We start from the raw sequence: 57,155 nt of genomic DNA, 5'->3' as shown, positions 1-57,155 counted from the left end.
GCGCGGTACCCGTCCTCGGTGAGGTGCAGCCCGTCGGCGGTGAAGCGCTCGTCGAGGTGGTCCCCGTCGGCCAGGGCCGGCCAGACGTCGAGGTACTGCGCGTGGCACGTGGCCACGAACTGCCGCAGGTGCCGGTTCGCCTGCTCGGTCTTCTGCGCGTACTCGGCCTGCCGCGGCAGGATCGACACGAGCAGCAGCCGGACGCCGGGCAGGGCCCGACGCAGCTGTACCAGGGCCGATTCGACGTTCCGGACGACGTGCTCCGCGCTGGCCCGGTGGTGACCGAAGTCGTTCGTGCCGATCAGCAGCACGATGACCTCGGGTGCGGCCTGTACGACCTCGTCGAGGCGCGCGAGGACGCCGTCCGTGGTGTCGCCGTCGACACCGAGGTTGATCGTCCGCTCGTCGGGGAGCCACTGGCCCCAGTCGCCGCCCGCGGTGATGCTGTCACCGAGGAACAGGACACCGCCGCCACTCGTCGTGCCGTCGTCGCTCATGCCGCCTCCTCGTGCGCTGGCTGCGCGTCGTCATTCTGGTACGTGGAGTTGCGCTGCGTCGAGTCGGTGTGGTGCGCCTCCCGTTCGGCTCGGGCGGTGATCCGCTCGACCATCCCCGGGAAGATCACGCCGTGGAACGGCAGGATGCCGTACCAGTAGAGGCGTCCGGCGAGCCCCTGCGGGAAGTAGATCGCCCGCTGGTGGTAGTCGCTGCCGCCGTCGTCGGCCGGGGTGACGGTCATCTCGAGCCAGGCACGACCGGGCGACTTGAACTCGGCGCGCAGGCGCAGGTACCGACCGCGGACCAGACGCTCGACGCGCCACCAGTCGAGTGCGTCGCCCTGCTCCAGCCGCTTCGGGTCGCGACGACCGCGGCTCAGGCCGACCCCGCCGGCGATCTTGTCGAGCCAGCCGCGCGCGACCCAGGCGAGCGGGAACGAGTACCAGCCGTTCTCGCCGCCGATCGACTCGACGACGCTCCAGACCGCCTCCGGCGGAGCCGACGAGTGCCGCTTGCGGTCGTCGACGTAGACGGTGTGGCCAGCCCACTCCGGGTCGCTCGGCAGCGGGTCGGCCGAGCCGCTGGAGAGCGTCGCGTTGCGCCAGCTGGTCAGGACCTCGCCGGTGCGCATCTTCGCCAGCGCCAGACGGACGGCCCGCCGGTAGGAGGTGAGTCCGCCCTCGGGCTGCGGGATCACGTCGTCGATGTCGTGCTCGCGCTGCACGCACTCGAACTGCAGCGACTCGATGATCGGCGTCGCGAGCTTGCGCGGGATCGGCGTCACGACGTTGAACCAGTGCGCGGCGAGCCGAGGGGTCAGGACCGGGAGGACCGTGATCGGTCGCTGGGGCAGCTTCGCCTCGACCGCGTACCCGTTGAGCATCTGCCCGTACCGGAGGACGTCGGGGCCCCCGATGTCGTACGTGCGGTTGACGTCGGCCGGGATCGTGAGCGCCTCGACGAGGTAGTACAGGACGTCGCGGACCGCGATCGGCTGGATGCGGTTCCGGACCCAGCGGGGCGCCGGCATCCAGGGCAGCACGTCGGTCAGGTGGCGGATCATCTCGAACGAGGTGCTGCCCGACCCGATGACGACACCGGCCTGGAGCGCGATCGTCGGGACGCCGGAGCCGAGGAGGATCTCCCCCACCTCTTTCCGGCTGCGCAGGTGCTTGCTGAGGTCGCCGTCCGGGTGCAGGCCGCCGAGGTAGACGAAGCGCTGGACGCCGGCGTCGTGGGCGATGCGGGCCATGGTCTGCGCGGCGTCGCGTTCGGCCTGCTCGAAGTCGCCGTCCGCCCCCATGGCGTGGGCGAGGTAGTACACCGCCTCGATGCCGTCGACGGCTGCGGACACCGCGTCGGCGTCCTGCAGGTCACCCTCGGCGACCGTGACACGGTCGTTCCAGGGGACGTCCTGCAGCTTGCGCGGGTTGCGGACGAGGACCCGGACGTCGTGCCCGGCATCGAGGAGTCTGGGGACCAGTCGACCACCGATGTACCCGGTGGCCCCGGTGACGAGGACGCGCATGCTCCGAACCGTACGCCTCGCGCCTGCTTGTAGGCTTGCCGGGTGGACAACGCATCGAACCCCGTCACCGCAGCCGCTCTCGATGCCGACTCGGTGCGTCGACTCATCGACCACGCGATCCTCAAGCCCGAGCTGAGCCGTTCCCAGGTGGACGCGCAGCTCGACGAGGCCGCCGCGCACCGCGTGTTCAGCGTCTGCGTCCGACCGGGAGACGTCCAGCACGCCGTCGAGCGCCTCCAGGGCACCGGCGTCGGCGTCGGCACCGTGATCGGCTTCCCGCACGGCACCACCTCCACCGCGGCCAAGGTCGCCGAGTCACTGCAGGCCCTCGCCGACGGTGCCTTCGAGCTCGACATGGTGCAGGACATCGGCGCCGCGAAGTCCGGCGACTGGCAGCGCGTCGAGCGTGACGTCCGTGCCGTCGTCGACGCCGCTGGCGAAACGATCGTCAAGGTCATCCTCGAGACCGCGTACCTGACCGACGACGAGATCGTCGCCGCCAGTCGCGCAGCGGTCGCCGGGGGTGCCGCGTTCGTGAAGACCTCGACCGGGTTCGCCGGTGGTGGCGCGACCGCCGAGCACATCCGGCTCATGCGCGAGACCGTCGGCCCGGACACGGGCGTGAAGGCCTCCGGTGGCGTCCGCGGGCTCGACACGCTGCTCGAGATGGTGCAGGCCGGCGCGACGCGCATCGGCACCAGCGCCTCGGCCCGGATCCTCGACGAGGTCGCGCACCGTGTCACGACCGGCGCGTCCTCGGACCGCGGCGACGACACCTCGTCCTACTGAAGCCCCTCCCCAGACCGACCAGAACCTGACCGACCTGAACCAGGCCGGCCGCGTCCGGACGTGACCTCACGTCGGGGACTGCTGCCGGGCCTCCCGACCGCCACACCGGAGTGCGCATGTCCAGCACCACGACCCCGTCCGCGAACCTCGCCCTCGCCGTCGACCTCGGCGGCACCAAGGTCGAAGCCGCACTCGTCACCGACCAGGGCGTCGTCCTGCCGGCCACCCGGCACCGCAGCCCGACCGGTGCCGGACGCACGTCCGAGGAGCTGCAGGCCGCGGTCGACGAGGTCGTCGTCGCGACCCTCGCCACGCTGCCGTCCGACGCGACCCTGGTCGGCGTCGGCATCGGCTCGGCCGGGCCGGTCGACGAAGAGCACGGCCTGGTCTCCCCGCTGAACATGCCGGTCTGGCGCGGCTACCCGCTCCGCGACCGCGTCGCCGCGCACGTGCCCGACGGCGTCCCCGTCACCCTGCGGATGGACGGCCTGGCGATCACGCTCGCCGAGCACTGGGTCGGCGCCGCGCAGGGCTCCGACCACGTGATGGGCATGATCGTCTCCACCGGCGTCGGCGGCGGGCTGATCCTGCACGGCCGGACCGTCAGCGGGCCGACCGGCAACGCCGGCCACATCGGCCACGTCGAGTGCGGTGGGTACGACGACCCCTGCGCCTGCGGTGGCACCGGCTGCCTGGAGGCCGTGGCCAGCGGTCCGAAGACCGTTGCCTGGGCACGTCGCCAGGGGTTCGCCGGCAGCACCGGCGAGGAGCTCGCGGCCGCGTATGCGGCGGGTGACGACATCGCGGTGGCCGCCGTCAAGCGGAGCGGGCGGGCGCTCGGGCAGGCCATCGCCGCGGCGACCAGCCTGGTCGACCTCGAGGTCGTGGCGATCGGCGGCGGCTTCTCCCACGTCTCCCCCGACCTGTTCGAGTACGCCCGACAGGCCGTCGCGGAGCGGGTCGAGTTCCCGTTCGTCACGAAGGTGCGGATCGTGCCGACGGGGCTGTCGCAGGACGGGCCGCTCATCGGGGCGGCCGCGCTCGTGCACCGCGCCGACGTCCTGCGCTGACGGCGCAGCACTGATGTCGCTGGGCTGACGGCTCGGCACTGACGTCGCTGGTGGGCTGACGGCTCGGCTTCTCCACAGCGGCGACGCCGGAGGCAGCGGGTGCGGGATCATGTGCACGTGCCCTCCTCCCGCCTCGTCACGACGGACGACTGGCCGGCGGCAGAGCTGCACGCCGCCGTGCTCGCCGGTGACCTCGTCGCGGTGGGGACCTGCTGGGCGTCGATCGCCGAACCGCAGGACGCCGCCCTCCGAGCCGCCTCGTTCGCCTGGAGTGTCGGCGACGCCCGGGTCGTCGCGGGCGGCCTCAGCGCAGCATGGATCTGGGGCGCGTGCTCCCGTCCGCCGGTCCCCCACGACGGTTGCGTCCCCGCGGATGAACGCTTCCGGCGGAAGGGGGCGTGGACCGCGGTGCGGGAGATCGCCCTGGAGGCCGCCGACGTCACCACCTGCGCCGACGTGCGGGTCCTGACGCCCGCGGCGACCGCCCTCGACCTGCTGCGGTTGCGCCGACCGTTCGGCGCGCGCGACGCCGAGGCCCTGCGCGGCCTGGTCCTGGCCGCCGGGGTCGATCCCGCCGCCCTCGCCCGCGGCCTGGCAGAGAACGAGCGGGCGCCGATGGGCCGGCAGGCGCAGCGACGGTTCCGCGATGCCGGAGTCGAACTGGGCTGACTGGCTGCCACTTGCCTTGCCTGGCCGGGCCGGACCGGCCCGACGGGTTCAGCCCGCGCTGACCCGGTACACGTCGTAGACGGCGTCGATGCGACGGACGGCGTTCAGCACGCGATCAAGGTGGGTGGTGTCACCCATCTCGAACACGAAGCGGGACAGCGCCAGTCGGTCCGACGACGTCGACACGGTGGCGGACAGGATGTTCACGTGGTGGTCGGTGAGGACCCGCGTGACGTCGCTGAGCAGCCCGGAACGGTCGAGGGCCTCGATCTGGATCTGGACGAGGAACACCGACTTCGACGACGGCGCCCACTCGACCTCGATCATCCGGTCGGGCTCGTTCATCAGCGACTTCACGTTGGTGCACGACGCCTGGTGGACCGACACACCCTGGCCGCGGGTGATGAAGCCCACGATCTGGTCGCCCGGCACCGGGGTGCAGCACTTCGCGAGCTTGACGAGGATGTCCGGCGCACCGCGGACCAGCACACCGCTGTCGCTGTTGCGGAGCTGGCGGCTCGTGACGTGGCGCGGGAACGACAGCTCGGGCTCGTCGGTCTCGGTCTCCGTCTGGATGCTGCCGAGGGCCTTCTCGATGACGGACTGGCTGGACACGTGGCCCTCGCCGACCGCCGCGTACAGGGCGGCGACGTCGTCGTACCGCATCGCCGACGCCACCTCGGAGATGGTGTCCTGGCTCATGATGCGCTGGAGCGGCAGGTTCTGCTTGCGCATCGCCCGGGCGATGGCGTCACGGCCCTGCTCGATCGCCTCTTCGCGACGTTCCTTCGTGAACCACTGCTTGATCTTGTTCCGGGCCCGCGGGCTGCGGACGAACGTCAGCCAGTCCTGGCTCGGCCCCGAGTCGGGGTTCTTCGACGTGAAGATCTCGACGACGTCACCGCTCGACAGGGCGCTCTCGAGGGGCACCAGTCGGCCGTTCACCTTGGCGCCCATCGTGCGGTGCCCGATCTCGGTGTGCACGGCGTACGCGAAGTCGACCGGGGTCGCGCCGGCGGGCAGGCCGATGACCTTGCCCTGCGGCGTGAAGACGTAGGTCTCCTTCGCGCCGATCTCGTACCGCAGCGAGTCGAGGAACTCGGCCGGGTCGCTGGTCTCCGCCTGCCAGTCGGTGATGTGTGCCAGCCACGCCATGTCCTGGTCGGACTGCGTGGTGCTCTCGGCTTCGCGACCGGTGATGCGCTGCTTGTACTTCCAGTGCGCGGCGACACCGAACTCGGCCCGCTGGTGCATCTCGTGCGTGCGGATCTGGATCTCCACCGCTCGGCCCTGCGGTCCGAGCACCGAGGTGTGCAGCGACTGGTACAGGTTGAACTTCGGCGTCGCGATGTAGTCCTTGAAGCGCCCGGGCAGCGGCGTCCACCGGGCGTGCACGGCTCCGAGCATCGCGTAGCAGTCCCGCACCGTGGGGACGAGGACGCGGATGCCGACCAGGTCGTAGATCTCGTCGAACTCACGCCCGCGCACGATCATCTTCTGGTAGATCGAGTAGTACTGCTTCGGGCGACCCATCACGTCGCCGCGGATCTTGGCGGCCTTCAGGTCCTTCTTCAGGGTCCCGGTGACGTTCTGCACGAACTGCTCGCGCTTGGGCTGCCGCTCCTTGACCAGGCTGTCGATCTCGACGTACAGCTTCGGGTGGAGCACCGCGAAGGACAGGTCCTCGAGCTCGAGCTTGATCATCTGGATGCCGAGGCGGTGCGCGAGCGGCGCGTAGATCTCGAGCGTTTCCTTCGCCTTGCGCGAGGCGGAGGCGGACTCGACGAAGCCCCAGGTCCGGGCGTTGTGCAGGCGGTCGGCGAGCTTGATGACGAGCACGCGGATGTCCTTCGACATCGCGATCACCATCTTGCGGACGGTCTCGGCCTGGGCGCTGTCGCCGTACTTGACCTTGTCGAGCTTGGTGACGCCGTCGACGAGCATCGCGATCTCGTCGCCGAAGTCCTCGCGCAGCTGGTCGAGCTGGTAGTCGGTGTCCTCCACCGTGTCGTGCAGCAGTGCCGCGGCGATCGTGATGGTCCCGATGCCCAGGTCGGCCAGGATCTGCGCCACCGCGACGGGGTGCGTGATGTACGGCTCCCCCGACTTCCGCTTCTGCCCGTCGTGCGCCCGCTCTGCGACGGAGTACGCCCGCTCGATGAGCGTGGTGTCCGCCTTGGGGTGGTGCGACCGCACCGTGCGGATCAGGGTGTCGACGGCCCCAGCGGGCTGTGCACGCGAGAACAGCCGCGGCAGCAGCGACCGGAGCGACCCGAGGTTGCCGGTGGTGTTCGCGCCCAGCGGCGGACTGGAGGGCCGGGGCGACGAGCCGGGACGGCTTCCGTCCCCGGGGCGGGACGCGCCACCGGGCTGGGGAGCGGCGCCGGCATCCGGCTGCGAGGACTCACGCGTGTCGGTCATTGAGCGCCTCCAGGGACTCGGTCCGAGCTCGATCCGACAAGACTACGCGCGTCCGGTCAGTGCCCGTGACGCAGCGGTCTGGAGAACCGGCGCGCGAGGCGGCCCGAGGATCGGGGACGCAGGGCGCTTCGAGTACTCTCACTGTGCTCCCATCGCGCGCTCATTGACGGTCAGAGAGCACTTCCCGTAATTTCGGCGCCAGTCCGAGTAAGGGGCTCGGCAAAATTGGCGTCAATGCGGACGCCAAAGGGGAGTTCAAATGAAGAATGTCAAACGAGCAGTGCTTGTAGCTGTTCCTGCAGTGATTGCTTCGCTGATTCTGGGGCAGTTTCCAAATGCTGCGGATGCGTCACCACAGAGTAAAACTGTGCCTGGCACTGATGGCTACGTGGTGACTAGCGCTGCGAATGCGGAGGTCACACCGCAAGGGATCTTCTATCCGACGGGAGTCATCAGCCCAAATACAGTGGTGGTCATCAAGAATTCCGATGGAACCCTTCCGAACGGTCTGACGCCGAGCAAGTTGCGCTCGATGTACGGGGAGGAAGTGCGCGGCGACACAGTGCGGGCTCCGGAACTGGAACAGTCCGCTCAGATCGCGGCTTCGAAGTACACGTATCTCGCTACCGGCGCTTCGAACTGGTCCCAAGCGTACGCGGGGCCGAACATCATCGGAGCCGATGCAGGTGTAAAGGTCAAGTACACCTTCTCTGTCGCTTCCGGCACCGCTCAGACGAACGCTGGGCAAGGCCTCGGATACTACCGAGGATACAATGGCAGCGACTTCGGAACCTGGTCAAAATGGTACAACCTCGGCATTGCAGACTCGGACGGTGGCAAGACGACAGCTGTGCCGTGGGGCAACGTAGCCGCACAAACCAAGTTCCGGGCGAAGTGCGCCACATCGAGCGCCTGCAACGGAACATGGTCGGCTAGCGGAGTGTGACGAAGAAACAGCAGAGGCGGCGCTCATGAGCGCCGCCTCTGCTGTTTTCAGCCCCCAGTGCGGGGCGGCTCTTCCGTCTCAGGACGTTGAGTCCGAATGACAGGGGCGCCGGACCGTTCCCAGGCCAGCATGCCGCCGGCGAGGTTGATCGCGGGCACACCGGACCGTTCGAGCGCAGCCACGACCCGGGCCGAACGGCCGCCGGAGTGACACACGATGATCGCCGGCTGGTCACCGCCGTCGATCTCCTTCCAGCGCGCGACCAGCTCGGACATCGGCACGAGCGTCGCCTCGGGAGCGTGGACGTCGTCCCACTCCCCCGGCTCGCGCACGTCGAACAGGCGCGCACCGGCGTCGATGCGGCGGCGTGCCTCGGCGACGTCGATGTCGACGACCTCGGCCGACATCAGACCTCCACCGTCGCGTCGACCTCACGCTGCCGCTTCGCCGCGGCCGCTTGCTTCTTGGCGTCGGCCTGCTTGACCCTCGGCTCGTTCTCACGCAGGTGGGCGTACATCGGCGACGCGATGAAGATCGTCGAGTACGTGCCCACGATGATGCCGATGAACAGCGCCAACGAGATGTCGCGGAGCGTACCGGCGCCGAGGATGTAGGACCCGATGAAGAGGATCGCCGCGACGGGCAGGAGCGCCACCACCGAGGTGTTTATCGAGCGCACCAGGGTCTGGTTCACCGCGAGGTTCACCGACTGCACGAACGTCCGGTGGGATTCCTGGCTCGTATTCTCGCGCACCTTGTCGAACACCACGACGGTGTCGTAGAGCGAGTACCCGAGGATCGTCAGGAAGCCGATCACCGCCGCTGGCGTGACCTCGAGGCCGACGATGCCGTACACCCCGGCCGTGATGAGGAGGTCGTGCAGGAGCGCGACCATCGCCGACAGCGACATCTTCCACGTGCGGAAGTACACCGCCATGAACACCGCCGCGAGGGCGAGGAAGATCACGAGGCCGCGGATCGCCTGCGCGAGGACGTCCGCACCCCACGTGGCGCCGATGAACGTCGCCGCGACCTTGTCATCCGGTACGTCGTAGGCCTTCGCCAGGGCGTCCTGCACTTCGGAGGTCTCGCGGTCGGTGAGCTGACCGGTCTGCACGCGGATGCCGTGCTGGCCGAGCTGCGAGACACGCGGCACACCCTCGGGGACGATCGACTCGACCGTCTGCGTCGCCAGGTTCTGGTCGAGCGTCTTCACGTCGGAGAGCGTGAACTCCGAGCCGCCCGTGAACTCAATGCCGAGCTGGTAACCGCCGCGGAGCCACGGTACCGCGAGCGAGAGCAAGACCGCGACGATCGCGATGAGGTACCAGGTCTTGCGTCGTCCGACGATGTCGTACGAGCGCTTGCCCGTGTAGAGGTCACTGCCGAACTGGCTGAAGCTCGCCATCAGCTGTCCTTCCCGTTGCCCGTGCCGTTGTCGGAGCCGGCGGCCTTGCGCTCGGCGATTGTCTGGCGACGGGCAGCTTCACGCGCACTGCGCTGCCGCTTGCCGTCCACGATCGGCGCCCGGAACTGGGCACGTCCGCGGTACACCGCGCCGAGGGCCGCCGGATCGAGCCCGCTGAACTTGTGCCCCTCACCGAAGAACCGGCTGCGGGCGATGAGCTGCATCATCGGGTGCGTGAACATCACGACCACGACGACGTCGATGAGCGTCGTCAGGAGCAGCGTGAACGCGAAGCCCTTCACGTCGCTCACCGCGAGGATGTAGAGCACGATCGCCGCGAGGAAGTTGATCGAGTCGGACGCCAGGATCGTGCGGAGGGCACGCTTCCACCCGGACTCCACCGCGCCCTCGAGCCCACGGCCGTCGCGGAGCTCGTCACGGATGCGCTCGAAGTAGACGATGAACGAGTCGGCCGTGATGCCGATCGCGACGATCAACCCCGCGACGCCGGCGAGTGACAGGCGGTAGTCGACGCGCCACGACATGATCGCGATGACCAGGTACGTCAGCGCCGCTGCGACCCCGAGCGACAGCACGGTGACGAACGCGAGCGCGCGGTACTGGATCACCGAGTAGATGATGACCAGGATCAAGCCGATCAGACCGGCGACGAGACCACCGACCAGCTGCGCGGTGCCGAGTGTCGCCGAGATGTTCTCGTTCGACTGCACCTGGAAGTTGATCGGCAGCGCACCGTACTTCAGCTGGTCGGCAAGGGTCTTCGCAGATTCGGCGGTGAAGTTGCCGCTGATCTGTGCCTTGCCGTTCGTGATCGCAGTGTTCGTGGTGGGAGCTTCGATCACAGTCCCGTCGAGGACGATCGCGAACTGGTTCTGCGGCTGCTGCAGAGACACGAGACGATTCGTGACCGTCCGGAAGTCCTTAGTGCCCTCGCCGTTGAAGGTGAGGTTGACCGCCCACTGGCCCGTCGAGGTACCCTGCGAGTCGGTCGCGAGGCCTGAGGTCGCGTTGCTGATGTCTGCGCCGAGAACCTCGACCGGTCCGAGGATGAACTTCGCAGCGCCAGTCTGGTCGCACGTGACGAGGGCCTCGTTGTCAGGGGCTGTCGTGACGTCGTCCGGAGCCTTGCAATTGTAGTTCGTGTAAAGGTCCTGCAGCTTCGGGGTGACCCAGTTCAGGTCGCTCGCGTTCGTCGGCTTCGCGCTCGGCGTGGCGGCGAGGGACGCGGGCGGCGAGTAGGGGGTCGGCGATGCGGTCGAGCTGCCGTCACCGCCAACCGAGGAACTCGATGCCGCCTCGGTGTACAGCACCGGTCGGAAAGTCAGCTTCGCGGCCGCTTCGATACGGTCGATCGTCGCCTTGTCCGGCTTGCCCGGGATGGAGACGACGATGTTGTTCGTCCCCTGGGTGTTGATCTGCGATTCCGAGACACCCGTGGCGTTGATTCGCTGCCGGATGATGTTCACGGCCTGGTCGAGCTGCTGGCTCGTCACCGAACCGCCCTCGGTGTTCTGGGCCGCGAGCGTCAGCTGCGTGCCGCCCTGCAGGTCGAGGGCGAGTTCAGGGACCCAGCTGGCGCCCTCGAACCACTTGCCGCTGTCGTCCTTCGTGGACCCGGCGAGGATCGATGCGGCGGTGTTCAAACCCGCGAGGACCGCCATCAGGATCACCAACCAGGTGAGCGAGCGGATCGCCTTCTTGACGGGTGTCGATCGTGCCACCGGTCGTCTCGTCTTTCTGTCGTGAGCCCCGCGCGTCGCAACGCACGGGGCTCGTGGTGTCGCACCACCGGTCAGCCGGCGGCGTCGGAGTTCAGTCTTCGGTCTTGCGCTTCGTGCTGTCGACGTCCTCGACACGCTCGCCGTAGATCGGCTCGCCGTTGAGTTCGGTGACGTGCGCGTCCGCTTCGGTCTCGGTCGTGACGGTCGTGTCGACGGCCTCCGGGGTCTCCTCCGGGACGACGCGGGACAGCGTCTGGCGGTGCACCGTGATGACGGTGCCCGGCGCGATCTCGACGTCCGCGGTGACCTTCTCGTCATCGACCGACACGAGCGTGCCGTACAGGCCGAACGAGAGCATGACGCGCGCACCCGGGACCATCTGGCTGGCGGTCTCGGTCTGTTGCTTCTTGCGCTTGCGGCTGCTGTAGAACATGAAGGCCGCGAACGCCACGACGATGATGATGAGGAAGTACTGGTCCATGGGAGCCTTCGGTCGGTCGAGCGGTTTCGGGCGCGAGCAGTCTAGAGCACGCACATGTGCAGTACTTCACGCATCGTCTGCGGCGAACAGTCCGGGCTGTGCCGCGGCCTGACCGGGCGTCAGACCGAAGTGGCGCCACGCCTGCGGGGTCGCGATCCGCCCGCGGGGCGTCCGCGTCACGAGACCGATCCGCACGAGGAACGGTTCGACGACGGACTCGATCGTCTCGGACTCTTCACCGACGGACACCGCGAGGGTGTTCAGGCCGACCGGGCCGCCGTCGAAGCGGGTCAGCATGGTCTCGAGCACGGCACGGTCCAGCCGGTCGAGGCCGTACTCGTCGACGTCGTACAGCTCGAGCGCGCCCTGGACCGCGGCCATGCCGTCGCTCGTGCCGTGCACGAGCGCGAAGTCCCGGACCCGTCGGAGCAGTCGGTTCGCGATGCGCGGGGTGCCACGGGAGCGCCCGGCGATCTCCCGGAGGGCGTACCGGTCGAAGTCGAGCTCGAGCAGGTGTGCGGCGCGGATCAGGACCTGTTCGAGTTCGTCGCGCTCGTAGAACTCGAGGTGCGCGGTGAAGCCGAAGCGGTCGCGGAGCGGGTTCGGCAGGAGTCCGGCGCGGGTGGTCGCCCCGACGAGGGTGAACGGCGCGAGGTCGAGCGGGATGCTCGTCGCCCCGGCTCCCTTGCCCACCATGACGTCGATGCGGAAGTCCTCCATCGCCAGGTAGAGCATCTCCTCCGCCGAACGGGCCATGCGGTGGATCTCGTCGATGAACAGCACGTCCCCGGGCATCAGCGACGACAGCACGGCGGCCAGGTCGCCCGCGTGCTGGATCGCCGGACCGCTGGACATCCGCAGGGGGCGCGACGACTCGTGCGCGACGATCATCGCAAGCGTGGTCTTGCCGAGTCCGGGAGGCCCGGCCATCAGGATGTGGTCCGGCGTCCGGTCCTGCATGGCGGCGGCCTTGAGCAGCAGGTCGAGCTGCCCGCGGACCTTCCGCTGGCCGACGAACTCGTCGAGGGACTTCGGCCGGAGCGCGCCCTCGAACGCCAGCTCCTCCGGTGACTGCGCGTCGGCGGCGGTGATCCCGCCGCTCATCGGCCGGCACCCGTGGGTCGGAGGGTCCCGAGCGCGGCCCGGAGCAGTGCCTGCGTCCCCATCTGCTCGACGCCGGGCTCGTTCGCGACGGCGTCGTCGACCGCGCTGCGCGCTGCGTCCTCGCGCCAGCCGAGGCCGACCAGGGCGATGACGACGTCCTCGGTCGCGGGGTGGGCGACCGCGGCGGCGGCGCCGGTGGTCGTGGGTGCCTCGAACGCGGCGAGCTTGCCGGAGAGGGCGACGATGATGAGCTTGGCGGTCTTCGGCCCGATGCCCGAGACCTTGCGGAACGCCCCGTCGTCGTCGTGGGCGACGGCGTTCGCGACCTGGGCCGCGGTCATCTGCCCGAGAACGCCGAGCGCCGACTTCGGGCCGACGCCGGAGACGCTCCGGAGCAGGTCGAAGACGCGCAGGGCGTCGGTCGACTCGAAGCCGAAGAGCTCGAACGCGTCGTCGCGGACGATCAGGGCCGTGCGGACGAAGACCTCTGATCCGTGGCGCATCGTCAGGGCGTGGGCGGGCGTCACCGTGACGGCGTACCCGACTCCGCTGACCTCCACCACGGCGGTCGATCCGGCGACGTCGATGCAGGTGCCCCGGAGACTCGCGATCATGCCCCGAGCCTAGGGCGGGCCGGGGACGTCCTCGCGCCGCCGCTCCGCACGAGGGGTGACGCGGCACTGCGGCCGGCCGCCCCGGCCTGCGCGTCACGCCAGGCGCGCTGTGCCGGGGTGAGGGTCCCCGGTCCGGAGCTGACGGCGTCGGGTGAGCCGAGCCTCCAGGCGTGACAGACCGCCAGGGCGAGCGCGTCCGCGGCGTCGGCGGGCTTGGGCGCCTCGGCGAGGCCGAGGACCCGGGCGACCATCGCCTGGACCTGCCGCTTGTCGGCGTTGCCGTAGCCGGTGATCGCGGCTTTGACCTCGGACGGGGTGTGCAGCCCGACCGGCAGCCCGCGCGCGGCGGCGGCGTGCAGGGCGAGGCCGGACGCCTGCGCCGTGCCCATCACCGTCCGGACGTTCGCCTGCGCGAAAACCCGCTCCACGGCCACCGCGTCGGGCCGGTGCGCGTCGATCTGCTCGGCGATGCCCTCGGCGATCGCGAGCAGCCGGAGCTCCAGCGCCATGTCGGCCGGGGTGCGGACGACCGTGACGTGCACCAGGCGGGCGCGGCGGTCCGGCGTGACCTCGACCACGCCGACGCCGCAGCGGGTGAGCCCGGGGTCGACCCCGAGCACCCGCAGCGCGCCGGCCCTGGCCGTGATCAGTCCTCGTCTTCGTCGAGCTCGGCCTGCACGTCCGCCGGCACGTCGAAGTTGGCGTAGACGTTCTGCACGTCGTCGCTGTCCTCGAGCGCGTCGATGAGCTTGAACACCTTGCGGGCGGTGTCCGCGTCGACCTCGACCTTGAGGTTCGGCACGAACTCGGCGTCCGCGGCGTCGTAGTCGATGCCGGCTGCTTGCAGGGCGGTACGGGCCTCGACCAGGTCGCTCGCCTCGGTGATGACCTCGAAGCCACCGCCTTGGTCGATGACGTCCTCGACACCCGCGTCGAGCACGGCCGTCATGACGTCGTCCTCTGTCAGGGCGTCGGTCTTGGTGACCGAGATGACGCCCTTGCGGTTGAAGTTGTACGCGACACTGCCCGGGTCGGCCATGGTGCCGCCGTTGCGGTTCATCGCCGTCCGGACCTCGGCCGCAGCACGGTTCTTGTTGTCGGTGAGGCACTCGACCAGGAGCGCGACGCCGTTCGGGCCGTACCCCTCGTACATGATGGTCGTGTACTCGATCGACTCGCCGGTCAGACCGGCACCGCGCTTGATGGCACGGTCGATGTTGTCGTTCGGCACCGAGGTCTTCTTGGCCTTCTGGACCGCGTCGACGAGGGTCGGGTTGCCCGACATGTCGGCCCCGCCCATCTTCGCGGCGACTTCGATGTTCTTGATGAGCTTGGCGAACGACTTCGCACGGCGACCGTCGATGACGGCCTTCTTGTGCTTCGTCGTCGCCCACTTGGAATGCCCGGACACGGTTCTCCTTGCGTCGTGCGGAAAGTCTCCGACAGTTTACCGGCCCGGGAGGCGCGGTGTGCGTCCGCCGCGCAGGCCCGGCTGGCCAGGCGGCCGGGTGGGCATCAGGCGCGACGGACGATGTCGAGGAAGCGGCGGTGGAACCGGTCCTCGCCCGCGACCTCGGGGTGGAACGCACTCGCGAGCACGTTGCCCTGCTGCACGGCCACGACCTGACCGTCGGGCAGCGCCCCGATCACGTCGACGCCGGCGCCGTGCTGCTCGACGACCGGCGCCCGGATGAACACCGCGTGCACCGGGGCCTCGCCGAGTTCGGGCATCGGGATGTCGATCTCGAACGAGTCGTTCTGGTTGCCGAACGCGTTCCGCCGCACCGTGGTGTCGAGCACGTCGAGCGTGTGCTGCCCCGCGATGCCGTCGGTGATCCGCGAGCTGAGCATGATCAGGCCCGCGCAGGTGCCGTAGGTCGGCAGTCCCCCGCGGATGGCGTCGCCCAGCGGTCCGGCGACGCCGAACGCGCGGGACAGCTTGTCCATCACGCTGGACTCGCCGCCGGGGATCACGACACCGTCGAGGGTGTCGATCTCCTCCGGACGGCGGAGCGGCACGACGTCAGCGCCGAGCTCGGTGAGCGACGCGATGTGCTCGCGGAAGTCGCCCTGCAGAGCGAGGACGCCGATCCGGGGCGACGGCTTACCAGCCACGCTCGGCGAGGCGGTGCGGTGCGGGGACGTCGGCGACGTTGATGCCGACCATCGCCTCACCCAGACCGCGGGAGACCTCGGCGATGACCTTCGGGTCGTCGTGGAAGGTGACGGCCTTCACGATCGCGGCCGCACGCTTGGCCGGGTCGCCCGACTTGAAGATGCCGGAGCCGACGAACACGCCGTCCGCGCCGAGCTGCATCATCATCGCGGCGTCGGCCGGGGTGGCGACACCACCGGCGGTGAAGAGCACGACGGGCAGCTTGCCGGTCTGGGCGACTTCCTTCACCACGTCGTACGGCGCCTGCAGTTCCTTGGCGGCGACGTAGAGCTCGTCTTCCTTGAGGTTCCGCAGCGCAGCGATCTCCTTCGAGATGGTGCGGATGTGACGGGTGGCCTCGGACACGTCACCGGTGCCGGCTTCGCCCTTGGAGCGGATCATCGCCGCGCCCTCGGTGATGCGACGGAGCGCTTCGCCGAGGTTGGTGGCACCGCAGACGAAGGGGGTCGTGAACTTCCACTTGTCGATGTGGTTCACGTAGTCGGCCGGCGAGAGGACCTCGGACTCGTCGATGTAGTCGACGCCGAGCTCCTGCAGCACCTGGGCCTCGACGAAGTGGCCGATGCGGGCCTTCGCCATGACGGGGATCGACACGGCGGCGATGATCTCCTCGATCATCGACGGGTCGGACATGCGGGCGACACCACCCTGGGCGCGGATGTCGGCGGGGACGCGCTCGAGGGCCATGACGGCGGTGGCGCCGGCTTCCTCGGCGATGCGTGCCTGGTCGGCGTCGATCACGTCCATGATGACGCCGCCCTTGAGCATCTCCGCGAGACCGCGCTTGACGCGCGAGGACCCGGTGGTCGAAGTGGCGTTGACGGTGCTGGGGGTGCTGTCGCTCATGATCCCCTCAGTCTAGTCCGACGGCCACCCCTCGGCGACGAGTCGACGAGTGTCGCCGAGCATCTGCGAGAGCGACTTCGTCCGGGCGATGATCGGGAAGAAGTTCGCGTCCGACTGCCACCGCGGCACGATGTGCTGGTGCAGGTGGGCGGCGACGCCCGCTCCGGCGACCTCGCCCTGGTTCATGCCGATGTTGAAGCCGTCGCAGTGCGAGACCTCGCGCAGGACCCGCATCGCCGTCTGGGTGAGTTCGCCGATCTCCTGCAGCTCCTGGGGCGTCGCCTCGTCGTAGAGCGGGACGTGCCGGTAGGGGCAGACCAGCAGGTGGCCGTTGTTGTACGGGTACAGGTTGAGCAGCACGTAGGCGTGCTCGCCCCGCGCGACGATGAGGGCGTCCTCGTCGGACTTCCGCGGTGCCTCGCAGAACGGGCAGTCGTCACGGTGGCCGCGGCCCTCCCCCGCACGGCCGGCGTCGATGTACGCCATCCGGTGCGGGTTCCACAGGCGCTGGAAGGAGTCCGGGACCGCCGCCTGGGTGGCGGCGTCCCGGATCTCCAGCGGGTTGCCCTCGTCGTCGAGCGGGCCGGTCATCAGACCTGCACGCGGTCGCGGATCGCGGTCGTGATGCGCTCGACCGCTTCGTCCACGGGCACACCGTTGTCCTGGCGGCCGTCGCGGAAGCGGAAGCTCACGGCCCCGGCGTCACGGTCGTCCCCGCCCGCGATGAGCTGGAACGGCACCTTGGCCTTGGTGTGCGTGCGGATCTTCTTCTGCATGCGGTCGTCCGAGTGGTCGACCTCGGCGCGGACGCCCTGGGCGCGGAGCTTCGCGACGACCTCGTCGAGGTAGTCGCCGTACTCCTCGGCCACCGGGATGGCGACGACCTGCACCGGCGACAGCCACGCGGGGAACGCACCGGCGTAGTGCTCGGTGAGGACGCCGAAGAACCGCTCGATCGAGCCGAACAGGGCGCGGTGGATCATCACCGGACGCTGGCGGGTGCCGTCGGCGGCGGCGTACTCGATGCCGAAGCGCTCCGGCAGGTTGAAGTCGAGCTGCACGGTCGACATCTGCCAGGTGCGGCCGATGGCGTCGCGGGCCTGCACCGAGATCTTCGGGCCGTAGAACGCCGCTCCGGCGGGGTCCGGCACGAGTTCGAGTCCGGTCTCCTCGGCGACCTCGCGCAGGGTGTTCGTGGCCTCTTCCCAGACGTCGTCGTCACCGACGTACTTCTCCGGGTCCTTCGTCGAGAGCTCGAGGTAGAAGTCGTCGAGGCCGTAGTCACGGAGCAGCGACAGCACGAACTGCAGGGTCGTGGTGAGCTCCTCCTTCATCTTCTCCTTCGTGGTGAAGATGTGGGCGTCGTCCTGGGTCAGGCCGCGCACCCGGGTGAGGCCGTGGATGACGCCGGACTTCTCGTTGCGGTAGACCGTGCCGAACTCGAACATCCGCAGGGGCAGGTCGCGGTAGGAGCGAGCCTGCGACCGGTACGCCAGGATGTGCATCGGGCAGTTCATCGGCTTGAGGTAGTAGTCCGCACCCTGCCGGGTGACGTTGCCGTCCTCGTCGCGGGCCTCGTCCATGTGCATGGGCGGGAACATGCCGTCCTTGTACCAGCCCAGGTGTCCGGACTGCTCGAACAGGTCGCCCTTGGTGATGTGCGGCGTGTAGACGAACGAGTAGCCCTCCTGCTCGTGCCGACGGCGCGAGTAGTCCTCCATCTCACGGCGGATGATGCCGCCCTTGGGGTGGAAGATCGCCAGGCCCGAGCCGATCTCGTCCGGGAACGAGAACAGGTCGAGTTCGGCACCGAGCTTGCGGTGGTCGCGCTTCGCGGCTTCCTCGAGACGGACGAGGTACGCCTTGAGCTGGTCCTTGTCGGGCCACGCGGTGCCGTAGACACGCTGTAGCTGAGGGTTCTTCTCGGAGCCGCGCCAGTAGGCAGCAGCCACGCGCATGAGCTTCGCGGCGTTGCCGATCCAGCGGGTGTGCGGCACGTGCGGGCCACGGCAGAGGTCCTGCCAGACGACGTCACCGGACTTCGGGTCGACGTTCTCGTAGACGGTGAGTTCGCCGGCACCGACCTCGACGCTCTCGCCCGAGTCACCCTCGGACGCGGCGCCCTTCAGGCCGATGAGCTCCTGCTTGTAGGGCTCCCCCGCCATCAGCTGACGGGCTTCGTCGTCGCTGACGACCCGGCGGCGGAAGCGCTGGGCCTGCTTGACGATCCGGTCCATGCCCTTCTCGATCGCCTTGAGGTCCTCCGGCGTGAAGGGCTCGGCGACGTCGAAGTCGTAGTAGAAGCCGTCGGTGACGGGCGGCCCGATGCCGAGCTTGGCGTCGGGGTTGATCTGCTGCACGGCCTGCGCCAGCACGTGGGCGGCGCTGTGCCGGAGGATGTCGAGGCCGTCCTGCTCGTCGAGCGTCACCGGCTCGGCGGTCTCGCCCGCCTGCACGTCCGCGGCGAGGTCCTTGAGGACGCCGTCGACCCGGATGGCGACGACGCCGCGGACGCCGTCGAAGAGCTCGGTGCCCGTCGTGGTGGTCGTCGCGGTGCGGGGCTCGGGTGCCTGGGGCACGTCGTCGGGCTCGGCGGACGGTGCGGCGACTGACTCGGTCACGATGGTGGGGCTCCCTCGGTCTGGTGGTACGTCGATGGTAGTGGCGGGCCGGGTCAGGCGGGCACGCGGCCGAGCGTGGTGACGGGCAGGCGCGGCTCGATGCGTTCGCGACCGGACAGGCCGTCGAGTTCGAGGAGTGCGGCGAAGCCGATCGCCTGGTACCCGGCACGTTCGAGCAGGGTCACGGTCGCGGCGGCGGTGCCCCCGGTGGCCAGGACGTCGTCGACGACGAGCACCCGGGTGCCCGGTTCGAGCTGGCCCGGACGGAGTTCGAGTTCGGCTTCGCCGTACTCGAGCGCGTACTGCTCGCTGAGGACCTCGCCGGGCAGCTTGCCGGCCTTGCGGACCGTGAGCACGCCGACCTGGTGCTGCGCGGCGATCCCACCGGCCAGCGCGAACCCGCGCGCCTCGATGCCGGCGACGGCGGCGAAGCCCCCACCGACGGCGAAGGGCGCGGCGAGGGCCTCACACACGCGGCCGAAGGCGATCGGGTCGGCGAACACCGGCGTCACGTCGCGGAAGAGCACGCCCGGCTTCGGGAAGTCGGGGACGATCGTGGTGAGGCGCTCGACGAGGGCAGCGGCGGAGTCGGTCATGTCCTCAACCGTACGGGGCTGGCAGGGCCCCGCCGTTCCGCGGTCGGGTACGCGGCTGGCGTCGGACGGGAGGCGCGGCGCGGGCTGGTGCCGTGCCTCCCGTCCGACGCTGGTCGCGCTGGGCGTCCGAGTCGGTCACCGCCACATGTGCATGGCGGCGCCGAGGACCACCCACTCGGCTTCACGAGCGAGGCGGGCCTGTTCTTCGCGGTGCCGCCGGAGTTCGGCGGCGGGGTCGATCTCGTGCGGCTGACGCCGGGTGCGGCGACTCCACACGATGAGGGCGAGTCCGATCCGGAGGGCGATCCGGTCCGGCAGCGACACCCGGTGGGGTCGTCCGGTCGGTGGTCGCACCGGGCGGAGGAGGGTCTTCGATGACATGGTGTTCCCTGTTCGGAGAATGGCGGAGGAAAGCGGAATCGGGGTCGACGAATCGACCGGGGTCGCACCTCGGTCGACGTCGAGGTGCGATGAGCCGACGCGCGACGGATCACCCGAGGAAATGCGTTCGCGTGAATGCACGGGGAAATGCGTGTGCATTCAGCGACGATGACCTGCGGTGCGGTCCACTCGCGTGATGAACGGTCGAGTCAGCGTGGACGAGCAGCCGTCGTGGACGAGCAGCCGTCGTGGACGAGCAGCCGTCGTGGACGAGCCCTGTCGTGGATGACGAGCCGCAGCCCAGCAGCCGGACGGCATGCGGCCGGCGACGACACGAGCCAGGGACCGCGGCCTGAAGGGCCACGGAACCGGCGACTGGACGAGTCCAGCAACGGAACGAGTCCGGCGGATGGACGTGCCCGGCGAGGGGCCGACCCAGGTCAGCCCGGGTCAGCCCTGGCCGTGGTTCAGGACGGCGTGTTCATCAGCACGACCAGGCGAAGGAGCCGGTGGTTCCACGGACTGCTCGGAACGGCGTCTGCGTGGTGATCATTGTCGGCCCCCTTTCGGCACGGTGTCTGCTGGTTCTCGACGGCGGATCGGTGATCCGTTCGCGTCGAGAGAACACTATCCACCTCGAGAACGCACGCGCAACCCTTTTCTCGCATTCCTCCGAGATTGCACTCGGGAAGACCCGAGAAGCCCCCGGTACCGCAGTACCGGGGGCTTCTCGATGAACAGCTGACTAGACCGCGACCGGTGCGTCGACCACCGCGACGAGCACGTCGTCGGCAACGTCGATCCGGACGGTGTCACCCTCGTGCGCCGACCCGTCGACCACGAGCTCCGCGATCCGGTCGTCGACCTCGCGCTGGATCAGTCGACGGAGCGGCCGGGCGCCGTACTCCGGCTCGTACCCGTGCTCGGCGAGCCAGTCCGTCGCGGCCTCGGACACCGACAGGACCATGCCCTGCGCGGCCAGCCGGAAGGCCGTGTCCTGCAGCAGCAGCGACACGATGGACCGCAGCTGCCCGCGCTCGAGCTTGCGGAAGAGCACGATCTCGTCGATGCGGTTGATGAACTCCGGCCGCATCGACTCGCGGAGCTTGCCCATCACCCGGTTGCGCAGGTCGTCCTCCGCGTAGCCACCGTCGGCGGCGACCGAGAACCCGAGCGCCCCCGAGCGGGACGCCAGGAACTCCGACCCGATGTTCGAGGTCATGATGACCACCGTGTTCCGGAAGTCCACCGTGCGGCCCTGCCCGTCGGTGAGACGCCCGTCGTCGAGCACCTGCAGCAGCAGGTTGAACACGTCAGGGTGCGCCTTCTCGACCTCGTCGAGCAGGATCACCGAGTACGGGTTCCGACGGACGCGCTCGGTGAGCTGCCCGGCCTCGTCGTAGCCGACGTACCCGGGAGGGGCACCGACCAGCCGCGAGACCGTGTGCCGCTCGCCGAACTCGCTCATGTCGAACCGCAGCATCGCCGACTCGTCACCGAACAGCGACGCGGCCAGGGCCTTGGCGAGTTCGGTCTTGCCCACACCGGTCGGACCGAGGAACAGGAAGCTGCCGACCGGACGACGCGGGTCGCCCATGCCGGTGCGGCTGCGCCGGACCGCCTTCGCGATCGCCCGCACGGCGTCGTCCTGGCCGACCACACGGTCGTGCAACTCGGACTCCAGGGCGGCGAGGCGGGTCTTGTCGGCCGAACCGAGGCGGGTCACCGGGATCCCGGTCGCGCGCGACACCACGGCGGCGATGTCCGCTTCGGTGATGACGTCGTCCCCCGCCGCCGGACGGGAGGCGCGTTCCACGTCACCGGTGGTGGCGGCGGTGATCCGCGCCTCCAGTCCGGCGACCTCGTCGCGCAGGTGCGATGCCGCTTCGTACTGCTCCTCGGCGACCGCGTGGTCCTTCCGGGCCGTCAGGTCCGCCACCTGCGCGCGGAGGGCCTCGACGTCGACGTCACCCGAGCGGGCGAGACGACGACGGGCGCCGGCCTGGTCGATGAGGTCGATGGCCTTGTCCGGCAGGTGCCGGTCGGTGACGTAGCGGTGCGACAGCTCGACAGCGGCGCGGATCGCGTCGTCGGCGTAGGTCACCCCGTGGTGCTCGGCGTAGCGGGGGCTGAGGCCGGTGAGGATCGCGATCGCGTCCTCGACGTTCGGCTCCCCCACCGTGACGGGCTGGAAGCGACGCTCGAGGGCCGCGTCCTTCTCGATGCGGCGGTACTCGGTGAGCGTCGTCGCACCGACCAGGTGCAGGTCACCCCGGGCCAGGCGCGGCTTGAGGATGTTGCCCGCGTCCATCGAGCCGCCCTCGCCGCCACCACCGGCGCCGACGACGGTGTGGAGTTCGTCGACGAAGACGATGAGTTCGTCCGCGTGCGCGGCGATCTCGTCCATCGCGTTCGTCAGGCGCTCCTCGAAGTCACCGCGGTAGCGGGTGCCGGCGAGCATGCCGGGCAGGTCGAGGGCGACGACGCGCTTGCCCTGCAGCAGGGCGGGGACGTCACCGTCGACGATGCGCTGGGCGAGTCCCTCGACGATGGCGGTCTTGCCGACGCCGGGCTCACCGATGAGGACGGGGTTGTTCTTGGTGCGACGGAGCAGGATCTCGACGGCCTGTTCGATCTCGTCCGCGCGACCGATCACCGGGTCGATGCCACCCTCGCGGGCGCGGGCGGTGAGGTCGGTGCCGTACTGGTCCAGCGTCGGGGTCTCCGACTGCTGGTCCTGCTGGGCGGTGGTGCCGGGCATGGGACGCCCCTCTCGTGCGGCCTCGGCCGCCTCCTGTGCGTAGGACTGCATCACCTGCGGGGTGACGCCGGCGCTCGCGAGCAGCTGGCCCGCGACCGTGTCCTGGTCCGTGACGAGCGCGAAGAAGACGTGCTCGGGGTCGGTGTAGGTGCTGCCGAACCCTCGGGCGGCCTGGGTCGCCTCGAGCAGGATCCGCTGCGCGGACGGGGTCAGCGCGGGGCGGCCCTCGACGGTGTCGCCGGACGGCATCGGCAGGCGCTGCTCGACCTCGGCGGCGAAGCGCTCCGGGTCCGCGCCCGCAGAACGGAGGACGGCGACGAAGGGCTCGGTACCGACGAGCACGTGCAGGACGTGCAGGGCGTCGATCTCGTGCTGGCCCTGCTCGACGGCGTACGCGGCCGTCTGCTGGAGCAGCTCGTGGGTCCGCCGGCTGAGCAGGCGGGTGATGTCGACCGGTCGTCCGAACGGCATGGACCGCTGGGACTGGCCGGGGTTCTGGGAAGCCGCGAGCAGTCGTGCGAGGAACTCGTCGAACGAGTCGTTGCCGCCGGTCGGGCCGAACGTCTGTAGCAAAGGGACCTCCTGAGGAACTTGAGTGCCTTCGACTCAATGCAACGCAGGGGTGCCGTGCTCATTCCCGCTCGGTGGAAAAACTTGCGGCGGCTCGACTCAACTCCGGGCGATGGGGGCCGTACTGGCCTCGGTGACCCGCGCCAGGTCCACCGGGGACAGCTCGATGTCGAACCCACGACGCCCGCCGGACACGAAGATCGTCGGGTGGTCGGACGCCGACGCGTCGAGCACCGTGCGGATCCGGGTCTTCTGCCCGACAGGACTGATCCCCCCGACGACGTACCCGGTCCGTCGCTCTGCCAGGGTCGGGTCGGCCAACGAGGCCTTCTTCCCGCCGACGGCCGCCGCGATCGCCTTGAGGTCGAGACGGTCGGCCACCGGCACGATCGCCACCGCCAGGTCACCGTCCACCGAGACGACCAGCGTCTTGAACACCTGCTCCTCACGCAGCCCGAGCGCCGCCGCCGCCTCTTCGCCGAAGTTCGTCGCGCTCTCGTGGTGCTCGTACACGTGCGGGGTGAACGGCACGCCGGCCCGCTCCAGCGCGAGGGTCGCCGGGGTGCTCGGGGAAGCTGCGCTCATGCCCTGATCCTGCCCCGGAGGACCGTCACGGCCTCGGAGGCTCGCGGTCGCTACGCTGAGCCACACCATGACCGTCATCGAGGTGCTGCTCCGCGGGGTCTCCGCCCTGCACGGCCTCGACCCGTCCGCGCTCGGCTCGCTCCCGGCCCTCGCCGCCGCCGCCCTCGGGCTCGGCGCGCTCGGCATCACCGTCACCGCGGTGGCCGCCCTCGCCGCCGCGCTGCTCGTGGTGCGACTGGTCGCCCTGCTGGCCCGGGCCGACGGGGCGGGCGCACCACGGGCCTCCCGGACGACACCGGACCTCGTGACCCGGATCGCCTGGAGCGACCCGGACGCCGACGGACACCCGCGACCGCGGGCACCGGGAGCCGTCCCGGCGGTCTGACACCGATCGGTGTCGGGCCGCAGACGCTCCCGACCCCACGATCGAAGGACCACCGTCATGGACATCACCACCCTGCCCGGACTCAGCACCCTGCTGCACGCCGGCACCATGCTCGTCACCACCCTCACCGACCTGCTCACACCCGTCGCTGGCACGGCCGCTGCGGCGCTCGCCGTGGTCCTGCTGACCCTGGCGGTCCGACTCGTGCTCGTCCCGCTCGCCGTCCTGCAGGTCCGCGCCGAGCGGGACCGGCGCCGACTCGCTCCGCGGATCGCCGAACTCCGCCGCCGGGCCGGGAAGGACACCGCACGGTTCCAGCGGTCACTGCAGGAGCTGTACACGAGCGAGCGGGTCTCGCCCCTCGCGGGATGCCTGCCCGTGCTCGCGCAGGCACCGGTCGTGTCGCTGCTGTACACGCTGTTCACGCACGCGAGCATCGACGGAACGGTCAACACGCTGCTGCGGGCGACCCTGGCCGGCATCCCGCTCGCGCAGTCCGCGGTGGCCGTCGTCACGTCGCCGCTGTGGGTGCACGGCTGGGTGCTGCTCCTGCTGCTCGCCATGCTGGCCGTCGTCGTCGAGCTGACCCGACGCGCACAGCTGCATTGGAACCCGCTGCCCGTCCCGGAGCCGTCCGATCCGGCCGTTCCCGGCGCGGCGGCGATGACCGGGATCGCCCGGTGGATGCCGTTCGTCTCGGTCGGCTTCGCGGCGATCGCGCCCCTGGCGGCAGCGCTGTACGTCCTGACGAGTGCGCTCTGGACCCTCGGGGAACGGGCGGTGCTGCGGCGGGTGCTCCGGTGACGGGGGGGCCGGTCCGGTGACGGTCGGGTGTGGCTAGCCGCCCTGGCCCTCCTGCTGCGGCCCCTGGTCCACCGGGTCGTACTCGGTGTCGCGGCCCTGCTCCTCCTCCGGCAGCGGGACGTGCCGTTCGGTGCCGCTGCCGCCCGGGCTGGTCGCGACGTAGTCGGCCTCGCCGGACTGGGTGTCGTGGCTGAGTGGCTCGAGGGTCTCGTCGTCGACGTCCTGCGGCGTCGAACCGGTGGCGTCCGCGGGGACGGCGGGGTCGTTCGGGTCGGCGGCCTGGTCGTTCTGCGCATCGGTCATCCCTCGGGCGTACTCCCCCCGGTCTGGGTGCGCGCCGTCGCCGCAGCGGTGGCAGCATGAGGACGGGCGTGACGACGAGGAGCGCGGATGAGCCGGACCGACGACGACGCGGCAGCACGAGCGCGTCTCGAACGCATCGCGTGGGGCGCCGGGTCGTCCCCGGCGGACGCGGCCCGCGCCCGCATCGCGCTGGCAGACCTCGACCGGGAGGCCCGCAAGCGCCCCGCCACGGCCGCCGGCCCCGCCACGGGGTCGCGTCGCGGGCGCCGGGCCGGCGCAGGGTCGCCGGAGGCTGGGCGGTCCGTTCCGGAGGCTGGGCCGTCCGTCCCGGACGCTGCGTCGGCTGTTCCTGCGGCTGCACCGGCTGTTCCTGCGGCTGCGCCGGCCGTTCCTGCGGCGGCGCTGGCCGTTCCTGCGGCGGCGCCGGCCGTTCCGAGTGTGACGCCGTCCGTTCCGGACTCGGCGTCCGCCGTTCCGAGGGCGGAGTTCCCTGCTGCTGCGGCGACAGATGCTGCCGACGATGCTCGTGACGGTGCACCGGCTCCGGTGCCGGACCACGACGTGGACCGTGCAGCTGGCCACGGAGACGGCGACCAGACGCCCGAGGCGCCTGGCGACGGCGGACGCGGGGCGGGCCTCCAGGCCGGCGGGCGGCGGGTCCTCGACCGGGCCCGGGTGCTGCTGCGCCGGGTCCGACGCACCGACCGGACCGTCCTGTGGGCGCTCGGCGGTGCCGCGGTCGTGATCGGTCTCGTCGCCGGCACCGGCGTCGGACTGTCGATCGGGACCCGGACCGCGGCCGAGCCTGCGTCCGCGGTGACGACCCCGGCGGCTGGCACCGTGACTCTCGAACAGATGCTCGACCTGCCGCAGACCTACGCCGACCAGCTGCCCGGCGGGATCGACGCGCCGGTGTCCCTGCACACGACCCGGCTCGTCTTCACGAACCGGTCCCTGGCGGGCGACGACGCCGCGACGCCCTGGAACGTCTGGGCCGGGGTCGGGCGGGACAGTTCGACGCTCTGCCTGGTCGCGACGGCCGACCGACTGCAGGGCACGAGCGCCTGCTACCCCCGCGACGACGCTCTGCACGGGGTCGTGTCGTTGTCCGCGACCTCGCTGAGCGGCACGCTCTGGGTGCGGGTCGTCGGTGGTGCGGTCCGGGGCACCGTGACCAGCTCGCCGCCGCCGCTGTACTGACCCGGAGCGGCTGGCACCCGCTGCTCCAGGTGGGTAGTGCGTTGGAGCGCTCCTGAGAACGACCGGGGAGCCCTCGCGCGATCGCCGTGCACCGTGCAACACTGGATGGAGCGCACTCGCCGTGGAGTGGCCAGAACCACATCTCCACATCCCCAGTCCACCACCGAGCGCGCTCCGACCGGTCGAACAGTCCCTCGTTCCCGCGCGCTCCTCGCACGTCCTCGAGGAGGTCAGCCGCCGTGTCCACCACCAGCAACCGAACCGTCCACCCGCACACGACGCCGATCACCGTCACGACGTCGTCGGTGATCGGGATCGCCGTCCTCGGCCTCGCGACGTTCTTCGCCATCACGACCGAGCTCATGCCGGTCGGCCTGCTCGGCACGATGAGCCAGGACCTCGGCGTCACCGAGTCGACCATGGGCATCGTCATCACCGTGTACGCCGCCGCCGTCGCGCTGCTCGCACTGCCGCTGACCTCGCTCACCGCGAAGCTGCCGCGGAAGACCGTCCTCGTCGCCACCCTCGTCGGCTACACGGTGTCCAACGCACTCGTCGCACTGGCCCCGTCGTTCGCGGTGGTCTGCGCCGGTCGGGTGGTCGGCGGCATCGCGCACGCCCTGTTCTTCTCGGTCACCTCGGCCTACGCCACCCGGATCGTGCCGCCCCGGCTCGCCGGCCGCGCCATCGCGTTCGTCTACTCCGGCAGCTCGCTCGGGTTCGTGATCGGCGTCCCCCTCGCCACCGGTGTCGGGCAGTCCGTCGGCTGGCGCCCGGCGGTCGGCGGCGTCGCGGCCTGCGCCGCACTGCTCGCCGTCGTCGCCGCGCTCTGCCTGCCCGCCGTGCGCGGAGCCGCCTCGCCGCACATCGGCTCGCCGAAGGCCTGGGCCCGGACCGGGCTGCTGTCGGTCGTCGTCGCCGACCTGCTGCTCTTCGCCGGGCACTACATCGTGTACACGTACATCGGCCCCTACGTCATCGACGCCGGGCTCGACGCCGGCATGGTGTCCGGTGCGCTGCTCGTCCTGGGCGGGACCGGCGTGATCGGCCTCTGGCTGGCCGGGATGTTCGTCGACCGGGCACCCCGTCAGACGCTCCTGGCCGCCATCGCCGCCATGGCCGTGGCGTTCGCCCTGATGCCGTTCGCGCACGGGTCCCTCGTCGGCACGATGGTCGTCGCGGGCATCTGGATGGCGGCGAACGGCACCACCGGCACGCTGTTCATGGCCGCGGCGATCCGCACCGGTGGCGTCAGCCCGGAGATCGCGGGCGCCCTGGTGAACGGGGCGTCGAACATCGGCATCGCGGGCGGTGCGGCGATCGGCGGGCAGGTGCTCGGGTTGTCGGGGCTGCAGACGCTGCCGTTCGCCGGCGCACTCGTCCTGGTCGCGGGGCTCTCCGTCGTCGCCTTCGCGAAGCGTGGGTTCCCGGTGCACGCCACCGCGCAGCCGCACCTCAGCACGTCGTCGATCGAGGTGTTCACCTCCTCGCTCGCCGTCGTCACGAGCTCGATCCCGACCGTCAGCCGGGCGATCCAGACCATCACCGGGTCCGTCGCCACGGTGCACCGGGCAGCCACCGGGTCGATCCGGACCGCGACGGGCTCCGTGCGGACCGTCCGCGAACGGTAGCCGCCGCCGACGGCAGCTCCGGGCAGCGGAACCGCTCAGACCCGGGCCGCCAACGCGTCCAGCGCGGCGACCTGACCCGCGACGACGAGCTCCCGGGCCTCGACGAGCCCCACCCAGCGGGCATCGTCCACCTCGGGCACGTCGACGAAGCGTCCGGATCCACGCGGGAGTTCCAGCGACACGGTGTTGCTCCGCACGGCTTCGATGGTGAAGTCCGGTGCGGCGAGGGTCCAGACGGTCACGACCTTGCCGGACGCCTGCCGGAAGTCCCCGAGTAGTTCGGGCGTGCCCGCGGGTGCGGGGGTGCCGATCTCCTCGCCGAACTCGCGGAGCGCCGTCGCCAGGGTGTCCTCGCCCGCCTCGAGCTCGCCCTTCGGGATCGACCACGCACGCGGTCGCCGACGCCAGAACGGACCACCCATGTGGGCGATGAAGACCTCGAGCGACGGTCCGGTGCCACGGTGCAGCAGGAGTCCGGCGGAGCGTGGGGGCACGGCCGGAGACTACCCTCCGGCGCATGCAGACCATCGAGCTCCGTGACGGCCGCACCGTCCTGGTCGACGACACCGCCGCCGCCGACGCCGACCGGCCGACCCTCGTCTGGCACCACGAGTCGCCGCACACCGGCGTCCTCTTCGAGCCACTCCGCAGTCTGGCCGCCGACCGCGGCCTGCGCCTGCTCGCACTCACCCGCCCCGGCTACGGCGCCGCCGACCCGCTGCCCGGGCGCTCGGTCGCCGACGGTGCACGGGACCTCGCCCAGGTACTCGATGCCCTCGGCATCGCCCGCGTCGCCGTGTTCGGCGGCTCCGGCGGCGGCCCGCACGCCCTCGCCGCCGCGGCGCTGCTGCCCGACCGGGTCGCCGCGGTCGCGACCGTCGCCTCCCCCGCCCCCTTCGTCGACACGCCGGCCTGGTGGGACGGGATGGCCGACGACGGCGGGCTCCGCGCCGCGATCGCCGGACGGGAGGCACGCCTCACCTGGGCAGCGACCGCCGACTTCGACCCGTCCCAGTTCGTCGACACCGACTGGGCCGCCCTCGACGGCGACTGGGCCGCCCTGGGACGGGACGCGACGGCGGCGGGTGGGTCGGGCCTCCAGGGCGGTGCGGACGACGACGTGGCGTTCGTGACGGACTGGGGCTTCCCGCTGTCAGCCGTGACGGTCCCGACCGTCGTGGTGCACGGCACGCGCGACCGGGTCGTGCCGGTGGCGCACGGTCGGGCCTTGGCCGAGGCGGTGCCGCACGCGACGTACGAGGAGCGACCGCACGACGGGCACATCGCGGTCCTGTCGACCGTGCCGTCGCTGATGGACCGGTTGGCCGCGATCCTGCGCGGGTGAGCGGCTGCTCGCCTGCGGACGGTCAGCCGAGCAGGTCGCGGAGCTCCGCGTCGAGCTGCCGCGTCAGGTACCGGACACCGGCCGGGTTCGGGTGCAGCGCGCCGGGCTCGAGGTCGATGCTGCTGAACCCGCCGAACGAGTCGAGGGACACCCCGGAGACGTAGGCGCCGGACCGGGCACACGCCGAGTGCGCCTGCGTCGCCGCGAAGACGTCGACGAAGCGGACGCCGGCGGCCCGGGCGGCGTCCTGCCCGACCTCGTCGAGCTGCTCCTGGATGCCGTGCAGCCACCGGACGTCGGTGTCGGTGAACGGGTACGTGTCCGTCGGGAACCGCCCGGCGAGGGTGCCGAGGTCGACGGCCGGCCGGAAACAGCCCCGCTCGGGCGTGTGCTCCGCGTCCGGGAAGATCGCCGGGTAGCCGAGCAGCAGCACGGTCGCGTTCGGGGCGGCACGCCGGATGTCGGCCAGCGTCGCCGCGATGCCCAGGGCGACGCGGCTCTCGATCTTCGCGCCCAGCGTGTCGACCCCGTCGACGTCGAGCGTGCTCCGGCACGACGGCGCGTTCTTGCCCGAGAACACCGGGCCGGACGCCGACAGCGCCATGCACGACGCCGCGGTGCCGAACAGGTCGGCGTCGTTGCCCCCGATCGTCAGGGTGACGAGCCGGGTGGACTCGGAGAGCGCCTCGACCTGCGGCGGAGCCCCGCGCCACTGCGTGCGGTCGCGGACGTCCTCGCTGGTCGCGCCGGCGCACGTGACGTCCGTCAGCGCCAACCCGAAGCGCGCGGCGATCCGGTGCGGGTAGTCCCGCCCCGACTGTGCACACGCGGCGACCGGCAGACCCGTCGGGTTCGCCAGGCCGTACCCGGCGGAGTACGAGTCGCCCATCGCGACGTACTCGCTGCCGGGCGGCAGGTCCGTCAGCGTCTCGGGCGGGTCGTCCGTCACCGGGAACGGCTGGGGCACCGGCCACTGCGGGGCGGCGACCGCCGACGGCGGGGCGAGCGGCCCGCCGGACGGCCCACCGACCAGGGCGGTGCCGACGAGCACGGCGGACGCGACGAACGCGCCCAGCAGGCGGGTGGCTCGCTGGCGGGCGGAGGGCGGACGGCGCAGGGTGGGCTCCGGGAGGCTCGGGTCGGGTCGGGCGGACCAGGCTAGCCGGTCCCGCTCGACCCGTCCTGCGACGACGCCGGCGTGGTCGTCAGGTGTCAGCGACGACCGAGACGGCGCTCGCCGCCCGAACCGGCCTGGTAGTCGAGGCCGTAGTGCTGGAACAGCTCCGGCTCGGTGGCGGCGTCGAGCTCGCCGTCGGTCGCGATGGACGGCGCGTCCTTCACGGTCTTCTTGTCGAACGCCACGAGCAGGTGCTTCGGGGCGACGGTCGCGCCGACGAGCGGCACGAACACGAGCTTCTTGCCGACGACACCGGTGGTCACGGAGCCGAACGCCGGCTGCTGCGTCGCGGTGTCGTAGTAGATGCTCTCGAGGTTGCCGATCTTGTCCTCGTTGCCGTCGACGACCGGCAGGCCGATCCAGTCCCGGATGTTGGCTGCTTCGAACACGGCGACTCCCTCCGACGACCGGACTGTCCGTGCCGTCGGATCGACGCTACCGACTCGCGCTGTGCGCCGCGCTACCGGTCGCCGTCGTGCGCGGGGACGGCCGGCGTGGCGCCGAGTCCGTCCACCGCGGCGAGGACGTCGTCGGCGCTCACCGCGAGGATCGCCGGGTCCGGGTCCTCGGCGAACACGTCGCCGCGGCGGACCGAGGCGTCGGTCAGCACCACGTGCGGGCCGGACGCGGGCGGACCCCAGGCCTCGGGCGGTGCCGGGCCGAAGAGGACGACCGAGGGGATGCCGTAGGCGGAGGCCAGGTGCGCGGCTCCCGTGTCGACGGTCACAAGGAGGCTCGCAGCCGCCACGACGGCGGCGAACGGCTGCAGGTCCAGGCGTCCGGCGAGGACCGCCGAGTCGTCCAGGCCGGCCAGCTCGGCGACGGCCAGCGCGCGCTCGACGTCGTCCGCGCCTCCCGTCAGGACCACGCGGTGACCGCGTGCGACGAGACCGCGCACCACGTCGGCGAAACGGTCGACCGGCCAGTGCCGGGCACCGTGGAAGGCACCGACGTGCACGACCGCCGCGCCCTCGACGACGGCGGGCAGGGCGGGGACCGCGATCGACACGTCGTCCGGATCGGCGGGCATGCCGTGCGCGGTCATCAGGCCGGCCCAGCGGACCCGCTCGTGCACGTCGTGCTGCCACTCCGGGCCGTCGGGTGCGCCGTGACCGATCACCCGGCGGGCCTGCAGCGCGTCGATGAGGTCGCCCGACTCGGGGCCGGCGCCGTGCAGGTTGACGGCGACGTCGACGACGCCGGTCGGCACCTGGATCGGGTGGTCCAGGCCGTGCTGGGCCAGGTGCACGTCGACGTCGGTGACGAGCTCGACGACCGGGGCGAGCCAGGCGGTCGTCGCGAGCGTGATGCGGTGCCCGGGGAACGCCCGGCGGAGGGCGTGCAGCGCGGGGACGGCGACGAGCAGGTCGCCGAGCTTGATCGCCCGGAGCACGACGAGCTCGGGTCGGCCGTCGGACGGGGGCAGGGTGGGTACGGCGGTCACGTGGCCCGACGCTACCGGCCCGGCCCCGAGACGTCCGCCGGGCGGCACCGGCTTGTCCACGGCGCGCCACGGGGCGGGTGCGGACTGGTCGGGGACGCTGCCCGGCCGGTAGAGAGAGGTGTGGCCCTCTCCGACCGTCCGCTCCGCGGCGTCCTCTTCGACCGTGACGACACCCTGGTCGTCGACGTCCCCTACAACGCCGACCCCGACCGGGTGGTGCCGGTACCCGGTGCCGCCGACGCGGTCGCCGCGGCCCGCGCGGCGGGTCTCGCCGTCGGCGTCGTCACGAACCAGTCCGCGATCGCCAAGGGCCTGGCGACCCGCGGCCAGGTCGACGCGACGAACGCCCGCGTCGACGGGCTCGTCGGCCCGTTCGACGTGTGGGAGGTCTGCCCGCACGACCGCGGCGACGACTGCGCCTGCCGGAAGCCCCGACCCGGCATGGTGCTGCGTGCCGCCGACCGGCTCGGGCTGGACGCCGCGGACCTGGTCGTCATCGGCGACATCGGCGCCGACGTCGGTGCCGCGGTCGCCGCGGGAGCGCAGGGGATCCTCGTGCCGACCGCGCGGACGATGCCGGCCGAGATCGAGGCCGCCGCCACCGTCGCCGGTTCGATCAGGGAAGCCGTGGCGCTCGTCGTCGCCCGCGCTGCCGGGGCGTCGGCATGAGCGACCAGGGGGCCGCGGGCGGACCTGCCGGGCGCCGGGTGCTGGTCGCCCGACTCGACTCGTTCGGGGACGTCCTGGTCGCCGGTCCCGCCGTCCGCGCCGTGGCCGCCGGCGCCGACCACGTCACGCTGCTCTGCGGCCCACAGGGTGCGCCGGCCGGGGCGCTCCTGCCCGGCGTCGACTCGCTCCGCGTCTGGGCGGCGCCCTGGGTGACGGAGACCGTCCGCCCGCTCGACGACGCCGTGCTCGCCGAGTTCCGCGCACTGGTCGCCGAGGAGCGTCCCGACGAAGCCGTCGTGCTGACGTCCTTCCACCAGTCGCCACTGCCCCTCGCGATGCTGCTGCGGCTCGCCGGGGTCCCCCGGGTCTCCGGCGCCTCGGTCGACCACCCCGGGTCCCTGCTCGACGTGCGGCTGCGGCCCGGCGAGGACCTGCCCGAGGATGTCCCGGAACCCGAACGGGCCCTCCGCATCGCCGACGCCGCGGGCTTCGCGCTGCCGGACGGCGACGACGGCCGGCTCCGTGTCCGGTCGGACGACTCCGCGGTGCTCCCCGCCGAGGTCGCCGCGCTCGACCGGTACGTGGTCGTGCACCCGGGCGCCAGCGTGGAGGCCCGCTCCTGGCCGCCCGCCGCCCACCGTGCCCTCGTGGCCGCGTACGACCGGCTCGGCATCCCCGTGGTCGTCACCGGGTCGCCCGGCGAGCGGGGCCTCACCGCCGAGGTCGCCGGCACCACCGGCATCGACCTGGGTGGTCGGACCAGCCCCGCCGTGCTGGCGGAGGTCCTGGCCGGCGCGGAGGTCGTCGTCGTCGGCAACACCGGTCCCGCCCACCTGGCCGCGGCCGTCGGTGCCCGGATCGTCTCGCTGTTCTCCCCTGTGGTGCCCGCCGTGAAGTGGGCGCCGTACGCCGAGCACGTCGAACTGCTCGGCGACCAGGACGCCCCCTGCCGGCTCTCCCGCGCCCGCGAGTGCCCCGTCCCGGGCCACCCGTGCCTGTCCGGCGTGAGCGTCGACGAGGTCCTCGCGGCACACGAACGGCTCGTCGGATGCGCTCTGCGGACGAACGACGACTCCCTGCGAGGAGCGCCAGAAGCCCGTGCGTAGCGTGCGGCACTGCTTCTCCTTCTCCTTCTCCTCCTCCTGATCGACAGCGACCGAAAGGCAGTGCATGCGGATCCTCGTGTGGCACGTGCACGGCGGCTGGATGGACGCATTCGTCCGCGGCCCGCACGAGTACCTCATCCCCACGACCCCCGCCCGTGACGGCTGGGGCCTCGGTCGTGGTGGCCGGAACTGGGGTACGAACGCCGTCGAGATCGCACCCGAGGACGTCGCCGACGCCGAGGTGGACCTGGTCGTCCTGCAGCGGCCCGAGGAACTCGAGGTCGCCCGCGAACTGCTCGGCGGTCGTGACGTGCCCGTCGTCTTCGTCGAGCACAACGCCCCGCGCATCGACGTGCCGGACAGCCTGCACCCCTTCCGGGACCGCGACGACGTGACCATCGCGCACGTCACGCACTGGAACGCCCTGATGTGGGACTGCGGCTCCACCCGGACGACCGTCGTCGAGCACGGCGTCGTCGACCCCGGCCCGCTCTACACCGGCGAGCTCGAGCGGTTCGGCGCCGTCATCAACGAACCCGTCCGACGGAACCGCGTCGTCGGGACCGACCTGCTCCCCCGTTTCGGTGCCGTCGCCCCGGTCGACGTCTTCGGGATGGGCACGGAGAAGCTCGACGGACTCGGCCACGGCGACCTGCTCGTCGGCCTGGGTGACGTCAAGCCCGACCCGATGCACGCGGCCCTCGCGCAGCGCAGGGCCTACGTGCACGCCAACCGGTGGACCTCGCTCGGCCTCTCGCTCATCGAGTCGATGCACATGGCGATGCCGGTGCTGGTCCTCGCGACCACCGACGCCGCCCGGACCGTGCCCGCGGAGGCCGGCGCGATCGGGACCGACGTCGAGGAGCTGGTGCGGGCCTCCCGGACGCTGCTGGACGACCCGGACGAAGCACGCCGACGCGGCCTCGTCGCCCGGGAGGCCGTGCTCGCGCGGCACGCGCTGCCCCGGTTCCTCGCCGACTGGGACGAGCTGCTGGACGACGTGCGGTCGCGCCACCGGTCGCGGACCGGCACGGCGACCGCCGGTGCGGGTGCTGCGGCACCGCAGGGAAGGAGCAACTGATGGAGATCGCCATGGTCTCGGAACACGCGAGTCCGCTCGCGACCCTCGGCGGCGTCGACGCCGGTGGCCAGAACGTCCACGTGGCCGCGCTGTCCGCCGCCCTGGCCGACCGCGGCCACGCCGTCACCGTCTACACGCGTCGTGACGACGCCTCGCTGCCGGTCCGCGTGCCGCTGCGGCCGGGTGTCGACGTCGTCCACGTCGACGCCGGTCCCGCGCGGCACGTCCCGAAGGACGACCTGCTCCCCTACATGGGCACGTTCGCGCAGGTGCTGGCGTCGGAGTGGTTCGTCGACCGACCCGACGTCGTGCACGGGCACTTCTGGATGTCCGGCCACGCGACCGTCGACGCCGTGAACCAGGTCCAGGCGCGGACCGGTGGCACCCGCATCCCCGTCGTGCAGACCTTCCACGCGCTCGGTGTCGTGAAGCGTCGCCACCAGGGCACGGCCGACACCAGCCCCGCCGAGCGCGAGTGGCTGGAGCCCGCCGTCGGCCGGAGTGCCGACCAGGTCGTCGCCACCTGCTCCGACGAGGCGTTCGAGCTGAAGAGCCTCGGCGTCCCCCTCCGCTCCATCTCCGTCGTCCCCTGCGGCGTCGACGTCGAGCTGTTCCGACCGGACGGCCCCGTCGAGGAACGCGGGCGGACCTTCCGGGTGCTCACCGCCTCGCGCCTGGTGCAGCGGAAGGGCGTCGGCACGACCATCGCCGCCGTCGCCCAGCTCGTCGCGGCCGGTCGCGACGTCGAACTCGTCATCGTCGGCGGTGCCGGCACCGCGGGCGCCGACCTGCCGGACGACCCGGAGTACCAGCGCCTGGACGCGCTGGCCCGCGACCTCGGCATCCGCGACCACGTCTCGTTCCGCGGGCAACTCGCCCAGGAGGCCATGGGCGCGGTGTACCGGAGTGCCGACGTCGTCGTGTGCGCGCCCTGGTACGAGCCGTTCGGCATCGTCCCGCTCGAGGCGATGGCCTGCGGTGTCCCCGTGGTCGCCTCCCGCGTCGGCGGACTCATCGACACGGTCGTCGAGGACGCCACCGGGCTGCACGTCGAACCGCGCGACGAGGACGGCCTGGCCACCGCGCTCGGCGGGCTGCTCGACGACCCCGAGCGCCGTGCCGCCTACGGTCGCGCCGGTCGCCGCCGTGCCGAGTCCCGCTACACCTGGCAGAAGGTCGCCACCGACACCGAACGCGTCTACGACCGGCTGGTCGCCGGCGGCCGGGGCCGTCCGGTCCGCCCGGCCAGCGGCACCGACGTCGCCACCACCCGCATCCCGGACTCCGTCCGCCCCGCCGAGGAGCAGCTGGCCGACGCCGCGCTCCCCATCACCGAGAGGAACGCCCGATGACCATCGAGCAGACCGGGATCGGCACGACCGAGACCCCGACCAGCACCCGCACGGTGCTCGACCACATCGCCGCGTCCGTGCCGGTGATCGCGTCCCTCGTCGACCACGGCGACCACATCGCCGCCTGGGCCGACGACATCGCGGGGCGCCTGGTCGCCGGACGTCGCCTGCTGGCCGCAGGCAACGGCGGTTCCGCGGCCGAGGCGCAGCACCTGACCTCGGAGCTGACCGGCCGCTTCGACGGGGACCGGCCGGCGTACTCGGCGATCTCGCTGCACGCCGAGTCCTCCGCCGTCACCGCGATCGGCAACGACTACGGCTTCGAGGAGGTCTTCGCCCGCCAGGTCCGTGCCCACGCCCGCGCCGGTGACGTCGTCGTCCTGCTCAGCACCAGCGGCAGGAGCGCGAACCTGCTCGCCGCCGCAGCCGCCGCCCGTGACGCCGGAGCCCGGTCGATCGCGATGACCGGTGCGCTGCCGAACCCGCTCGCGAGCGTCGTGGACGACGTCATCGCCATCGACGGGCCGTCCGCCAACGTGCAGGAGGCCCAACTCGTCCTCGTGCACGCCCTCTGCCGGGCCATGGAGCCCGCCCTCCGCCGTGGAGGCACCCGATGACCGACCGCCAGCTCCGCATCGTCGTCGTCGGCGACACCCTGCTCGACGTCGACGTCAGCGGCACCAGCGACCGGCTCAGCCCGGACGCCCCGGTGCCCGTCGTCGACGTCCGCTCGGACCAGCGGCGTGCCGGTGGTGCCGGCCTCGTCGCGACGATGCTCGCGAAGGACGGCCACGACGTCACGCTCGTCACCGTCCTCGGCGACGACGCGCCGGCCGGCCAGCTCCGGTCGCTGCTGCCCGGCGTCCGGATCGTCGACGGGCCCTCCGGCGCACCGACCCCGGTGAAGACCCGGGTCCGCGTCGGTGAGCACGCCCTGGTCCGGATCGACGAGGGCTGCGACACCCCGCCGGTCCCCGCCGTGACGTCCGCGATGCGCGACGCCGTGGACGGCGCCGACGCGGTGATCGTCGCCGACTACGGCCGCGGGCTCACCGAAGCCGCCGAGATGCGCGCCGCGCTGCACGCCGTCGTCGCGCACACCCCGGTCGTCTGGGACCCGCACCCGAAGGGCGCCACGCCGGTCGCCGGCACCACCGTCGCCACGCCGAACGCCAGCGAGGCGCACCGCTTCACCGGCATCGCCGGCAGCGGGGTCGCCTTCGCCACCGACGCCGCCGCGGACCTCGTCGCCCGCTGGGACGTCCAGGCCGTCGCCGTGACGATGGGCGATCGCGGCGCCCTGGTCGGCAGCCACACCCCTCGTGGAGCCGACTCCCGCTTCGTCCCTGCCCCGTCCGTCACCGCCGGTGACCCCTGCGGCGCCGGCGACCGGCTCGCCGCGGGCGTCGCCGTCGCGCTGGCATCCGGTGCGGAGATCGCCGACGCCGTCACCGCCGGGGTCGAGGCCGCGTCCGCGTACCTCGCCGCCGGCGGCGTCGCCTCGCTCGTCGAGGGAGCCCCGCCCGCACCGATCGCCGTGCCCGGCGCCGACCGCGATGCGCTGCGCGTCGTGCACGAGGTCCGCGCCGCCGGCGGCGTGGTCGTCGCCACCGGCGGCTGCTTCGACCTGCTGCACGCCGGCCACGCCCGCACACTGTCGGCAGCGCGGGCCCTCGGCGACTGCCTGGTCGTCTGCCTGAACTCGGACGAGTCCGTCCGCGGGCTCAAGGGTCCCGACCGGCCGATCATGGGCCAGGACGACCGTGTCGAGCTCCTGCTCGCCCTGGACTGCGTCGACGCGGTGGTGGTGTTCGACGAGTCCACCCCCGACGAGGCGCTCCGCCGCTTCCGTCCGGACGTCTGGGCGAAGGGCGGCGACTACACCGCCGACGAGCTGCCCGAGTCCGTGACCCTCGCCGAGTGGGGTGGTCGCGTCATCACCGTGCCGTTCCACCCGGGCCGCTCCACCACCCGGCTCGCCGCCGCCATCGAACGCGTCGGCTGAGCCGCACCCCGTCTTCCCTCCTCACCACAGCACCAGATCGCAAAGGACATCCATGCCCGTCCCCACCACCCCCATCGGCCGCGTCCTCGTCACCGGCGGCGCCTCCGGACTCGGCGCAGCCGTCGTGGCCGCCGTCACCGAGGCCGGCGGCACCCCGATCGTCCTCGACCTGCGCATCGACGCCGTCCCCGAAGGCGTCGACGCGGTCGCCGTCGACGTCTCGGACACCGACGCCGTCGAACGTGCCGTCGCCGCGGCCGTCGAGCGCCACGGTGGCCTGGACGCCGTCGTCACCGCCGCGGGCATCGACACCCCCGCCCCGATCGACGCCATCTCGTCCGGCAACTGGGAGAAGATCGTCGGCGTCAACCTCATCGGCACCGCGTCGACCGTCCGCGCCGCGCTCCCCGCGCTCGAGGCCACGCACGGCCGCGTCGTCACGATCTCGTCGTCCCTCGCCCTGCGCGGCGTCGGCCACGGCACCGCGTACTCGGCGTCGAAGTTCGGCGTCCGCGGGTTCTCGCAGGCCCTCGCCGCCGAGACCGCCGGCCGTGTCGGTGTCACCAACGTGATCCCCGCGGGCATGCGGACGAACTTCTTCGCCGACCGTACCGAGCAGTACAAGCCGGGTCCGGACGCGCAGCTCATCGAGCCGGAGTACGTCGCGAACTCGATCATCTTCGCCCTCTCGCAGCCGGCCGGGTGCGAGATCCGCGAGCTGTCGATCATGCCGGCGACGGAGCCCAGCTGGCCCTGACCGCGCCCGCGCCCGACGCGCGCACCTGACGGACGGGAGGCCCGGTACCAGCTGGTACCGGGCCTCCCGTCCGTCTGCGGCCCGCCGGACCGGCGCCGGCCCACCGACCCGCCGCGAGGTCGCACGAAGTGCCGCCTGGTGGGCTGCCCGGCAGCCGGTCCTGCGACCTCGGCGATGCGCGCACGGCACGTCGTGCCACCCCGGGAGGCCCGCGCCCGCGCCGACGGACCGGCGCACCGCCGTCAGTTGGTCGCGAGCAGGTCCTCGACGTCCGCCAGGACCCGGTCCGGGGTGATCTCGTCGACGAAGGACGGGTCGTGCTCGCAGCGTTCCGCGGTCCAGCCCACCTGGGTGACGTCGACCCCGCACACCGGGCAGCGCGTGACGAAGCTCATGAGGACGCGGTGCCGTCCGCGGTCGAGGGGGCCGGCGTTGATGACGTTGCCGAACCAGAACACGCCGACGGTGGGGGTGCCGACGGCGACGGCGAGGTGCCGCGGGCCGGAGTCGTCGCCGACCATCACGTCGGCGGCACCGAGCACGGCGGGCAACTCCACCAGCGGCAGGGTGCCGGTGAGGTCGTGCAGCCGCCGGGCGGCGTCGGGGCCGACGGCCTCGGTGACGGACGCCCGGATCGCGGTCGCAGCCGGCCGGTCCGAGTCGTCGCCGACCAGCACGACGTCGTCGCCCGCCTCGAGCCGGGCGACCGCGACCGCGGCGAACCGATCCGGGCTCCAGCGGCGGCGGGAGTCGGTGGCGCCGGGGTGCATCGCGACGAGACGCCCGGTGACGCCGAGCCGCTGTCGGACCGCAGCCTGCTCGTCGTCGGTGACCGTGAGGCGGGGGTCGAGCGTGACCGGTTCCGCGCCGGCGAGCCCGACGACCTCGAGCGCCCGGAGCACCTCGTGCTGGTAGTAGACGTAGCGGACCCAGCGCTCGGTGGGGACGGCGTCCTCGGTGGCGGTACCGATCGAGTGCGCCGCGCCGAGCCGGAGCAGGAACGGGTTCGAGTTCCGACCGCCGCCGTGCAGTTGCACCGCCAGGTCGAACCGGCCGTGCAGGCGGGCGAAGAAGTCGTCCAGGTCGGGGGCGCCCTCGCCACCGTCGCGGACCCCGGGCGACACGGGGAGCTCCTCGACGGCGTGCACGGCGTCGGTGCGGCCGGCCAGCAGCACGCGGGCCATCGGCGTCCCGAGCAGGGTGATCCGGGCCTCCGGGTACGCGGCCGCCAGGGCCTCGATCGCCGGCATCGCGAACATCAGGTCTCCGAGTCCCCCACCCCGGAGGACCGCGATCTCACGGACCCCCTCGAACCGTTCGCCGCCACGTCCGATCTGCACCACGCCTGTCGTCCTCCTCGGTGTCCGACGCGCCCCGGGAGTTCGTCGCACGTCCCTTCGTTCCTACCGACGGGCAGCCGTGCGGGTGCCGATCGACCGGTACTGCTGCGCCCCGTGGACACCACGACGGACCCCGTGGGCGTGCACAGCAGCAGCAGTGCAGCGTGGGGAGCCCCGGTGCACGCGACCGGACCACGACGAGAAGGACGCACATGACGCTCGATGCCCCCACCACCACCGCTCCGTCGTCGGACGACTCGTCCGCGGACACGATCACGGTGCTCGACCCCGTGACCGGCGAGGTGGCCTCGGAGACCCGTCGCAGCACGGCGGACGAGGTGCGTGACGCCGTCGCGCGGGCCCGGGCAGCGGCGACCGGCTGGGCGCGGACGGCTCCCGGCGAGCGTGGGGCGCTCCTCCGCGCCGCGGCCGAACGGCTGCGCGACCACGCGGACGAGCTCGCGGCGATGAACACCCGCGAGACGGGCAAGGTGCCGGGTGACGCCCTCGGTGGGGTCGACGCGGGCATCAACACGCTCATCCAGTACGCCGAGTTCGGCCCGCTGCACCGCGGTGAGGCGCTGCGCGGCAACCACGGCGCCGCCGACTTCGCGGTCCCGCACCCCCGGGGCGTCGTCCTCGCCCTGACCCCGTGGAACGACCCGGTGGCCGTGGCGTGCGGGATCCTCGGCGCGGCGATCGCGGCCGGCAACACCGTCGTCCACAAGGGCAGCGAGCGGAGCCCGGGCACGATCGCCCTGCTGAACCGTCTGCTCGCGGCCGAACTGCCCGAGGGCGTGCTCGTCGGGGTCGACGGCGACGCCACGACGGGCGAACAGCTCCTGGCCGAGGACGGCATCGCGGTCTACGCGCACGTCGGCTCGACCGCGACGGGTGACCGTCTCACCGAGGCAGCACTGCGCACCCGTGCGCACGTCATCCGCGAGAACGGCGGCAACGACGCAGCCGTCGTGGACGCCGACGTCGACCCGGTGTGGGCCGCCGACCAGGTCGCCCTCGGGGCGTTCGCGAACACCGGCCAGATCTGCACGAGCGTCGAGCGCGTCTACGTGCACAGCGCCATCGCCGAGGAGTTCACCGCCGCCCTGGTGCGGGCCGCCGAGCGCAAGACGGCCTCTGCCGCGGCCGACTTCGGTCCCCTGGTGGACGAGCGGCTCCGTGCCACGGTGCAGCAGCACGTCGACCAGGCCGTGGCCGCGGGCGCCCAGGTGCTGACCGGCGGCGCCGTGCCCGCAGGCGCCGGCACCTTCTACCCCGCCACCGTCCTCACCGGCTGCACGGACGACATGCTCGTCCTCACCGAGGAGACCTTCGGTCCGGTCGCCCCGATCCGCATCGTCGAGGACATGGCCGAGGGCCTGCGTCTCGCCGCGGAGGACCGGTACGGCCTGGCCGCGACCGTCCTGACCGGCGACACCGCGACCGCACTGCAGGCCGCCGCCGAGCTGCCGGTCGGCACCGTGAAGATCAACGCCGTGTTCGGCGGCGCGCCCGGCGGCAGCGCGGAGCCGCGCGGCGCGTCGGGCTCCGGCTTCGGCTACGGCCCGCACCTGCTCGACGAGATGACGACGACCACCGTCGTGCACCTCGAGGCCGCCCCGCGCCGCGCCACGGCCACCGCCGCGGGCAGCAGCGCCGTCGACCCGGCCACCGCCGGCAGCCACGACACCGACACCGCGACCGCCGAGGACGTCCGATGACCGCCGACGTCCGGATGGTCCGCCGGGTCGTCGACGCCGTCGCCGCCGTCGAGCCGGTCGTCGTCGTGGTCGGCGACGTCATCCTCGACCGCTGGACGGTCGGCGCGGCCGAACGGGTCTCCCGTGAAGCCCCCGCGCCCGTCGTCCGGGTCACCGAGACGATCGCCGTCCCGGGAGGCGCGGCCAACACCGCCGTGAACGCCCGGGCCCTGGGTGCCCACGTCCGGATGGTCGCGCTGATCGGCGACGACGAGACCGGCCGGGTGCTCCGCGACCGCCTGGAGGCCGCCGGGGTCGACACCCGCTGGCTCGTGGCCGTGCCGGGAGCGACGACGACGAGCAAGGACCGGATCGTGGGCGGGGACCGCGTGGTGGTCCGGGTCGACGACCTGGCCGGCCCGCCGAGTGCCGCGGACACCGCGCTGCTCGCCGAGGCGACCGCCGCTGCCGTACAGGGCCACGCGCCCTCGCAGGGCCACGCGCCGAGCACGGCCGGGTCCTCGGCCCCGACGGGCGTGCGGGCCGACGCCGTCGTGGTCTGCGATTACGACCTCGGGGTCGACGCGACCGCGATCGTGCCGGTGCTCGAACAGGACCGCCCCACCACCGTCGTCGTCGATGCGCACGACCTCACCCGCTGGAGCGCCCTGCACCCCGACCTCGTCACCCCGAACGCGGGCGAGGCCGCCGCGTTGCTCGGCCGCGACCTCGGGCAGGGCGCCGAGCGTGCCGGCACCGTGGTGGCCGCCCGCGACGAGGTCCTCGCGGTCACCGGCGCCCGGAACGCCGTCGTCACGCTCGACCGGAACGGCACCGTCCTGCTCGAGGACGGCGCGGTCCCGACCACCGACGTGCACCGCACCCGTGCCACCCCGGCGTCCGAGCAGCAGGCCTCCGGCGCCGGCGACACCTTCTGCGCCGCCGCCTCGGTCGCCCTCGCCGTGGCGACCCCGGTGCGCGACGCCGTCTCGTTCGCGCAGGCCGCCGCCGACGTCGTCGTGCGTGAGGCCGGCACCTCCGTGTGCACCGCCGACGCCCTCGTGGCGTCGGTGTCCGCCCCCGCCGAGACCGTCGTCGACCACGACCAGCTCGCCGACGCGGTCGACGAGGCCCGTCGTGCCGGTCGTCGCATCGTCTTCACGAACGGCTGCTTCGACGTCGTCCACCGCGGACACACGACCTACCTGCGGCAGGCCAGCGAGCTCGGCGACCTGCTCGTCGTCGCGCTGAACGACGACGACTCGGTCCGCCGTCTCAAGGGACCCGAGCGGCCGATCAACACCGCCGAGGACCGCGCCGGCGTGCTCGCCGCCCTGGCCTGCGTCGACCTGGTGACGGTGTTCGCGACCGACACCCCCATCCCGCTCATCGAACGCATCCGCCCCGACGTCTACGTCAAGGGCGGGGACTACTCCCCCGAGATGCTCAGCGAGACCGAGGTGGTCCGCGCGCACGGCGGCGAGGTCGTGATGGTCGACTACGTGGCCGAGCACTCCACGAGCGCGGTGGTCCGACGGATCCGCGAGACGGCGGCCGGCAACGGGACCGCTCCGGTCGCCCCGGCTGCCGACCCCGCTCCGGCCGGGCCAGGGGACGCGTGACACGGGGCGCGCGGTGGTCCGGCGAGTGGGGTCGTCCGGCCGAGGTGACACCGACCGAGAGCGCCCCCGTCGACGTCGACGTCCTCGTCCCGACCGTCGGTCGGACCGCCGAGCTCGCCGCGACCCTCGCCGGGCTCGCCGCCCAGACCGAGGTCGCCTTCCGCCTGGTCCTCAGCGACCAGTCCGAGACCGGTGACGTCGCCGAGCGTCCGGCGGTCGCCGCGATGGTGCGCGTCCTGGAGGCCCAGGGCCGCCCCGTCACGCTGCTCACCCACCCGGAACGGCGCGGCCTCGCCGAGCACCGGCAGTTCCTGCTCGACCACGCCCACGCCGACGCCGTGCTGTTCCTCGACGACGACGTGTGGCTGGAGCCCGGCTCCGTGCAGCGCATGCTCGACGCCCTGCGCTCGCTCGACACCGGCTTCGTCGGCAGCGCCGTCCAGGGGCTGTCCTACCTGCAGGACCGCCGCCCGCACGAGACCGAGCCGTTCACGCTCTGGGACGGCCCGGTCGTCCCCGAGGTGGTCCGTCGGGGCACGCCGGGCTTCGACCGCTGGTCGCTGCACAACGCCGCGAACCTGGTGCACGTCGCCGCCGGACTCGACGTCGAACCGGGCGGCTGGTTGCCCTACCGGGTGGCCTGGGTCGGGGCCTGCGCGATGTACGACCGCGCCGCACTCGAGGCCGTCGGTGGCTTCCACTTCTGGGAGTCGCTGCCGACCGGGCACGCGGGCGAGGACGTCGTCGCGCAGTGGCTCGTGATGGAGCGGTTCGGCGGCGTCGGCATCGTCCCCTCGGGAGCCGTGCACCTCGAGGCACCGACGACCGTGACGGACCGCTCGGTCGACGCTCCGGACGTCGTCTTCGCGCACGAGACGCACGAGACACACGACGCGCACCAGCACGAGCACGAGCACGAGCACCGGTAGTACCGGTAGTACCGACCGCACCGGGTCATACCGCGGTAGGGGGTCGGACGCGACCGCAGCGGGATGGCAGGACGCCCGTCGCTCCGTAGCGTCGTACCCGTCGGCGAGGTCCGCCGGCGGGAGGAGCGACACCCGTGTTCGACCAGATCACCCCCTTCGTCGTCGACCTGGCGTCATCGCCGCTCGTCTACCTCGTCCTGTTCGTCCTCTGCCTGGTCGACGGGTTCTTCCCGCCGGTGCCGAGCGAGACGGCCCTCGTCGCCGTCGCCGCGGTGGCCGCGACCTCCGGACAACCGGTCCTGGCCGTGGTGCTCGGTGCCGCTGCCCTCGGAGCGATCGCCGGCGACTCGATCGCCTACGCGATCGGCCGACGCGTCGGACTCAAGCGGCTCCGGAACGCCCGACGGCCCCGGATCGCGGCGGCGTTCGCGTTCGCCGAGCGGCAGATGCAGCGCCGGTCCGCCAGTCTCATCCTGATCGGGCGGTACATCCCGGTCGGACGCGTCGCGGTGAACATGACCGCCGGCGCCACGGGGCTGCCCTACCGACGGTTTCTCGGCATCAGTGCGGTAGCGGGCGTCGCCTGGAGTGCCACCTCGATCGGCATCGCGCTCGCCACCTCGTCGTTCCTGCACGAGCCGCTCGTCGCGGCCGCGGTCTCGATGGTCGTCGCCGGCGGCCTCGGCCTGGTGGTGGACCGGGTGCTCGGTAGGATCCAGCGCAGACGCGACGCACGTGCCGCTGCCGCCGCCGACCGGGAGGCACGCCCCACCCCCGCGACGGACCGTCCGGTCCGCACCGCTCGGGCCACGACGACCCCGCGCACCGCCACCTGCCCCCTCACCACCGGAGAGACCGCCCGACCGTGACCGACCGCACCAGCAGGAGCGTCCCGGACCAGACTCCGGCCCACACCCCGGCACGGACCTCGGCACGGGCCGTCCCCAGGACGTTCCGGATCCCCGGGACGCGGCTGCGGGCCTCCCGGTCGGTCGTCCTCACCCGCGGTTCCCTCGTCGTCGCCGCCGTCACCCTGCTGGCGGTCGGTGCGCCGGTCGCGGCCGTCGTGCACGGCGTCCCCGTCCCGCTGGCGCTCCTGGTGACCGCCGTGCTGGGCGCGACGCTCCTGGTCGCACCAGCTCGGCCGCGCTCGGCGACGGCCGTCCACCTGCTCGCCCTCGCCGGACTCGGCGTCCTGACCGCCCCCGGCCGGGTCGGACCGTGGCCGCTGCCCGTCACCGCGATGATCGGCCTGGCCGTGTTGCTCGTCGTCCTCGGGCTCCGGACCGGGTGGCGGACCACCGCCGTCGCCTGGGGTGTGTCGACCGTCCTGACCCTGGTGCTCGTCGCCGCGACCCCCGCCCGCTGGGCCGAACCGGAGGTCTGGGTGAGCACGCTCGTCGTCTCGTCCGGCAGCGGGCTGCTCATCGGGGCCGCCGCGGTCCTGCTCGGGCAGCGCCGGAGCGTCGGCGCCGAGCTCGTCGCCGCGCGCCAGGACGCCGAGCAGCAGGCCGGTGCCCGCCGTGCGGTCGAGGAGCGTGCCCGGATCGCCCGGGAGCTGCACGACGTCGTCGCGCACAGCATGTCGGTCGTGCACATGCAGGCCGAGTCCGCGCCCTACCGGGTGGCGGACCTGCCCCCGGCGGCACGGGCGGAGTTCCGGACGATCGCCGAGACCTCCCGCACCGCTCTGCGGGAGATGCGGCAGCTGCTCGGCACCCTCCGCGGTGAGGAGGACGCCGAGCGTGCCCCGCAGCCCGGGCTGTCGGACCTGCCGGCGCTCGTCGCGTCGACGCGGGCGGCGGGGCTCACGGTCACGCTGGACGTCCTCGGCGCAGCGGACTCCGCAGTCGAGGACACGGTCGGCCGGGTCACGCAGCTCACCGTGTACCGCATCGTCCAGGAGGCGCTCGGCAACGTCGTCCGTCACGCCCCCGGAGCCGACACCACGGTGGCCGTCCGGGTGTCGGACGCCGCCGTCGAGGTGACCGTGACGAACGCCGCGGCGCCCCTCGCTCCCCCACCGCCGGCCGACGACGGCGGGTACGGCCTCGCCGGCATGCGCTCCCGCGTCGCCGCGCTCGACGGCTCGCTCGACACGGGACGCACCACGGACGGCGGCTTCCGCGTCGCCGCGACCCTGCCCCACCACCCGGACGGAGACCCCCGATGACCCGAGTGCTCGTCGTCGACGACCAGGCGGTGTTCCGGATGGGACTCGTCGCGATCCTCGGCTCGCAACCCGACCTCGAGGTCGTGGCGGAGGCCGGCGACGGTGCCGAGGCCGTCGCGCTCGGCATCGACCTGGAACCCGACGTCGTGCTGATGGACGTCCGGATGCCGGTGCTCGACGGCATCGAGGCGACCCGACGTCTCACCGCGGCGCCGAGTACACGGCCGGTCCGTGTCCTCATGCTGACGACGTTCGACATCGACGACTACGTGTTCGACGCGCTGCGGGCCGGGGCCAGCGGCTTCCTGCTCAAGGACGCCGGGGCCGAGGACCTGATCGCCGCCGTGCGGACCATCGCCGCCGGGGACGCCCTGCTCGCGCCCCGGGTCACCCGCCACCTGGTCGAGGCGTTCATCGCCGCGCCCCGACCCGCCGCGCCGGCCGCGGACGTGCTCACCGTCCTGACCGACCGGGAGCGGGACGTCTTCATGCTCATGGCGCGGGGACGCTCCAACGGCGAGATCGGCCGCGAGCTGTTCATCGCCGAGCAGACCGTCAAGACCCACGTCGGCCGGGTGCTGGCGAAGCTGCAGCTGCGGGACCGTGTGCACGCCGTGGTGTTGGCGTACGAGTCCGGCCTGGTCACCCCGGCCGGCTGAGTCGGACGGCCGTCGCGTCGGTCGCGGCAGTCGGGTCGGTCGCGTCGGTCCTGGCGGCGGTCGCGGCCGCTGCCGTGGCAGGATCGAGAGGGCGGCGGTCTCGGCGCCAGCGACGACAGGGACGAGGACACGATGGCCAGCTTCACCCGCGGGTTCGGCGGACGCCGCCGTGACGTCGACGACAGCAAGGTCCCGCCCGGGCAGACCCTGGTGCACGACTGGCCGGTCCTGTCCGCCGGCGCGACGCCGGAGATCGAGCCGTCCGAGTGGAGCTTCTCGATCCGCACCGAGTCCGGTCTGCACTCGTGGACGTGGGACGAGGTCCGGGCGCTCGGGCTCGAGGACGTCACGGTCGACATCCACTGCGTCACGCACTGGACGAAGCTCGGCATGGGCTGGCGCGGTGTCCCGCTCGACAAGCTGTTCGCCGAGGTCGAGACCGCGCTCGACTTCTGCATGGTGCACAGCTTCGGTGGCTACACCACGAACGTCCCGCTCGACGAGCTGCTCGAGGGGCAGGCCTGGATCGCGTTCGAGGCGGACGGTGAGCCCCTGACCCCGGAGCACGGCGGCCCCGCACGACTGCTCGTCCCGCACCTGTACTTCTGGAAGAGCGCGAAGTGGGTGCGCGGCATCGTGATGCACGCCGAGGACGAGCCCGGGTTCTGGGAGAACGCGGGCTACAACATGCACGGCGACCCGTGGAAGGAAGAGCGGTACTGGTGAGCCTGCCCACTGCGCCGGTCCGGCCGCTCCGCCGTCCCGCGTGGCACGACGCCACGGTCGTGGCGGTCGCCCCCGAGACGCCGAACGCCGGCCGACTGGTCCTCGACGTGCCGACCTGGCCGGGCAACGACCCCGGGCAGCACCTGGACCTGCGCCTGACGGCCGAGGACGGCTACCAGGCCACCCGGTCGTACTCGATCGCCTCCGCCGGGGACGGCACCCGGATCACCCTCGCGGTGGACCGGGTCGAGGACGGCGAGGTCTCCCCGTTCCTGGTCGACGCCGTCGAGGTCGGTGACTCGCTCGAGGTGCACGGTCCGCTCGGCGGCTGGTTCGTCTGGCGCCCGGACGTGTCGGCGGCGCACCCCAGGCCCGTGCAGCTGATCGCCGGTGGGTCGGGCGTCGTGCCGCTGCTGCCGATGGTCACCGCGCACGCCGAGGCAGCCGACCCGTCGCCGTTCCGGATGCTCTACGCCGTCCGGACGCCCGAAGACGTCTTCTTCCGCGCTGAACTCGACGCGGCGCTCGCCCTGGCGGACCGCGCGCCGTTCACGCTCGAGGTCGTGTACAGCCGCCAGAGCCCGCCCGGGGCCGAGACGCCCGCCGGACGTCTGACGCGCGACCGGCTCGCCGCGTCGGTCCTGCCGCCCGAGGCCGGGGCCCTGGTCTACGTCTGCGGATCGACGCCGTTCGTGGAACAGGTGCTGCGCTGGCTCGGCGAGCTCGGGCACGACGTCACCGAGGTCCGGGCGGAGCGCTTCGGCGGCGCCTGAGCACCCGACATGACGAGAGCAGGCGGCCCCGCGTGGGACCGCCTGCTCATCGTGCTGTGGTTCAGTTGCGCGCCGGGAACTCCTGGACGAAGAACTTCTGCGCCTCCGACTTCCGGCCGGACGAGTCCTCGACCCACATCTTGTACTCGAGCCAGTCGGAGCCCTCGGGGAGGGTCACGTCGATGTCGGTGAACTTCCCGATGCCGCCACCTGCCGTGTAGGTCGCGCGATCGGTGAAGGTCACACCGTCAGAGGACTGCTGGACGTGGAGCGTGCCGTCGGTCGGACGGGTGACCGTGGCCTCGCGGCGGGCGTGGTCGTACGCGGTGAAGAGCGACTCGACCGCACCGGTCTCGAAGTCGTTCGTCCACCCACCGTCGGTCCCGCTCACGGCGAGGACGTTCGGCATGCCCGGCTGCTTCGCGTCCTGCTCGGGCTGCGGCTGGGGTTCCGGCGCGGGGTTCGGGTCCGCCGGCACGGGCAGCGGGGTGAGGGTGGGGCGCGGCCCCGGCGTCTCGGGCGGCGTGCCCGGCGCGACGGCGGACCAGAGCACGGACTCGACCGTGGCGAAGTTGTACGCGTTGTACTTCGTTCCGAACCGCAGCTCGAAGGTCGGGGAATCGGACGCGACGCTCGCCGAGAACCGCCCACCGGCGCCGACCTTGCCGGCCTGGTAGCCATGGCCGGCGTTGATCTGGACATCGCGGACGCGCTCGGTGATCACGCCTTCGACGGAGATCCGCCCCTGGTCGTACACGGCGGAGGTCAGGGTGACGATGCCGTGGGCGAACACGTGGCCGCCGGAGCCCAGCTCCGGCGTGGTCGCGGCGGCCGAGACGGACGAGGTCGGGGCGGTCGCTGCCATCGCCGGGAGCGAGCCGACGACGGGGGCGCCGAGCGCCAGCACGAGGCCGGCGGCGGCGGTGATGAGGGTGCACTTCTTCTGCATGGGGTGGTGTTGCTCCTGCGTTCGGGGCGGATGGGCCGAGCAGGACTGTGCCACTGCAATCTGACGGTATTTCGGATGCAATGTCCATCGGTGGCGACCGGACGACCGGGCTCCCTGTCAACACCGCGCTCGACTGATGCGGGGAGATTGCGGGAAACCGCATGTCGGACCGATGACCCCACCTCGGGGGGTGACCGCTCCGAAGACATGCCCGGGACCTGCGGCGGACCACCCATCCGCCCGTCCTCCGGAGGCGACGAGGCCTCTGCGCCGGCGTGGGCGCGGGGACCCGAACCCTGCGCCCAGCCGGCACCCCCGGCGTGACGACGTCCCCGGTCCGCGATCCCCCGGCAGGGCGCCCGTGAACGACGGAACCCCCGACCGATGGCCGGGGGTTCCTGGTGTCTTGATGTCCTCTGGAGGGACTGTCCGAGCGGATGACGAGATTCGAACTCGCGACCCTCACCTTGGCAAGGTGATGCGCTACCACTGCGCCACATCCGCATGCTGCTCACCGGGGTGACCAACGTCGACAACTGTACCTGACGACGGGCGCGATCCGGGCCTCCCGACCGCGTGTCGGGCGCGCCGGACGGAAGTCCCGCTCGCATGACCGGGGGTCGGGTTAGGGTCGGAGGCGTGACGACGACGTTCCGACGCAGTTCCCCGTCCGCCCTCGGCATCGACGCGGCGGGCGTCGACCGGCTGGTCACCGCGCTCGAGGGCGCGCCCGGCGTGGAGCCGCACAGCATCATGGTCCTCCGGCACGGCGAGGTCGCCGCCGAGGGCTGGTGGGCCCCGTTCGCCGCCGACAGGGTGCACCTGCTCTACTCGCTGAGCAAGAGCTTCACCGCGGCGGCCGTCGGGATCGCCGTCCGTGCCGGGCTCGTCGACCTGGACGCCACCGTGATCAGCCACTTCCCGGAGCTCGACGCCGAAGTCACCGACGAGCGCACCCGCCGGATGCGCGTCCGCCACCTGCTGGCGATGGCGAGCGGGCACCGGGCCGAGACCATCGAGCGCGCCCGGCAGCTCGACCCGACGAACACCGTCCGGGGCTTCCTGCTGCTGCCGGTGGACGAGGAGCCGGGCACCGTCTTCGCCTACAACCAGCCGTGCACGTACACGCTCGGCGAGATCGTGCGGCGGGTCAGCGGGACCTCGCTGCTCGAGTACCTGCGGCCCCGGCTGTTCGAACCGCTCGGCATCGACGACTTCGCCTGGTGCCGGGACGACTCCGGCGCCGAACTCGGCTACAGCGGCGGCTACACGACGACCGACGCCGTCGCTGCCCTCGGCCAGCTCTACCTGCAGGGTGGCGTGTGGGACGGCGAGCGGCTGCTCGACGAGGACTGGGTCGCCGCGGCCACCAGCACCCGCGTCGAGAACCCGGACGAGGCGAACCCGGACTGGTCGGTCGGCTACGGGTTCCAGTTCTGGATGGCCCGGCACGGGTTCCGCGGCGACGGTGCCTACGGGCAGTTCTGCATCGTGCTGCCGGAGCAGGACGTGGTCGTCGCGATGACCGGGCAGAGCCTCGACATGCAGGCCGTCCTCGACGCGGTGTGGGCGAACCTGCTGCCGGCGATCGACCGGCCGGGGACCGCCGAGGGCGACGAGGACCTCCGCGTACGGCTCGCGGGCCTCGCGCTGCCGCCGGTGGTCGGCGGACCGCTCGGCGACCTGCCGGACGGATCCGCCTCGGTCGCCGGGTCACCGTCCGCGCGCCTGGGCGCCGGACTGGAGGCCCTGCACCTGTCCCCTGACACCGACCGCGGGTGGGTGCTCACCCTCCGCGACCCCTGGGGCGAGGTCGTCGCACCGGTCGGCGACGGCTCATGGGCGATCGACGGCGCGACCGCGACCAGCGGAGCCCGGGACGGCGACGAGCTGTCCATCGACGTCCGGTTCGTGGAGACCCCGCACCTGCTGCACGTCCGGTGGGACCTGGCGTCGGGCACCGCTTCGGCCGCCTGGGAGACCGAGCCGCTGCACGACGCCGCGTCGACCCTGCACCGCCCCGCCGACTGACATCGCCTGCCGGGGGCCGACTCAGTGCGTCGCGCCGGTGACCACCGCGTGCGCGAACGACCACTGCGCGTCCCGCACGCCGGAGCACATGTACGCGCCGATGGCCGGGTTGCACGGCTGGTCGCGGGTGGCTTCCCAGTAGGACAGCACCTCGATGCCGTTCGCCACCGACCACGCGGCGAGGTCCTGGGCGTCCGCGCGGGTGAAGACCTCACCGGTGTCGTTGAGACCGACCATCGGCGTGAGGCCGACCATCGACAACCGTGCCGAGGCGCTGAGCCCGGCGTACACGGGGATCGTCGCGAGCTGCCCCGCGGTCGCCACGGCGGCGGACTTCGCAGCGGCGCCCATCGGCCGGATGCCCTGTCCGTAGTCCATCGCCATGAGGTTCACCGCGACGGGACGGACCCCGGCAGCGGCGAGGCCGCGGACGGCCGCGACCCCCTCGCCGAGGAGCCCCGTCGGCATCACCGGCAGCGTGAGGGAGACGTCGAGGTGACGACCCTTCGCGGCCTGTGCAGCGACGACCCGGGCGATGGCGGTCGCACGACGCTGGTTCGCCGCCGTGTCGCCGAGCGCGGTGCCCTCGATGTCGAGGTCGATCCGGTCGACGCCGAACCGCTCGACGACCTGCTGGTAGGCCGCCTGCAGCTTCGCCGGGTCGGTGCACCGCAGGGCGAGTTCGCTGTTCACGGCACCACCGAACGACACCACCACCTGGCCACCGCTCGCCTGGAACGCGGCGATGTTCGCGTGGAAGTCCTGCGGGCCGCCGATCCGGTAGGCGTCGAAGCCCGCCCAGGCCGGGGTGCAGGCGCTGCCGCCGTTGTCCGAGACGACGAACGCCAGCGTGAAGGCCCGCATGCCGGTCTGCTTCGCGAAGGTCCGCAGGTCGGCGGTCGGCCAGAGCCCGAGGTCGACGTACGGGGCGATCAGGGTCCGACCAGCGCGCGGCTGGGTCAGTGGTGCCGGCACGGCGATCGGGGTCGGCGCCGGAGTGCTCGAGGCGGGCGCACCGGTGGGGACACCGGACACGGTGCAGGCGACGTCCGTGCCGGCCGGCAGGTCCAGCACGGTGCAGGCGGTCGGGACGACGGCGGCACCGCCGGTGGTCGTCGAGGTGAGCCCGAACGACGTCGCGGCTCCGGCATCGAGCGTGGTGGCGTAGGACGGGGCGGAGGCGATGAAGCCGCCGGTGGTCGGGCTCGCGCTGGCATCCCAGATCGTGGCGACCCTGTCGGCGGTGGTGAAGCGGATGCGCCAGGGGGCGAGACGCAGGGCGGTCCGGTTCGTCACGCTGACCGAGGACTGGCTGCCGGTCGTCCAGGTGGCGGTGTGCAACCAGCCGACCGCGACGGTGCCGTCCCGCCCGGTCGCCGGCTTCGGAGCCGGAGTCGGAGTCGGCTTCGGACTCGGCTTCGGGGTGGCCGGCGGCTTGCCGGGTGTGGTCGCACCCCCGTTCACCGAGCACGGCGTCGCCGCACCGATGACCGTGCACGAGGTCGGCACCGTGCCCGCCTTCGGGACCTTCCGCGAGTCGATCCGGAACGAGGCCGTCGCTCCCTTCGCGATGTCCGGACGCGCCGTCACCCCGGCCAGCGTGAGCGACCCCTTCGCGCTCGACACCTTCCTGACGTCGCGGAACGTGCGGGCGTCCGACGTGTACGCGAACCGGATCGTCCAGCCGCGCCAGGTGGCGCCGGACCCGTTCGTGACGCCGACCGTGGAACGGAACCCGGTGGACGTCACCGCGCTGTTCTTCCACGTGACGGACACCTTCGGGGTCGCCGCGGCCGAGGCCGGCGGAGCGGTGACCGTCGACCCGACCAGCGGGACCAGCGCGAGGAGCACGGCCGCCGGCAGGAACCGTCGGATCAGGGTCGGACGCCGCATGGGGCCACTCCTCGGTTCGGGAACCACCCGCCGCCCCCTCGGGCCGGGCCTCGTGTTCCGTCAGCACCTATCGGCGGTGCGGCGGGATCCGTCGGCGTCAGCCGCAGAACTCGTAGGGCGGTGCTGCCTGCTGTCCGACCCAGACCAGGGCGACGTGCTCGCCGTCCCGACCGAGCTGGAAGGTGATGTGGCGCGAGCCGGCGTCGATCGTCCACGTCGTCGGCACCGCGGCCTCCTCCCCCGATGACCCGCTCGGCAGCGCCGCCAGGTCGGGGTGGGCTGCCTTGAGCTCCGCGAGACTGCTGCCGACCCCCGTGCCCGCCGAGGTCTCCGGTCCGGTGACCGACGTCGCAGTCGTCTGCGGACCGCCGATCTCGACGCCCGTGACCGTGCCGTCGCGGTCCTCGACGATGAGGCCCGGACTGGCGTCCCGGTGCCAGAACGAGGTGGCCGGAGACGCCGGGCAACCGCCGGAGTCCCGGGTGTAGGCGGCGCGGAGGTCGTCCACCTCGGCGGAGGTGCTGCCCCCGAGGGCGATCGGGCCGACCTCGTCCCCGGAGATCGTCCACGTGTCGGGGGCCGACAGCGAGAAGGCGCTGCCTGATGCTGACGGTGTCGCCGAGCTCGCCGGCGTGGGGGTCGCCCCCGTGTCCGACGACGTCGACGTGGGCGCCGTCGCCGTCACGGTCGCCGTCGGCGATGCGCTGTCCGGCGCACCCGGATCGACGGACGAGCAAGCGGTGGTCGACACGAGCGTGGCGACCACCGCCGCGATGCCCAGTCCTCGGACGGCACGGCGGAAGGCGGTCCGGCCGGTGATCGAGAAGTCCCCCATGTGGCCGACGGTACCCGCGGACCCTCAGTGGCGGCTTCGTTCGAGTCCTCGAAGCACGACACGCACTCTTCGCCCGGACTTCCCAGCACGACCGCCCACGCTGGGCCTGACGCGCCGCCCATCGGGGGGCGGACCCGCCGCGTCGGACGACGTCACGAGGAGTCTGCAGTGCACAACGACGGAACCGACACCTGTCCCCACCACATGGACGGCGAACTGCCGGCCGGAGGTGACCACCTCGGCGGGTCGTTCGGCGACGCGCCGACGCTCGAGAGCTGGTACCCGCAGCGCCTCCGGGTCGAGCTGCTGCACCGGAACGGCATCGACGCCGACCCGCTGGGTGCCGACTTCGACTACGCCGCCGCCTTCGCCACGATCGACCTCGACGAACTCAAGCGCGAGATCACCACGCTGCTGACGACGTCGGTCGACTGGTGGCCGGCCGACTACGGCAACTACGGCCCGCAGATGGTCCGGATGGCCTGGCACGCGGCCGGCACCTACCGCATCGCCGACGGCCGCGGTGGCGCCGGGACGGCCATGCAGCGCTTCGCCCCGATCGGCAGCTGGTGGGACAACGGCAACACCGACAAGTCCCGGCGGCTGCTGCAGCCGATCAAGCGGAAGTACGGCAACGCCCTGTCCTGGGCGGACCTGATGGTGCTGACCGGCAACTGCTCGCTGGAGCTGATGGGACTGCCCACCTACGGCTTCGGCGGCGGACGGCTGGACGCGTGGGAGCCGGACGACGGTACGTGGTGGGGCCCCGAGGTGTGGGACCCGCACCAGGCACACCAGGGCGACGACATGGTCTCGCGTGACGAGCGGTGGACCGGACGGAACGGAGACGCCGACTACGACCTGCAGAGCCCGCTCGCCGCGTCGCACCAGGCACTCATCTACGTGAACCCCGAGGGACCGTACGCGAACGGCGACCCGATGGGCTCGGCTCGTGACATCCGCATCACCTTCACGCGGATGGCGATGAACGACGAGGAGACCGTCGCGCTCATCGCCGGTGGGCACGCGTTCGGCAAGAGCCACGGCCAGGTGCCCGCGGCGGACATCGGCCCCTCCCCCGAGCTCGCACCGATCGAGTCGATGGGCCTCGGCTGGCACAACCCGGTCGGCACCGGCAACGGGCAGTACACCTCCACGAACGGCATCGAGGGCAGCTGGACCCCGAACCCGACGCAGTGGGACAACACCTACCTGGAGAACCTGTTCCGGTACGACTTCGAGCAGACGAAGAGCCCGGCCGGTGCGCTGCAGTGGACCCCGACCGACCCGGACGCCCCGAAGACGCCCGACGCGCACGTGCCCGGGCAGATGAACCCCCTGATGATGATGACCTCGGACATCGCACTGAAGGTCGACCCGGCCTACCGGGAGGTCTGCGAGCGCTTCCTCGCCGACTTCGACCTCTTCACGCTCGCGTTCTCGAAGGCCTGGTACAAGCTGACGCACCGCGACATGGGGCCGAAGCACCGCTACCTCGGCCCGGAGGTCACCATCGCCGATGACCTGCTCTGGCAGGACCCGCTGCCCGAGACCGAGGGCACCCCCCTCGACGCGTCCGACGTCGCGGCGCTGCAGCAGGCGACGCTCGCCACCGGTCAGTCCGTCTCCGACCTCGTCTTCACGGCGTTCTCGGCGGCCTCGACCTACCGCGACAGCGACAAGCGCGGTGGCGCGAACGGCGGCCGCCTTGCTCTGGCACCGCAGAAGGACTGGGCGGTGAACCGTCGCACGGTCCCCGTGATCGCCGCCCTGCGCGAGGTACAGGCGGACTTCGCCCGGACCTCCGGCAAGCAGGTGTCCCTGGCCGACCTCATCGTCCTGGGCGGGTGCGCGGCGGTCGAGCAGGCCGCACGGGCCGCCGGTACGGAGACGAGCGTGCCGTTCACCCCCGGTCGCGTCGACACCACCCAGGAGCTCACCGACATCGAGATGTTCGAGTGGCTCCGACCGGTCGCGGACGGATTCCGGAACTTCCTGTCGCCGCGCTTCGCCGAGTTCGCGCCCGGGGTCGCCCCCGAGTCCGTGTTCCTGGACAAGGCGAACCTGCTCACGCTCACCGCTCCGGAGTGGACCGTGCTCACGGCCGGACTCCGCTCCCTCGGCGCGAACTGGGACGGCTCGGACACCGGCGTGCTCACCGACCGGGTCGGCGTGCTCAGCACCGACTGGTTCGTACACCTCACCGACACGGACCTCGACTGGACGCCGGACGACGAGTCGGAGACGACCTTCACCGGTCGGACGAAGGCCACCGGCGAGGCTCGCTTCACCGCCACCCGGCACGACCTGCTGTTCGGCTCGAACGCGCAGCTGCGGTCGATCGTCGACGCCTACGCGGGTGCCGACGGCCAGGAGCGCTTCGTCAGCGACTTCGTCCGCGTCTGGGACAAGGTCATGATGCTCGACCGCTTCGACGTCAAGGGGCACCGCCGGTACGGA

At 72.2% G+C, this 57,155-nt stretch carries 54 protein-coding genes and 1 tRNA gene (2 of these 55 only partly in view); 26 read left to right on the top strand and 29 right to left on the bottom strand.

What is annotated here, in order from left to right:
• Together QL987_RS02315 and QL987_RS02310 are read right to left on the bottom strand one after the other, a co-directional pair.
• On the bottom strand, positions 1–497 hold the 5' portion of the coding sequence (locus QL987_RS02315; protein WP_221849554.1) for a GDSL-type esterase/lipase family protein. Its footprint begins 103 nt before the window's first position; the window shows 497 of its 600 coding nt (coding positions 1–497); the start codon lies at positions 495–497; its stop codon lies off the left edge, out of view.
• Entirely contained in the window at positions 494–2,026 is a 1,533-nt protein-coding gene (locus tag QL987_RS02310; RefSeq protein ID WP_290156093.1) for an SDR family oxidoreductase, read from the bottom strand. Before QL987_RS02310 ends, QL987_RS02315 begins: the two co-directional genes overlap by 4 nt.
• Before the next feature lie 42 nt (positions 2,027–2,068).
• Here QL987_RS02310 and deoC point away from each other — a divergent pair, with 42 nt between their 5' ends.
• From deoC to QL987_RS02295, 3 genes are all read left to right on the top strand, one after another.
• Entirely contained in the window at positions 2,069–2,815 is a 747-nt protein-coding gene (gene deoC, locus QL987_RS02305) for a deoxyribose-phosphate aldolase (RefSeq protein WP_290156092.1), read from the top strand.
• 116 nt (positions 2,816–2,931) lie between these two features.
• Positions 2,932–3,885, top strand: coding sequence for an ROK family protein (locus tag QL987_RS02300; protein WP_111073455.1), 954 nt, complete (start codon positions 2,932–2,934; stop codon positions 3,883–3,885).
• Between the two features lie 117 nt (positions 3,886–4,002).
• Positions 4,003–4,554, top strand: a complete 552-nt coding sequence (locus tag QL987_RS02295; protein WP_290156091.1) for a type IV toxin-antitoxin system AbiEi family antitoxin — start codon at positions 4,003–4,005, stop codon at positions 4,552–4,554.
• Positions 4,555–4,602: 48 nt separating this feature from the next.
• Here QL987_RS02295 and QL987_RS02290 read toward each other — a convergent pair whose 3' ends face one another.
• Complete coding sequence (locus QL987_RS02290; RefSeq protein WP_258376612.1) at positions 4,603–6,975, bottom strand: bifunctional (p)ppGpp synthetase/guanosine-3',5'-bis(diphosphate) 3'-pyrophosphohydrolase; 2,373 nt, start codon at positions 6,973–6,975, stop codon at positions 4,603–4,605.
• A 259-nt stretch (positions 6,976–7,234) separates the two neighbouring features.
• Between QL987_RS02290 and QL987_RS02285 the strand changes: the two genes are divergently transcribed.
• Positions 7,235–7,921 (top strand): hypothetical protein, encoded by a 687-nt coding sequence (locus QL987_RS02285; protein ID WP_290156090.1) that lies wholly within the window; start codon positions 7,235–7,237, stop codon positions 7,919–7,921.
• A gap of 47 nt (positions 7,922–7,968) precedes the next feature.
• On the opposite strand, the gene QL987_RS02280 is transcribed toward QL987_RS02285, so the two are convergent.
• The 16 genes from QL987_RS02280 to ybaK form a co-directional block, all read right to left on the bottom strand.
• Entirely contained in the window at positions 7,969–8,328 is a 360-nt protein-coding gene (locus tag QL987_RS02280) for a rhodanese-like domain-containing protein (protein WP_290156089.1), read from the bottom strand.
• The gene (gene secF / locus QL987_RS02275; protein ID WP_290156088.1) at positions 8,328–9,329 is read right to left on the bottom strand and encodes a protein translocase subunit SecF; all 1,002 of its coding nucleotides are present in this window, start codon (positions 9,327–9,329) and stop codon (positions 8,328–8,330) included. The genes QL987_RS02280 and secF overlap by 1 nt, the downstream gene beginning before the upstream one ends.
• Positions 9,329–11,071, bottom strand: a complete 1,743-nt coding sequence (secD, locus tag QL987_RS02270; protein WP_290156087.1) for a protein translocase subunit SecD — start codon at positions 11,069–11,071, stop codon at positions 9,329–9,331. Before secD ends, secF begins: the two co-directional genes overlap by 1 nt.
• Before the next feature lie 91 nt (positions 11,072–11,162).
• Complete coding sequence (locus QL987_RS02265) at positions 11,163–11,552, bottom strand: preprotein translocase subunit YajC (protein WP_290156086.1); 390 nt, start codon at positions 11,550–11,552, stop codon at positions 11,163–11,165.
• Between the two features lie 66 nt (positions 11,553–11,618).
• The gene (gene ruvB, locus QL987_RS02260; RefSeq protein WP_221849560.1) at positions 11,619–12,656 is read right to left on the bottom strand and encodes a Holliday junction branch migration DNA helicase RuvB; all 1,038 of its coding nucleotides are present in this window, start codon (positions 12,654–12,656) and stop codon (positions 11,619–11,621) included.
• Entirely contained in the window at positions 12,653–13,270 is a 618-nt protein-coding gene (gene ruvA / locus QL987_RS02255; RefSeq protein ID WP_253463091.1) for a Holliday junction branch migration protein RuvA, read from the bottom strand. The genes ruvB and ruvA overlap by 4 nt, the downstream gene beginning before the upstream one ends.
• On the bottom strand, positions 13,267–13,896 hold the full coding sequence (gene ruvC / locus QL987_RS02250; RefSeq protein ID WP_239540353.1) for a crossover junction endodeoxyribonuclease RuvC: 630 nt from the start codon (positions 13,894–13,896) through the stop codon (positions 13,267–13,269). Before ruvC ends, ruvA begins: the two co-directional genes overlap by 4 nt.
• A gap of 20 nt (positions 13,897–13,916) precedes the next feature.
• Positions 13,917–14,681: a YebC/PmpR family DNA-binding transcriptional regulator gene (locus QL987_RS02245; RefSeq protein ID WP_111073446.1), complete on the bottom strand. Its 765-nt coding sequence runs from the start codon at positions 14,679–14,681 to the stop codon at positions 13,917–13,919.
• A gap of 104 nt (positions 14,682–14,785) precedes the next feature.
• Positions 14,786–15,385: a pyridoxal 5'-phosphate synthase glutaminase subunit PdxT gene (pdxT, locus tag QL987_RS02240; protein WP_290156085.1), complete on the bottom strand. Its 600-nt coding sequence runs from the start codon at positions 15,383–15,385 to the stop codon at positions 14,786–14,788.
• A complete protein-coding gene (pdxS, locus tag QL987_RS02235; protein ID WP_111073444.1) occupies positions 15,375–16,292 on the bottom strand; it encodes a pyridoxal 5'-phosphate synthase lyase subunit PdxS in 918 nt (305 codons plus the stop codon). The genes pdxT and pdxS overlap by 11 nt, the downstream gene beginning before the upstream one ends.
• Positions 16,293–16,304: 12 nt before the next feature.
• The gene (locus tag QL987_RS02230) at positions 16,305–16,883 is read right to left on the bottom strand and encodes an HIT domain-containing protein (protein ID WP_111073443.1); all 579 of its coding nucleotides are present in this window, start codon (positions 16,881–16,883) and stop codon (positions 16,305–16,307) included.
• On the bottom strand, positions 16,883–18,871 hold the full coding sequence (gene thrS / locus QL987_RS02225) for a threonine--tRNA ligase (protein ID WP_253467885.1): 1,989 nt from the start codon (positions 18,869–18,871) through the stop codon (positions 16,883–16,885). Before thrS ends, QL987_RS02230 begins: the two co-directional genes overlap by 1 nt.
• Positions 18,872–18,966: 95 nt before the next feature.
• Complete coding sequence (locus QL987_RS02220; RefSeq protein WP_111073442.1) at positions 18,967–19,509, bottom strand: adenine phosphoribosyltransferase; 543 nt, start codon at positions 19,507–19,509, stop codon at positions 18,967–18,969.
• A gap of 135 nt (positions 19,510–19,644) precedes the next feature.
• On the bottom strand, positions 19,645–19,890 hold the full coding sequence (locus QL987_RS02215; protein ID WP_181439113.1) for a hypothetical protein: 246 nt from the start codon (positions 19,888–19,890) through the stop codon (positions 19,645–19,647).
• 745 nt (positions 19,891–20,635) lie between these two features.
• Entirely contained in the window at positions 20,636–23,224 is a 2,589-nt protein-coding gene (locus QL987_RS02210) for an ATP-dependent Clp protease ATP-binding subunit (RefSeq protein WP_290156084.1), read from the bottom strand.
• A gap of 96 nt (positions 23,225–23,320) precedes the next feature.
• Positions 23,321–23,806 (bottom strand): Cys-tRNA(Pro) deacylase, encoded by a 486-nt coding sequence (gene ybaK, locus QL987_RS02205; RefSeq protein WP_111073439.1) that lies wholly within the window; start codon positions 23,804–23,806, stop codon positions 23,321–23,323.
• Positions 23,807–23,873: 67 nt separating this feature from the next.
• Between ybaK and QL987_RS02200 the strand changes: the two genes are divergently transcribed.
• Positions 23,874–24,191: a DUF6412 domain-containing protein gene (locus QL987_RS02200; RefSeq protein ID WP_111073438.1), complete on the top strand. Its 318-nt coding sequence runs from the start codon at positions 23,874–23,876 to the stop codon at positions 24,189–24,191.
• A 57-nt stretch (positions 24,192–24,248) separates the two neighbouring features.
• Entirely contained in the window at positions 24,249–24,995 is a 747-nt protein-coding gene (gene yidC, locus QL987_RS02195) for a membrane protein insertase YidC (RefSeq protein WP_290156083.1), read from the top strand.
• Between the two features lie 33 nt (positions 24,996–25,028).
• Here yidC and QL987_RS02190 read toward each other — a convergent pair whose 3' ends face one another.
• A complete protein-coding gene (locus QL987_RS02190; RefSeq protein ID WP_111073436.1) occupies positions 25,029–25,298 on the bottom strand; it encodes a hypothetical protein in 270 nt (89 codons plus the stop codon).
• A 561-nt stretch (positions 25,299–25,859) separates the two neighbouring features.
• Between QL987_RS02190 and QL987_RS02185 the strand changes: the two genes are divergently transcribed.
• Both QL987_RS02185 and QL987_RS02180 read left to right on the top strand, forming a co-directional pair.
• Positions 25,860–26,498: a hypothetical protein gene (locus QL987_RS02185; protein ID WP_290156082.1), complete on the top strand. Its 639-nt coding sequence runs from the start codon at positions 25,860–25,862 to the stop codon at positions 26,496–26,498.
• A 239-nt stretch (positions 26,499–26,737) separates the two neighbouring features.
• Positions 26,738–28,129 (top strand): MFS transporter, encoded by a 1,392-nt coding sequence (locus tag QL987_RS02180; RefSeq protein WP_290156081.1) that lies wholly within the window; start codon positions 26,738–26,740, stop codon positions 28,127–28,129.
• A gap of 35 nt (positions 28,130–28,164) precedes the next feature.
• Here QL987_RS02180 and QL987_RS02175 read toward each other — a convergent pair whose 3' ends face one another.
• The gene (locus QL987_RS02175; protein ID WP_290156080.1) at positions 28,165–28,623 is read right to left on the bottom strand and encodes an NUDIX domain-containing protein; all 459 of its coding nucleotides are present in this window, start codon (positions 28,621–28,623) and stop codon (positions 28,165–28,167) included.
• Between the two features lie 23 nt (positions 28,624–28,646).
• Between QL987_RS02175 and QL987_RS02170 the strand changes: the two genes are divergently transcribed.
• Positions 28,647–29,474, top strand: coding sequence for an alpha/beta hydrolase (locus QL987_RS02170; RefSeq protein WP_290156079.1), 828 nt, complete (start codon positions 28,647–28,649; stop codon positions 29,472–29,474).
• 22 nt (positions 29,475–29,496) lie between these two features.
• Here QL987_RS02170 and QL987_RS02165 read toward each other — a convergent pair whose 3' ends face one another.
• The 3 genes from QL987_RS02165 to QL987_RS02155 all read right to left on the bottom strand — a co-directional run bounded on the left by QL987_RS02165 (position 29,497) and on the right by QL987_RS02155 (position 32,095).
• Complete coding sequence (locus tag QL987_RS02165) at positions 29,497–30,525, bottom strand: SGNH/GDSL hydrolase family protein (RefSeq protein WP_290156078.1); 1,029 nt, start codon at positions 30,523–30,525, stop codon at positions 29,497–29,499.
• A gap of 161 nt (positions 30,526–30,686) precedes the next feature.
• Positions 30,687–31,040 (bottom strand): PRC-barrel domain-containing protein, encoded by a 354-nt coding sequence (locus tag QL987_RS02160; RefSeq protein ID WP_111073430.1) that lies wholly within the window; start codon positions 31,038–31,040, stop codon positions 30,687–30,689.
• 71 nt (positions 31,041–31,111) lie between these two features.
• The gene (locus QL987_RS02155) at positions 31,112–32,095 is read right to left on the bottom strand and encodes a glycosyltransferase family 9 protein (RefSeq protein WP_290156077.1); all 984 of its coding nucleotides are present in this window, start codon (positions 32,093–32,095) and stop codon (positions 31,112–31,114) included.
• A 120-nt stretch (positions 32,096–32,215) separates the two neighbouring features.
• Between QL987_RS02155 and QL987_RS02150 the strand changes: the two genes are divergently transcribed.
• The 7 genes from QL987_RS02150 to QL987_RS02120 all read left to right on the top strand — a co-directional run bounded on the left by QL987_RS02150 (position 32,216) and on the right by QL987_RS02120 (position 39,065).
• Positions 32,216–32,764 (top strand): HAD-IIIA family hydrolase, encoded by a 549-nt coding sequence (locus QL987_RS02150; RefSeq protein ID WP_290156076.1) that lies wholly within the window; start codon positions 32,216–32,218, stop codon positions 32,762–32,764.
• Positions 32,761–33,870: a glycosyltransferase family 9 protein gene (locus QL987_RS02145; protein ID WP_290156075.1), complete on the top strand. Its 1,110-nt coding sequence runs from the start codon at positions 32,761–32,763 to the stop codon at positions 33,868–33,870. The genes QL987_RS02150 and QL987_RS02145 overlap by 4 nt, the downstream gene beginning before the upstream one ends.
• 64 nt (positions 33,871–33,934) lie before the next feature.
• Entirely contained in the window at positions 33,935–34,951 is a 1,017-nt protein-coding gene (locus tag QL987_RS02140; protein ID WP_290156074.1) for a glycosyltransferase, read from the top strand.
• Positions 34,951–36,303, top strand: a complete 1,353-nt coding sequence (locus tag QL987_RS02135; protein WP_290156073.1) for a glycosyltransferase — start codon at positions 34,951–34,953, stop codon at positions 36,301–36,303. Before QL987_RS02140 ends, QL987_RS02135 begins: the two co-directional genes overlap by 1 nt.
• Entirely contained in the window at positions 36,300–36,920 is a 621-nt protein-coding gene (locus QL987_RS02130) for an SIS domain-containing protein (RefSeq protein ID WP_111073425.1), read from the top strand. Before QL987_RS02135 ends, QL987_RS02130 begins: the two co-directional genes overlap by 4 nt.
• Complete coding sequence (locus tag QL987_RS02125; RefSeq protein WP_290156072.1) at positions 36,917–38,308, top strand: PfkB family carbohydrate kinase; 1,392 nt, start codon at positions 36,917–36,919, stop codon at positions 38,306–38,308. Before QL987_RS02130 ends, QL987_RS02125 begins: the two co-directional genes overlap by 4 nt.
• Positions 38,309–38,360: 52 nt before the next feature.
• The gene (locus tag QL987_RS02120) at positions 38,361–39,065 is read left to right on the top strand and encodes an SDR family oxidoreductase (RefSeq protein WP_290156071.1); all 705 of its coding nucleotides are present in this window, start codon (positions 38,361–38,363) and stop codon (positions 39,063–39,065) included.
• Positions 39,066–39,307: 242 nt separating this feature from the next.
• On the opposite strand, the gene QL987_RS02115 is transcribed toward QL987_RS02120, so the two are convergent.
• Positions 39,308–40,408 carry a glycosyltransferase family 9 protein gene (locus tag QL987_RS02115; protein ID WP_290156070.1) on the bottom strand — a complete coding sequence of 367 codons (1,101 nt, stop codon included), beginning with the start codon at positions 40,406–40,408 and terminating at the stop codon, positions 39,308–39,310.
• Between the two features lie 209 nt (positions 40,409–40,617).
• Here QL987_RS02115 and QL987_RS02110 point away from each other — a divergent pair, with 209 nt between their 5' ends.
• The 8 genes from QL987_RS02110 (at position 40,618) to QL987_RS02075 (ending at position 48,987) form a co-directional block, all read left to right on the top strand.
• Positions 40,618–42,126, top strand: a complete 1,509-nt coding sequence (locus tag QL987_RS02110) for an aldehyde dehydrogenase family protein (RefSeq protein ID WP_290156069.1) — start codon at positions 40,618–40,620, stop codon at positions 42,124–42,126.
• A complete protein-coding gene (gene rfaE2, locus QL987_RS02105; protein ID WP_290156068.1) occupies positions 42,123–43,727 on the top strand; it encodes a D-glycero-beta-D-manno-heptose 1-phosphate adenylyltransferase in 1,605 nt (534 codons plus the stop codon). The genes QL987_RS02110 and rfaE2 overlap by 4 nt, the downstream gene beginning before the upstream one ends.
• A gap of 44 nt (positions 43,728–43,771) precedes the next feature.
• Complete coding sequence (locus QL987_RS02100) at positions 43,772–44,656, top strand: glycosyltransferase (protein WP_290156067.1); 885 nt, start codon at positions 43,772–43,774, stop codon at positions 44,654–44,656.
• Between the two features lie 134 nt (positions 44,657–44,790).
• Complete coding sequence (locus QL987_RS02095) at positions 44,791–45,525, top strand: VTT domain-containing protein (RefSeq protein WP_290156066.1); 735 nt, start codon at positions 44,791–44,793, stop codon at positions 45,523–45,525.
• A complete protein-coding gene (locus tag QL987_RS02090) occupies positions 45,522–46,829 on the top strand; it encodes a histidine kinase (RefSeq protein WP_290156065.1) in 1,308 nt (435 codons plus the stop codon). The genes QL987_RS02095 and QL987_RS02090 overlap by 4 nt, the downstream gene beginning before the upstream one ends.
• Entirely contained in the window at positions 46,826–47,488 is a 663-nt protein-coding gene (locus QL987_RS02085) for a response regulator transcription factor (RefSeq protein ID WP_290156064.1), read from the top strand. Before QL987_RS02090 ends, QL987_RS02085 begins: the two co-directional genes overlap by 4 nt.
• Positions 47,489–47,620: 132 nt before the next feature.
• Positions 47,621–48,214 carry a molybdopterin-dependent oxidoreductase gene (locus QL987_RS02080; RefSeq protein ID WP_290156063.1) on the top strand — a complete coding sequence of 198 codons (594 nt, stop codon included), beginning with the start codon at positions 47,621–47,623 and terminating at the stop codon, positions 48,212–48,214.
• Entirely contained in the window at positions 48,211–48,987 is a 777-nt protein-coding gene (locus tag QL987_RS02075; protein WP_111073414.1) for an FAD-binding oxidoreductase, read from the top strand. The genes QL987_RS02080 and QL987_RS02075 overlap by 4 nt, the downstream gene beginning before the upstream one ends.
• 61 nt (positions 48,988–49,048) lie before the next feature.
• Here the strand turns inward: QL987_RS02075 and QL987_RS02070 are convergent, their stop codons facing one another.
• Positions 49,049–49,936, bottom strand: a complete 888-nt coding sequence (locus tag QL987_RS02070) for a hypothetical protein (protein WP_290156062.1) — start codon at positions 49,934–49,936, stop codon at positions 49,049–49,051.
• A 432-nt stretch (positions 49,937–50,368) separates the two neighbouring features.
• Positions 50,369–50,440 (bottom strand) — tRNA-Gly (locus tag QL987_RS02065).
• 135 nt (positions 50,441–50,575) lie between these two features.
• On the opposite strand from QL987_RS02065, the gene QL987_RS02060 reads away from it, so the two are divergent.
• Complete coding sequence (locus QL987_RS02060; protein WP_290156061.1) at positions 50,576–51,967, top strand: serine hydrolase domain-containing protein; 1,392 nt, start codon at positions 50,576–50,578, stop codon at positions 51,965–51,967.
• A 21-nt stretch (positions 51,968–51,988) separates the two neighbouring features.
• Here QL987_RS02060 and QL987_RS02055 read toward each other — a convergent pair whose 3' ends face one another.
• On the bottom strand, positions 51,989–53,860 hold the full coding sequence (locus QL987_RS02055; protein ID WP_290156060.1) for a cellulose binding domain-containing protein: 1,872 nt from the start codon (positions 53,858–53,860) through the stop codon (positions 51,989–51,991).
• A gap of 97 nt (positions 53,861–53,957) precedes the next feature.
• The gene (locus QL987_RS02050; RefSeq protein ID WP_290156059.1) at positions 53,958–54,695 is read right to left on the bottom strand and encodes a hypothetical protein; all 738 of its coding nucleotides are present in this window, start codon (positions 54,693–54,695) and stop codon (positions 53,958–53,960) included.
• A gap of 168 nt (positions 54,696–54,863) precedes the next feature.
• On the opposite strand from QL987_RS02050, the gene katG reads away from it, so the two are divergent.
• A protein-coding gene (gene katG, locus QL987_RS02045) for a catalase/peroxidase HPI (protein ID WP_290156057.1) crosses the window boundary here: on the top strand, positions 54,864–57,155 show its 5' portion. The gene runs 15 nt beyond the window's last position; only the first 2,292 of its 2,307 coding nucleotides appear in the window; the start codon lies at positions 54,864–54,866; the stop codon falls past the right edge of the window.

The sequence above is a fragment of the Curtobacterium sp. APC 4022 genome (assembly GCF_030407555.1).
GTDB lineage: Bacteria > Actinomycetota > Actinomycetes > Actinomycetales > Microbacteriaceae > Curtobacterium.
Note: the sequence above shows the minus strand (reverse complement) of the source record. Positions and strands in the feature narration are given on the sequence as shown.

Bases quoted from the DNA above. Each gene is read 5' to 3' on its own strand.
- QL987_RS02070 (WP_290156062.1), bottom strand. From the start codon at position 49,936: ATGCAGAAGAAGTGCACCCTCATCACCGCCGCCGCCGGCCTCGTGCTG.
- QL987_RS02170 (WP_290156079.1), top strand. From the start codon at position 28,647: ATGCAGACCATCGAGCTCCGTGACGGCCGCACCGTCCTGGTCGACGAC.
- QL987_RS02110 (WP_290156069.1), top strand. From the start codon at position 40,618: ATGACGCTCGATGCCCCCACCACCACCGCTCCGTCGTCGGACGACTCG.
- rfaE2 (WP_290156068.1), top strand. From the start codon at position 42,123: ATGACCGCCGACGTCCGGATGGTCCGCCGGGTCGTCGACGCCGTCGCC.
- yidC (WP_290156083.1), top strand. From the start codon at position 24,249: ATGGACATCACCACCCTGCCCGGACTCAGCACCCTGCTGCACGCCGGC.
- QL987_RS02190 (WP_111073436.1), bottom strand. From the start codon at position 25,298: ATGACCGATGCGCAGAACGACCAGGCCGCCGACCCGAACGACCCCGCC.
- QL987_RS02300 (WP_111073455.1), top strand. From the start codon at position 2,932: ATGTCCAGCACCACGACCCCGTCCGCGAACCTCGCCCTCGCCGTCGAC.
- QL987_RS02080 (WP_290156063.1), top strand. From the start codon at position 47,621: ATGGCCAGCTTCACCCGCGGGTTCGGCGGACGCCGCCGTGACGTCGAC.
- QL987_RS02140 (WP_290156074.1), top strand. From the start codon at position 33,935: ATGCGGATCCTCGTGTGGCACGTGCACGGCGGCTGGATGGACGCATTC.
- QL987_RS02215 (WP_181439113.1), bottom strand. From the start codon at position 19,890: ATGTCATCGAAGACCCTCCTCCGCCCGGTGCGACCACCGACCGGACGA.
- QL987_RS02055 (WP_290156060.1), bottom strand. From the start codon at position 53,860: ATGCGGCGTCCGACCCTGATCCGACGGTTCCTGCCGGCGGCCGTGCTC.
- QL987_RS02135 (WP_290156073.1), top strand. From the start codon at position 34,951: ATGGAGATCGCCATGGTCTCGGAACACGCGAGTCCGCTCGCGACCCTC.
- QL987_RS02280 (WP_290156089.1), bottom strand. From the start codon at position 8,328: ATGTCGGCCGAGGTCGTCGACATCGACGTCGCCGAGGCACGCCGCCGC.
- QL987_RS02310 (WP_290156093.1), bottom strand. From the start codon at position 2,026: ATGCGCGTCCTCGTCACCGGGGCCACCGGGTACATCGGTGGTCGACTG.
- ruvB (WP_221849560.1), bottom strand. From the start codon at position 12,656: ATGAGCGGCGGGATCACCGCCGCCGACGCGCAGTCACCGGAGGAGCTG.
- QL987_RS02125 (WP_290156072.1), top strand. From the start codon at position 36,917: ATGACCGACCGCCAGCTCCGCATCGTCGTCGTCGGCGACACCCTGCTC.
- QL987_RS02230 (WP_111073443.1), bottom strand. From the start codon at position 16,883: ATGACCGGCCCGCTCGACGACGAGGGCAACCCGCTGGAGATCCGGGAC.
- QL987_RS02290 (WP_258376612.1), bottom strand. From the start codon at position 6,975: ATGACCGACACGCGTGAGTCCTCGCAGCCGGATGCCGGCGCCGCTCCC.
- secF (WP_290156088.1), bottom strand. From the start codon at position 9,329: ATGGCGAGCTTCAGCCAGTTCGGCAGTGACCTCTACACGGGCAAGCGC.
- QL987_RS02265 (WP_290156086.1), bottom strand. From the start codon at position 11,552: ATGGACCAGTACTTCCTCATCATCATCGTCGTGGCGTTCGCGGCCTTC.
- pdxS (WP_111073444.1), bottom strand. From the start codon at position 16,292: ATGAGCGACAGCACCCCCAGCACCGTCAACGCCACTTCGACCACCGGG.
- QL987_RS02085 (WP_290156064.1), top strand. From the start codon at position 46,826: ATGACCCGAGTGCTCGTCGTCGACGACCAGGCGGTGTTCCGGATGGGA.
- ruvA (WP_253463091.1), bottom strand. From the start codon at position 13,270: ATGATCGCGAGTCTCCGGGGCACCTGCATCGACGTCGCCGGATCGACC.
- QL987_RS02200 (WP_111073438.1), top strand. From the start codon at position 23,874: ATGACCGTCATCGAGGTGCTGCTCCGCGGGGTCTCCGCCCTGCACGGC.
- ybaK (WP_111073439.1), bottom strand. From the start codon at position 23,806: ATGAGCGCAGCTTCCCCGAGCACCCCGGCGACCCTCGCGCTGGAGCGG.
- QL987_RS02220 (WP_111073442.1), bottom strand. From the start codon at position 19,509: ATGACCGACTCCGCCGCTGCCCTCGTCGAGCGCCTCACCACGATCGTC.
- QL987_RS02130 (WP_111073425.1), top strand. From the start codon at position 36,300: ATGACCATCGAGCAGACCGGGATCGGCACGACCGAGACCCCGACCAGC.
- QL987_RS02120 (WP_290156071.1), top strand. From the start codon at position 38,361: ATGCCCGTCCCCACCACCCCCATCGGCCGCGTCCTCGTCACCGGCGGC.
- QL987_RS02050 (WP_290156059.1), bottom strand. From the start codon at position 54,695: ATGGGGGACTTCTCGATCACCGGCCGGACCGCCTTCCGCCGTGCCGTC.
- QL987_RS02285 (WP_290156090.1), top strand. From the start codon at position 7,235: ATGAAGAATGTCAAACGAGCAGTGCTTGTAGCTGTTCCTGCAGTGATT.
- QL987_RS02145 (WP_290156075.1), top strand. From the start codon at position 32,761: ATGAGCGACCAGGGGGCCGCGGGCGGACCTGCCGGGCGCCGGGTGCTG.